Raw genomic sequence first — 56,922 nt, 5'->3', positions numbered from 1 at the left:
GTGGCTCCGGGATCTGCACCCACGAAGGAGATGTAGACGATCTGCTGTACGCCGGCAGCGACCGCACCGTCGATGAAGGAGCGGTGTTCGGCGACTCGGTCTGCCGATTCGTGCGCCGAGACCATCAGCACCGTTGTCACCCCGGCCAGTGCCCGGGTGACGGCAGCGGTGTCGGCGAACTCGGCGACCGCCACCTCCCCGCCGGCCAGTTCGGGGGCGCGCGCGGGGTCGCGTACCAGCATCCGGAAACGGGCGCCTCGCGCGCTGAGCAGTTCTGCGGTACGGCCACCCAGCGCACCGGTGGTACCGGTGACGGCGATCAGTTCACTCATCACCCCATCATGCCGCGGCAGCGAAGGAACGGGACCGGGTGGAGCGGCAATCTGCTCCACCCGGCCCCGTGGCCTCGGACGAACGGTGTCTCGAAAGACCCCTCGGACGGCCCGCGCTCCCGCAGGGGCGGTACCTCAGAAGACCGGCTTGCCGCCGGTGACACCGACCACCGTCGCCGAGACGTAGCCGGCCTCGGCCGGTGCGGCCAGGAAGACATAGGCTCCGGCGACCTCGCCGGGCTGCCCGGCCCGGCCCAGCGGAGTGTCCCCGCCGAACTGTTCGACCTTCTCCGCCGACTGGGTCGCCGGCTGCAAGGGCGTCCAGATCGGTCCGGGAGCAACGGCGTTGACCCGGATGCCGCGCGGGCCGAGCTCCGCGGCGAGGTTCACGGTGAAGTTGTTCAACCCGGCCTTGGTCGCTGCGTAGTCGAGCATCGTGGTCGACGGCTCGTAGGCCTGGATCGAGGTGGTGTTGATGATGCTGGCGCCGCTGCCCAGGTGTGGTGAGACGGCCCGGGTCACCCAGAACGTCGCATACAGGTTGGTCTTGAACACCCGGTCGAGATCGTCGTCGCGCAACTCGTCGATGCCCTCGGTCCGCGCCATCTGGTATCCGGCGTTGTTCACCAGCACGTCCAGACCACCGAGTCCGTCGACCGCATCCTTCACCACCTGTTCGCAGACCTCCTTGGTACGAAGATCACCGGGCAGCAGGACGGCCTTGCGGCCTGCCTTCTCCACCCAGGCGGCGGTGTCCTCGGCATCGGCCTGCTCCTCGGGCAGGTACGACAGCGCCACATCGGCCCCTTCCCGGGCGTAGGCGATGGCGACTGCGCGACCGATCCCGGAGTCTCCGCCGGTGATCAGTGCACGCAGTCCGGCGAGTCGATCATGACCGACGTAGGTCTGCTCACCATGATCGGGAACCGGCTGCATCGCCGTGGTGGATCCGGGAGGTGTCTGCTGCTGTGCCTCGAACCCGCCTTGATCATTGGTCATGGCTGCGGCGCGGGTGCTGATGTTGTCCTGCGTCATGGTGCTTCTTCCTTCGAACGTTTCGTCTGCGCTGGTGGTGCGCTGTGTGGGTTGGGGGCACTGCCGGGTCAACGGCGCAGTGCTGCTTCGAGTTCTTCCTTGGTCATCTTCGATCGGCCCTTGATGCCGGCACGCCTGGCATCGGCATAGAGCTGATCCTTGGTCCGGCCGCCGGGACCCTTTCCCGAACGCAGCCCGCCGCGGCGCCCCGAGGAGATGTCCTCGGTCGAGGTACGGCTGGCCTGTGCGGACTCACCGGCGCGGGCACGGGCCTTGTTCACCGTCCGCGCGGCGATCTCCTCGGCCGTCTCGGTGCTGCGGCCTTGATCGAGTTCGCTGTCCTTGATCTTCTCGTACTGTCGTTCGCGCTTGTCGCTCCACGCCTGCTGGGGCATGCTGCCCTCCTCCCGACGGGTACCCCTCCAACCTGTCACATCCACCGGGCCGAGCCAACCCCGCCCCCGGTGCTGGGTCCTCAGTCGGCGAGGGTGAGCCAGTTGTCGCGGGCCAGGCGACCGGCGGTTTCGGCGTCTCGCCGACGGGCCGCCTCGACGATCCGCTCATGCACCTCGGTGGATTGGCGGCCGGAGAAGAACTCCCCGAACCGCAGGTGCACGGCCCGCCGCAGCAGCGGGGTGACCTGACCCAGGGTCTCGGTGAGCACAGGATTGTCGGCGACCCGGACGAACACCTGGTGAAAGGCCTCGTCGGCCCTGGCCGCTGCGATCGGGTCGGCTGCGCCCAGGGCGTCGCCGAGCGCGGCGTTGGCGTCGTCCAGTTCGCCGAAGTCGCCCTCGCCCAGTCGGCCGACCGCTGCCCGCGTCGCCAGCTCGTGCAGCGCAGCCGCGACTTGCTGCGCCGCGGCCACCGACCTCGGGTCATCGGGTGCCACCGTGGTGGAACTGCCGGGTTTGCTGATCACCAGTCCGGCGCGTTCGAGTCGCAACAGGGCCTCCCGGACCGGGGTGCGGCTGACGCCGAGCCAGGCCGCCAGGTCCTGGTCGCGCAACCGCTCCCCCGGTGCCAGCTGACCGCTGACGATCGCGTCGAGGATCATCGCGTACACGTCGTCGCGCAGCAGTCGTCGAGACACCACCTCGGCTTCGGGGATCGGCACCCGTACCACCTCCTCGTCACATCCTGCCGCAGATCGCTTGCCCTGACGGTCTCCTGAATGCAATATATTGCATGTCAGTCATCTCAGCCCACCTCGGAGGCGTACCCCGATGCCCATCAGCGATTTCGAGCGTTACCCGCTCACCTTCGGCCCCAGCCCGGTCCACCCGCTGGACAACCTGACCCGACATCTCGGCGGGGCGCAGTTGTGGGCCAAACGCGAGGACTGCAATTCCGGCCTGGCCTTCGGCGGCAACAAGACCCGCAAGCTCGAGTACATCGTTCCCGACATCCTCGCCTCCGGTGCCGACACCCTGGTCAGCATCGGCGGTTACCAGTCCAACCACACCCGGCAGGTGGCGGCGGTCGCGGCCAAACTCGGCCTGCAGGCCCGGCTGGTGCAGGAGAAGTGGGTGGACTGGGACGATCCGGGCAACGACCGGGTCGGGAACATCTTGTTGTCGCGGATCATGGGCGCCGATGTGCGGCTCGACGATGCCGGTTTCGACATCGGGATCCGATCCAGTTGGCAGACAGCCCTGGACGAGGTCGCCGCGGCCGGCGGCGTCCCGTACCCGATCCCGGCCGGAGCCTCGGAACACGAACTCGGCGGGCTGGGCTTCGCCAACTGGGCCTTCGAGGTCGCCGAACAGGAGAAGCAACTCGGGGTCTTCTTCGACACGATCGTCGTCTGCACGGTCACCGGTTCCACCCACGCAGGGATGATCGCCGGTTTCGCCGCATTGTCCGAGATCGATCCCCGACCCCGGCGGGTGCTCGGCATCGATGCCTCGGCGACCCTGACCAAGACGACCGACCAGGTGGGCCGGATCGCCAGGCACACCGCCGAGTTGATCAAGCTCGGACGAGACCTGCGGGACGACGAGATCACCGTCCTCGAAGGCTGGGCAGGTGATCTCTACGGAATCCCGGTCGAGTCGACCGTCGAGGCGATCAAGCTCTCGGCACGTACCGAGGGAATGATCATCGACCCGGTCTATGAGGGGAAGTCGATGGCCGGTCTGATCGATCTGGTCGGCTCCGGAGAGATCGGCAAGGACTCGACCGTGCTCTACGCCCATCTGGGCGGACAACCGGCGCTGAACGCCTACTCGCAGATCTTCTGACCCTCGTCGAACCGGATCGGGCGCCCATGATCATGGGCGCCCGCGTCGCTCTCAGCGCTGCCGCAGCCGCGGTGCGAGGGTGTCGGTGAAGAACTCGAAGAAGCCGTCCGGGTCGGTTCCGGCGTTGATCAACACCAGGTTGTCGAAACCGGCATCGACGAACTGGCCGATCACCTCCAGATGCCGCTCGACATCCGGACCGCAACCGAAGTTCTGCACCATGTCCTCGGGGGTGATCATGGCCGTCGCGGCGTCGAAGTTGATCGGGTTCGGCAACTCGGCCTGGACCTTCCAGCCGGTGAGCCCGAAGCGGAACTTCTCATGTGCCGAACGGGCAGCCGACTCGACATCGGGTGCCCAGGCCAGCGGCACCTCGCCGTACCGCGGCCCGGTACCGCCGGCAGCCCGGTAGCCCTCGATCAGCTCCGGCAGTGGTTCGGTGGCGAACAGCCCGTCACCGCGCTCGGCGGCCAGCTTGGCGGCCCGGTCACCACCGGCGGCGATCAGCATCTTCGGCAGTTCGTCGGGCAGGTCGAAGACCCGGGCGTCGTCGAGCTGGAAGTAGCGCCCGTCATAGCTGTGATAGCCGCCCGACCACAGCGCGCGGATGATCTCGATCGCCTCCACCAGCCGCGCCTGTCGGGTGCTCACCGACGGCCACGCGTCGCCCACCACATGTTCGTTCAGCCGTTCACCGGAACCGAGCCCGAGGCTGAACCGCCCGTCGGACAGCAAGGCGGTGGTGGCCGCGGCCTGGGCGATGATCGCCGGGTGGTAACGGAAGGTCGGACAGGTCACGCCGGTGGCCAGTTCGATCCGTTCGGTACGGGCGGCGAGGGCGGCCAGCATCGACCAGGCGAAACCCGAGTGCGGGGTGCTGGTCAGCCACGGATGGTAGTGATCGCTGACCTCGACGAAGTCGAAACCGGCCTGCTCGGCCAGCACTCCCTGCCGGACGATCTCCTGCGGCCCGTAGGCCTCGGCGATCAGTTTGTATCCCAGTCTCATGATGATTCCTCTCGATGCAGCGGTCTGCGTCGTCCGGGGGCTCACCCGGCCCGACGCCACGGTTCCAGCCAATCACGCCGGACAACCGGGGCCCACGGACAACCGGGGTACGCCGGACACCCGGGCTGTCGAACGCAGGCCTGGCAGCCGGGCTCTCGGGGCAACCCCGGAGGCACGTCTGACAACCCGTCCCCCGGACGCACCGGGGGACTCTTCGGCACGTCGCAGGCATCTGCGTACCGCGGCCACCCCGTACCTCGGCCGGAGTCTTCGTTCCGGAACCCGACAAGCCCTCCGGGCCCGGCGCCCGGTCGGTTAGATTGGCACCGTGACCGACACCGTTGCACCCATTGACTCCCTGCCACCCCTCGACGTCGAAGCCGCCACCCAGGCGTACCGGACGATCCTGCAGATCACCGGCAGCGTCGAGCCCCGGATCGCCGAGGCCATCCGCTCCGAGCTGACCGACCAGCGCAACTCGCTGAAGCTGATCGCGAGCGAGAACTACGCCTCCATCCCGACCCTGTTGACGATGGGCAACTGGCTCAGCGACAAGTACGCCGAGGGCACCATCGGGCACCGGTTCTACGCCGGTTGCCAGAACGTCGACACCGTCGAGAGCGTCGCCGCAGAGCATGCCCGGGCGCTGTTCGGCGCCGAGTACGCCTACGCGCAGCCGCACTCGGGCATCGATGCCAACCTGACCGCCTTCTGGGCGATCCTGGCCCACCGGGTGGAGCAGCCGGCGCTGGCCGAGCTGGGCAAGAAGAACGTGAACGAGCTCGACGAGGACGCCTGGGAGACCTTGCGGAAGACCTTCGGCGAGCAGCGGATGCTGGGCATGAGCCTGGACGCCGGCGGTCACCTGACCCACGGATTCCGGCCGAACATCTCCGGCAAGATGTTCCATCAGCGCTCCTACGGCACCGACCCGGAGACCCAGCTGCTGGACTACGACAAGGTCGCGGCGATGGCCAAGGAGTTCAAGCCGCTGGTGCTGATCGCCGGTTACTCGGCGTACCCGCGGCGGGTGAACTTCGCCAAGATGCGCGAGATCGCCGACTCCGTCGGGGCGACCTTCATGGTCGACATGGCCCACTTCGCCGGTCTGGTCGCCGGCAAGGTGTTCACCGGCGACGAGGACCCGGTGCCGCATGCCCATGTCGTCACCACCACCACCCACAAGTCGCTGCGTGGACCTCGCGGTGGTCTGGTGCTGGCAACCGAGGAGTACGCGCCGAGTGTCGACCGGGGCTGCCCGCTGGTGCTCGGCGGTCCGCTGTCGAACATGATGGCGGCGAAGGCGGTGGCCCTGGCCGAGGCGCGTACCGCCGACTTCCGTACCTACGCCCAGCAGGTCGCCGACAACGCCAAGTCCTTCGCCGAGTCGCTGTCGCGGCGCGGTGCGAAGCTGGTCACCGGCGGCACCGACAACCACCTGGTGCTGCTCGACGTCTCCGGCTTCGGGCTGACCGGTCGGCAGGGTGAATCGGCGCTGCTGGATGCCGGGGTGGTGACCAACCGCAATGCCGTACCGAACGACCCGAACGGCGCCTGGTACACCTCCGGGGTACGGCTGGGTACGCCCGCGCTGACCTCGCGCGGTTTCGGCCCCGACGACTTCGACGCGGTCGCCGACATGATCGTCGACGTGCTGTCCAACACCACCCCGGTGACGGCCTCCACCGGCAAACCGGGCAAGGCGAAGTACACCCTCGCCGAGGGTGTGGCGGAGAAGACCAAGGCCCGCTCGGCCGAGCTGTTGGAGGCCAACCCGCTGTACCCGGGCCTCGAACTCTGACCCGCTTTTTTCAGCCGTTATGGCCCCCTGATCGCTGATCGGGGGGCCATTTTCGCTGACGGGATCAGGCGGCGGTACGCCATGAGCTCGCGCCGAGCCAGCGCAGCACCCGAACGAAACCGCTCCGCTGGTCGGCGATATCGCATCGCAGCACCCGCCAACCCGCATCGGCCCAGCGCTGGTCCCGCCGGATGTCGGAGCTCTGTTGCTCGCGGCTGAGGTGATGGCTGCCGTCGTACTGGATGACCACCCGATCGGCCCGATAGCCGAGGTCTCCCTCCGGGCTCCGCGGGTCGTCGGGATCGAGCCGCAGCTGCAGTTCGGGTTCGCCGAAACCGGCTCGGACGATCGCCAGCCGCAGCAGTGTCTCCGCAGGAGAATCGGCACCGACCCGGACCAGTTTGCGTACCTCCCGGCCGCGGCAGATGCCTTCGCGCCACTCGTTCAGGGCCAGCACCCGGTCCAGATCGGCAGGCAGGCACCAGGGAGCCTCCCGCTCCTCGAACTCCTCCCGCGGATGCCGCAGCAGCTGGTCGCCGATGATCACCGCCGCGGTCTCGCCGAGGTGAGGCAGCAGGTCGAACCAGGTACGGGCCGGGCTCGTCACCCGCAGCCCGCGATCGGTGACGATCTCCTCCGCGGTGATGCGTACCGCGTGACCGCGTACCCCCCGGCGGCGCACGGCCGCGACCCGGGTGTCCCGGCTGAGATGGATCAGCGGATCGTCCTGCAACCGTCGCGGCAGGGCGAGCCCGTAGTGCGCGGCTGCGGTGCCGTGGGAGGCCCAGGCATCCGGCAACAGCGTGAGCAGCGCCCGGACGCATCCGGGAACAGGGTCGTCCAGGTCGACCGGGACCCGGATTCCCTGGGCGGGTGAGCGAAGATCGGAGGCGCGCAGGCGCTTGCGGCTGACGCCCAGTGCCTCCGCCTCCACGGTGGTGAAGGCGCGGCCGGCGATCGCGGCAGGCAGCGGTGCGGGTCGGGGCATCCCCCGATTCTCCGACGGCCACGACGCCGTACCGGAGGTTTTCCACAACCCAGCCGCCAGACCCCGGTCTTGTCAGCGATTATGGCCGCCCGGATTCGCCGGAGGGGGCCATAACCGCTGAAAAAAAGGGGGACGGGCAACCGAGCCGAGCCGGCCCCACCTCAGGTACGGGTGAAGAGCACCCCGGCCAGGGTCAGCAGCAGATGCCGCAGCGAGTCCGGCAGATCCGCCAGGTGCCAGTCCTCGGGGCCGTGGAACCAGTCCAGGTCGGTCGAGTCGGCCACACCTTCGTCGTCATCGGCGGCCACCATCGCGTCCAGCCAGCGATTGGCACCACCGAGCACCACCGCATAGGGCAGCACCCGGGAGATGACCTCCAGCTCCCTTCCCTTCGGCAGCTCGGTGGTCGTCCGCGAGTGCAACTCGTCGCTCAACAGGTTCAGGCCGCGCAGTGCCGCGGCGCCCTTGGCGGTACGAGCCGGCATCTCCTGGGCGACGAACATCAGGCCGAGGCAGATGATCACCAGGGCCAGGCCGATCATGCCGAAGGTGGTGAAGATGGCCAGCACCGCGGTCAGCGCCACCGACAGCACCAGCCCGATCACGGCTGCCCGCTGCCACTTGTTGCGGGTCGAGTCCGGACGCTGGTCGTACCAGCCGTGGCCGACCATCTCGTCGTACAGCTCGGACTGCACCTGCGGGATCGCATCGGCGATCTTCTCGTTCATCTGTGAGACCCGCGTCGGCTCGCCACCGATCGGTGCCACGGCATCCAGCAGCCGCCGCTCATAGGCCTGCAGTTCGGAGGTGTCGGCCTCACGACGTTCCAGCTGCCAGTCCGCCGGGGCGTAGTTCGAGCGGTGCGGCAGCTCGGTGATCCGCAGGTGTCCGCGTACCGCCAGATCCAGGACCGTGGCCAGCACGTCCACCGGGTCGACCCGCTCATCGGCCATCGTGCCGACCTCGCCGGGGCGGATGTCGCTGGTGACGGTGAAGTCGACCGCACCATCGGCGACCGGGGTGAACTCGGCCACGCGCTCCACCCGCTCGCCGGCCGACAGGTCGGCCCCGGCGCGACGGTGCAGCACCCAGACGACGATCGCACCGAGCAGCAGCAGCCCGGTGGCCAGCCCCAACGGCAGCGGTTCGGCGGAGAACCCCCGGGCCAGGCTCCAGCGGTACTCGAGGTTCTCGTTCGCGCTCACCAACCCGGCGGGGAATCCGATCTCGATCGAGACCACCTCATTGGCCGCCCGCGGCCCATCGGTGAAGGTGGGGGTCTGGCTGGTCTCCTCGGTGCCGCCACTGGAGGTCACACACTTGGTCGGCGAGTTCGGCGGTCCGGAGGCGCAGTCGATGTAGCTGAACAGACCCGGCACCCCGACCTCGACGGTGACGTCGTCGACGGGCGCCGACAGGCCCTGCAGGAAACGCCAGTGCAGCATCGTGCCGTCCGGCGTCGTGCGGACCGCGCCGTCGACGGCATAGCTGAGCGTCACCGGTCCGGCAACACCCTCGGTGGGGATGGTCACCACCATCGCCTCACCGGTGTCGTCGACCGCCACCGGCAACGGCTGACCGTCGGCGCTGGCGGTGACCTCGGAGATCTCGTAGCGGTACTGCGCATCGCCGACACTGTTCTCCACCGTGGCGATTCGCTGGGTGAGCTCGGCCGGCGGCGCACCCTCGAAGGTCATCGTCTGCTCGACGCTCAGTGCGCCGTCGCGATCGACGCTGGCGTCGACCTCCATCACCTCGACATCACCGGTTGCGGCATGTGCCGGGGCCAGTTGCAGGCCGAACCAGGCGACCAGCAGCAGGCCGAGGACGGCCCACACCCGAGTCGGTCGTTGCCCAGCGATCACGTGTCCTCCGAGAGTTGGGGTCAGCCGGCCCGACGCAAACCCCCGAGCGGCAGCGCTCAGACTACGGCACCGTCCGGTCACGGTGTCGAGCCCGGCAACCCGGCAACCCCGACAACCCCGGCAACCGACCCGACCGCGTTCAGTACCCAGTCGACCTCCTCACCCCCTAGGGTGTCGGTTGTGAGCCAGCAGCAGCCGTACCGCAGCTTCGGTACCCCGGGCGGCAGCTTCGGCGCACCCCAGCAGTTCCAGACCCGGGCCTACCCGCAACGGGCCCCGCAGTTCGGCGGTCAGCCGCAACCGGGTCCGCCGGCGCCCCAGTTCGGTGGACAACCTCCTCGCCGACGCAGCAGCCCCGGAGCGATCCTGCTGACCGCGATCGGGTGTCTGGCGCTGATCGTCGGTGCCGTGTTCATCACCAACTCGCTGTTCAACAGCGACGACAACGTCGCCTACGCGAACGAGAACTACACCCCGCCCCCGGTGGACGAGAATCCGGACCAGTTCCCGATCCCCGAGACCTACGACGAGTTGTCGACGATGCTGTACTCCAACCCGATCAATGCCGAACAGGTCAGCGCCCCGATCCGCTGTGAGACCTCCCCGGTCGATCCGGCCACGGCCAGCCCGGACGAGGTCGAGGCCCACTTCAACGACTTCACCGGTTGCCTGATGACCACCTGGATCGAACCGATGACGTCCGCCGGGTGGACCCTTCCGCGGCCCGCGGTGACGGTCTACGAGGGTACGATCGACACCCCCTGCGGTGATCTGCCGGAGATGAACGCCGTCTACTGCTCGGCTAACCAGCAGCTCTACTTCTCCATGGAATTGGCCGATCTGCCCGGTACGTCGGGCAATCCGGCGGTCTTCGACATGGTGATGGCCCACGAGTTCGGCCACGACATCCAGGGCCGCACCGGGCAGATGGCGGCGGCGGTGATCCTTTCGGAGGAACTCAGCGAGGCCGAGGCGCTGAAGATGAGCCGGATGCGCGAGGCGCAGGCCGATTGCTACGCCGGCCTGTTCCTCAACTCCGCGGCGAGCTCGGTCCCCTACACCGAGGCCGATGCCCAGGAGGTGTTGGAGTACACCGTCGCCCTGGGTGCCGACACCCAGACCGGTGATGCCGACATCGAGAGCACCCACCCCCACGGCGCCACCCGTGAGTACTGGACGCAGATGGGGATGTCGACCACCGAGATCGGGCGCTGCAACACCTATGTCGTCAGCGATGACAGTCTGACCGACTGATGCGTAGCGGGATCGGCACCGATGTGCACCGGCTGGTCGAGGGACGGCCGATGATCATCGGTTGTCTGCGCTTCCCCGACGAACCGGTCGGCCCCGAAGGCCATTCCGACGGTGACGTCGCCGCCCATGCCGCCTGTGATGCGGTGCTCTCGGCCTGCGGCCTGGGTGACCTGGGCAGCAACTACGGCACCTCGGAGCCCCGGTGGGCAGGTGCGGCCGGCGCGGAGTTCCTGACCGAGACCGCCCGGCGGGCGACCGACGCCGGCTTCAGCATCCTGAACGTCGCCGTCCAGGTGATCGGCAACCGGCCGAGGCTGGGCCCGTACCGGACCGAGATCGAGGATCTGATGGGTGCCGCGCTCGGGGGCGTACCGGTGTCGATCTCGGCCACCACCACCGACGGGCTGGGGCTGACCGGCCGCGGTGAGGGCATCGCCGCGATCGCCACTTGTCTGGTCGAACGCGCCGACTGAGGCTCAGTCACCCAGCAACGCCTCGGCGAACCGCAGATCGGCCGGGGTGGTGATCTTCATCGACTCGGCGGCACCGGCGACCAGGGTCACCGGATGACCGGCGGCCTCGCAGGCGGCCGCATCGTCGGTGACCAGCAGACCGCGCTCGCGGACCAGCTCATGGGCTCTGGTGAGGACGCCGGGATCGAATCCCTGCGGGGTCTGCACGGCCCGCAGTGTCGAGCGGTCCACCATCTCGCTGCCCTCGTCGGTGAGTCGGCGGATGGAGTCGGTGACCGCGACCACCGGTACGACGGCGACCGCGCCGCCACGTACCGCCTCGATCACCGCCGAGACCACCCTTGCCGGTACCAGCGGGCGGGCGGCGTCGTGGACCAGCACCGGCCCGTCCACGCTGTCCAGGGCCGACAATCCGAGTTGCACCGAGTCCTGCCGTTCTCCGCCGCCGGGCACCACCCGTACCGGGATGGGTGAATCGGTGACCGCCTTCTCGAACTCGACCAGGTGGCCGGCCGGCGCCACCACCACCGCCTCGGCCACTCCCCCGGCAGCCAGCGAGTCCAGCGACCGGGCGACCAGTGATCTGCCGGAGAGCCGGACCAGTGCCTTCGGCATCCCGGCGCCCAGCCGGACACCAGAACCGGCCGCCACCACGAGGGCGACGGCCGGTGCCGGGATTGTTGTGTTCAATGCTTCAGGAAGCCAGGACCTCGTCGAGCATGGTCTCGGCGCGATCCTCCTCGACCTTCTCGGCCAGTGCGAGCTCGGAGACGAGGATCCGGCGAGCCTTGGCGAGCATCTGCTTCTCGCCGGCGGAGAGTCCGCGGTCCTTCTCCCGGCGCCACAGGTCGCGGACGACCTCGGCCACCTTCATCACATTGCCCGAGTGCAGCTTCTCCATGTTGGCCTTGTACCGGCGCGACCAGTTGGTCGGCTCCTCGACCTGCGGGGCCCGCAGCACGGTGAACACGCGCTCCAGACCCTCCGCGTCGACCACGTCACGCACTCCGACGAGGTCGAGGTTGCAGGCCGGGACCCGAACCACGAGGTCGGACTGGCCGACGATGCGAAGGACCAGGTACAGCCTGTCTTCTCCCTTGATCTGGCGGGTCTCGATATCTTCGATGACGGCCGCCCCATGATTGGGATAGACCACCGTCTCACCGACATTAAAAGTCATCTTCTCTTGTACCCCTTTCCCGGCCTCGATTCTAGCATGGCGCCGTTCCACCCATCCGGCGTTTGCGCTAGCCAGAGGCCTGTCACCGGTCCGGGGCAGGGTTGACACGACGACAGGGGTATGCCTGCGCTAGGCTGCGCGCGTGACCTCCTCGCCTTCTCGTATCGCCCAAGCGACGGCCGCCGCTGCCCTCGCCATCGCCTGCTCCGTGGGGTTCGCCGCCTGCACCCAGGACCCCGCCCGGCTGCCCCCGACGATCGGCGGCGGGGTGAACGCCGAGGTCGGAGAGCAGGACCCGGTGAAGGTGCTGAACCTGATGCTGATCACCCGGGACGGCACCACCGGCTTCCTCGAGGGCGCACTCAGCACCACCGGGGAGGACACCTTGGTGTCGGTGAGCGGAGAGCTGGTCGACGCCGACAACAACCCCACCGGCACCCCGCTGGTCTTCGAGGGCGGTCCCACCCCGGTGGTCACCAAGCAATTGAGCAAGCTCTCGGTCGGCAATCCGTACCTGGTCTCGGGCGAGATCCCGGTCGGCCTGACCGTGCGCACCACCTTGGTCTTCACCCATGCCGGTGAGGTGACCCTGGACGTGCCGATCGTCGACGGCAACAACGTCGACTACGCCACGGTCACACCGCAGCCGACGAACTTGTGAGCTGAGCCGACAAGGCCCCTCCCGGTCGGGAGGGGCCTTGTTGTATGTCTGGGCTCGGCGGTCAGCCGTAGGTGGGCTCGTCGCTGAACAGCGAGCTGACCGATTCGCCGCAGTTGTGCCGGCGTACCGCCTCGGCGAAAAGCGGGGCGACCGACCGTACCTGCAACCTCTCGGGGGTACGTTCGGCGGTCAGCGGGACGGTGTCGGTGGAGACGATCCGGGCGATGTCGGGCTCGGCGTTGAGCCGTTCGACCGCCTTGCCGGTGAACAGGCCGTGGGTGGTGGCGATGGAGATGTCGGTCACGCCCTCCTCCCGCAGCTTCTGGATCAACTCGATCATGGAGCCGGCAGTCGCCACCTCGTCGTCGATGATGATCACCTTCTTGCCCTCGACGTCACCGACGATCCGGTCGATGATCACCTTGTCGTCGGCCATCCGACGCTTCGAGCCGGCGGCCACCGGAAGATCCAACCGGCGGGCGAATTCGCTGGCCACCTTCGCGTAGCCGAAGTCGGGTGAGACCACCACGGTGTCGGACAGGTCGTCCTCGCTGAAGGCCGCCGCCAGCTCCTTCACCGCGGTCAGGTGGTCGACCGGTACGTTGAAGAAACCGTGCACCTGTTCGGAGTGCAGGGTCATGGTGATCACTCGGGTCGCACCGGCCGCACTCAGCATGTCGGCGACCAGCTTGGCCCCGATGGAAATCCGGGAGGCGTCCTTCTTGTCCGAACGGGCATAGGCGTAGTGCGGGATCACTGCGGTGATGTGGTTGGCCGAGGCCCCCCGTGCTGCGTCCAGCATCAACAGCAGCTCGACCAGGTTCTCCTGCACCGGCGGCACCAGTGGCTGCACGATGTAGACGTCCTTGCGGCGGCAGTTGGCTCGCAGCTGCACCTGGATGCAGTCGTTGCTGAAGCGGGTGATGTTGGTCGGCGACAGCTCCACGCCGAGCAGATCGCACATCCGCTGGGCGAACTCCGGGTTGCCGCTACCGGTGAAAACAGTGATCTCGTCCGTCACCCGGACACCCTAGCGGCCCGGTCCGGGTTCCCCCGCCCCGGCGGGTGTGGCGCTCATCGCATCGAGACCGGCCGGCCCGCCGCCGATCGCCGGGGTTTGCCCGGTGAGCTCAGGCCTCGAACTTGTACCCCAGGCCGCGGACGGTCACCAGATGGCTGGGATCGGCCGGATCGGGTTCGATCTTCGACCGCAGGCGTTTGATGTGGACGTCCAGGGTCTTGGTGTCGCCGACGTAGTCGACCCCCCAGATCCGGTCGATCAACTGCCCCCGGGTCATCACCCGGCCGGCATTGCGCAACAACATCTCCAGCAGTTCGAACTCCTTCAGTGCGAGTTTCACCTGCTTGCCGTCGACCGAGACGACGTGCCGCTCCACGTCCATCCGTACCCCGCCGGACTCGATCACATCCGGCAGCAGTTCGATGTCCTGGCCCCGTCGCAGCACCGCCCGGATCCGCGCCACCAGTTCACGATGGGAGAACGGTTTGGTGACGTAGTCGTCGGCACCGATCTCCAGGCCGACCACCTTGTCGATCTCGGAGTCCCGGGCGGTGAGCATGATCACCGGCACGGTGCCCCGGGTACGCAGTTGCCGACAGACCTCGGTGCCGGACATCCCGGGCATCATCAGGTCCAGCAGCACGATGTCGGCACCGGCCCGCTCGAACTCGCCGAGGGCGGCGGTGCCGTCGGCGGCCTCGACCACCTCGAAACCCTCCCGCCGCAGCATGTAGGCGATGGTCTCGCGGTAGTTCTCCTCGTCGTCGACCACGAGCACTCGGGTCATTTCCTGGCCTCCTGACCATGCTTGTCCACGGCCTCACCGGCCGCCTTCTGCGCTGACTGCCTACCCACCGAAAGAACCTCACCATCGGGTCCGGCGACCTGCTGGGGCTCAGAGAGTTCACCGGCAACCGGTGGTACGTCGGCCCGCTCCGTCTCGCCGATCGAGGGCAACCGGATGGTGAAGGTCGACCCGTGACCCGGACGGCTCCAGACATTCACCTGCCCGCCATGGGCCGCCGCAATGTGCTTGACGATCGCGAGCCCGAGACCCGTACCGCCTCGATCGCGGCTGCGGGCGTAGTCGACCCGGTAGAAGCGTTCGAAGATCCGGGCGAACTCGCTCTGCGGGATGCCGATGCCGTTGTCGGAGACGGCGACGTCGATCACCTCGTCCTCGCCATCGTGGCGGACCCGGGCGCCGACGGTCACCCGGGCGCCGGGATCGGAATAGCTGACCGCGTTCTGCACCAGGTTGCGGATGGCGGTGGCCAACTGCACCGCGTCACCGTTCACCCGCAGGTCGGACTCCCCGGCGATCGTCATCGACACCTGCCGGGACTCGGCATCGACCCGGCACGAATCCACCGCACTGGCCAGCACCTGGTCGAGGGCGACCTCCTGCGGCATCACCAGCGGATCGTCGGCCTGCAGCCGGGACAACTCGATCACCTGTTTGACCAGTTCCCCCAGCCGCTGGCTCTCCTGCTGCATCCGCCCGGCGAACCGGACCACCGCCTCGGGGTCGTCGGCAGCCTGCTCCACGGCCTCGGCGAGCAGTGCGACGGCCCCGATCGGAGTCTTCAGTTCGTGACTCACATTGGCCACGAAGTCGCGGCGGATCTCCTCCACCCGGCGGGCATCCGAACGGTCCTCGGCCAGGATCACGATCAGGTCGTCGGCCAGCGGGGCGGTACGTACCGACAAGTACTGCACTGGTGCGCCATGGCCCCGGCTCAACTCCAGGTCCACCGAGACGATCTGGCCGTTCTGCCGTACCTCGTGGACCAGGTCGAGCAGATCGGGGACGACCACCCGGGTCCCCCGGACCAACCCCAGCGCCCGGGCCTGGGCGGTCGACCGGAGCACCTGGTCGTGCGGGCCGACCACCACCGCCGAGGACCGCAGCACGCCCAGTACCTCCGAGACCCCGTCCGGTACGACCGGCTCGGGCGGATCCAGCAGGGCCGGCGGGGTGTCATCGATCCGCGGGCGGCGCGGTCGTCGGATCAGCCACATGATGGCGGCTCCGAGGACCAGGCAGCCGATACCGACCAGGACATAACCCACGATCCGATCGTAGGGGGCGCGACCGGCCCGCTGTCACACCCGGGCTGTTCCGATCCGGCCGCCGCACCACACGTTCAGTCGCCGTTCACCGTCCGTTATCCTCCCGCGTTGTCGCTGTCACCCCGAGGGCCTAGGTTGGGGTCTGCTGATTGACACATGCAGCCAAGAAAGTGGGAAGGGACAAAGAGTGCGCGATTCGTACCGCGAACAGCTGGAGTCCGTGGTCGATGACATGGTCCGCCTGTCGCAGCTGGTCTCGACCGCGACGCGTAATGCAAGCCAGGCCTTGCTGACCGCTGATCTGCAGCTGGCCGAGCAGGTCATCTCCGACGACGTCCAGATCGACAACCTCGCAGCCGAACTGGAGCAACGCTGTTTCGGCCTGCTGGCCCTGCAGGCGCCGGTCGCCGGTGAACTGCGGACCGTGATCGTGGCCGTGCGGTTGCTGGCCGACTTCACCCGGATGGGTGACCTGGCCGCCCACATCGCCAAGATCGCCCGCCTGCGCTACCCCGATCACGCGGTGCCGGCCGACCTCGAACCGAACTTCAACCGGATGTCGGAAGTCGCCGTCCGGATGATCGGTGAGGCCTCCGATGCGCTGCGCAACCGGGACACCGGCCAGGCTCGGCGGATGGCCGAGCGCGACGAGGAGATGGACGATCTGCGCAGCAGCCAGTTCCGGTTGATGCTGGCCGACGACTGGCAGTACGGGGTGGAGGCGGCGGTCGACGTCGCCCTGCTCGGTCGCTACTTCGAGCGGATCGCCGACCATGCGGTGACCTTCGGCCGGGAGGTCGTCTACATCGTCGAGGGCGAACTGTCCGGCGACGAGGTGTGGTCCTGATCGACCCCTGATCACCAAGAGCCCCGGTGCCATCGGCACCGGGGCTCCTTGCTATTTCCTGCGGCGATCGCGGGAGTACTACTTCTTGCCCTGGTTGGCCACCGCTTGGATCGCCTCCGCCGCGGCATCGGGGTCGAGGTACTGCCCGCCCGGCGTGATCGGTCGGTAGGCATCGTCCAGCTCGTACAGCAGCGGAATCCCGGTCGGGATGTTCAGCCCGGCGATGTCGGCGTCGGAGATGCCGTCCAGATGCTTGACCAGGGCCCGGATCGAGTTGCCGTGGGCGGCGACCAGAACGGTTTTGCCGGTGGCTAGGTCAGGCACGATCTCGTCGTAGTAGTACGGCAGCATCCGGACCACCACATCGGCCAGGCACTCGGTCTGCGGGCGCAGCTCCGGCGGCAGCGAGGCGTACCGCGGATCGTTGAACTGCGAGTACTCCGCATCGGGCTCCAACGCCGGCGGCGGCGTGTCATAGGAGCGGCGCCAGATCATGAACTGCTCATCGCCGTACTTCTCCCGGGTCGCCGACTTGTCCAGCCCCTGCAGGGCACCGTAGTGACGCTCGTTCAGCCGCCACGACCGCTTGGTCTCGATCCAACCGCGATCCGCGGTGACCAAGGCGATGTTGGCGGTGTTGATCGCCCGCTTCAGCAAGGAGGTGTGCACCACATCGGGCAGCAGATCGTTGCTCTGCAGCAACTGGCCGCCGCGTTCGGCCTCCGCCCGCCCCTTGTCGTTGAGATTCACATCCACCCAGCCGGTGAACAGGTTCTTGGCGTTCCATTCGCTCTCGCCGTGGCGCAGCAGGATCAGCTTCGAGGTCATGGGCCCAGCCTAGCGAGGACCGGCGTCCGCGACGGGCTCGGTGGGGCTTCAGTCCCGATCCGGCCGCAGGTGCTCGAAGGCGGCCAGGTTGGTGGTGGACTCACCGCGGTCGAGACGCCACTGCCATTCCTTGCGAATGGAGGAGGCGAACCCCAGTTCGAGGATGGGGTTGAACGACTCGTCGGCGGCCTCGGCGATCTCCCCCAGCAACGCGTCGATCTGGTACGCGGTGACCGTCTGCACCTGCACATTGCCGATCAGGTAGATGTCGCCGAGCCGGTCGGTGGCGAAGGCGACCCCACGCAGCTTGAGATTGCGCTGCAACAGCCAGCCGTAGGTGCCACTCAGGTTCTCGTCCGGGTGGCGGGCGATGAATGCCCGTACCTGGACGGCGTGGCGGCCGATCATCACCGCCACCTCGGTCTTCAGTTTCCGGGCGCCGGGGATGGTGACGACGAACCCGTCATCGCTTTCCTCCCACTCCAGGTCCAACTCCGACAGCGCCGAGCGCACGGCCTCATGCGCCGCTTCCATGGCGTTGGTCCAGTGCGGTGTCGACGATTCGGTCACGAACTCAGGATATCCCCGACCGGGGAGCTAGCATGTGGTGGCCTCGCGCTGCCCACCCCATGTGGGCCGACCGTTCAGCGCGGCACAGACGTATGGAGGACCATTGAGCATCCGCCTGGCGATCGCCGGCATCGGCAACTGCGCCAATTCGCTGATCCAGGGGTTGAGCTTCTATGCCGATGCCCGCGACGAGGACCTGGTCCCCGGTCTGATGCACACCAAGCTCGGACCGTGGCGGATCAGCGACATCGAGGTGGTGGCCGCCTTCGATGTGCTGGACTCCAAGGTCGGCCGGGATCTCGGCGAGGCGATCTGGGCCGAACCCAATGACACCCTGCACTTCGCCGATGTCGGGGTGATGAACGTACCCGTGCTGCGGGCGCCGACTCTGGACGGTATGGGCCACTACTACCGCGCCGGCCTGACCGAATCCGCGGCCGAGCCGGTCGACGTGGCGAAGGTCCTCGCCGAAACCGGTGCCGATGTAGTGGTGAGCTATCTCCCGGTCGGCTCGGAGGAGGCAACCCGCTTCTACGCCCAGGCCGCACTCGATGCCGGTGTCGCCTTCGTGAACGCGATTCCGGTCTTCATCGCCAGTGACCCGGTGTGGGCGACCAAGTTCCGCGAGGCCGGGGTGCCGATCATCGGTGACGACATCAAGTCCCAGCTCGGCGCCACCATCACCCACCGGGTGCTGGCGCGGTTGTTCGAGTCCCGCGGGCTGAAGCTGGACCGTACCTATCAGCTGAACGTCGGCGGCAACATGGACTTCAAGAACATGCTGGAGCGCGAGCGCCTGGAGTCGAAGAAGCTGTCCAAGACCCGGGCGGTGACCTCCAACATCGCCGCCGACCTGCCGGCCGATGACGTCCACGTCGGTCCGAGTGATCATGTGCCGTGGCTGACCGACCGCAAGTTCGCCTTCGTCCGGCTGGAGGGCCGCGGCTTCGGCAACGCACCGGTCAGCCTGGAGTACAAACTCGAGGTCTGGGACTCACCGAACTCGGCCGGGGTCATGATCGACGCGGTACGGATCGCCAAACTGGCCAAGGACGCCGGGCTCGGCGGCCCGGTCGATGCCGCAGCCTCGGCATTCATGAAGTCGCCGCCGATCCAGCTGCCCGACGACGTCGCGCATGATCAACTCGAGAAGTTCATCGCCTCGGTGCAGTGAATCGACACCCCGAGGGGGTGCCGAATCACTGGGATGGATCGCGCCGAATCACTTGCGGGAAAGGAATTCTCGCATGATCGGACCGGCATCGCTGCTGCCGGACTTCCCGTCGGCGACGAACACCGCCACTGCGATGTCCCCGTCGACGCCGACCATCCAGGCATGGGTGCCGACCGGATCACTGCCGTGTTCGGCGGTGCCGGTCTTGGCCATCACCTCGTCCCCCAGCTCCGCCAGCTCGGAGGCGCTGCCGTCGGTGACCACGCCACGCATCAACCCCCGGAGCACTTCGGCCTCGTCCGCGGTCAACGGACCCGATGGCTGCGCCAGCGCCGGCGCCTCGGCCCCCATGATCAACTTCGGCGTGACCCGTTCACCGGCCTGTACCGAGGCGGCCACCGCCGCCATTCCCAGTGGGCTCGCCAGTACCTCACCCTGACCGATCATCGACACTGCGCGGTCGAGTTCGTCCTCGGCTGCCGGCACCTCCCCCAGCCAGAACGGATAACCCAGCTCCGCATCGTGGTTGAGTCCCAATGCCGAGGCGGCAGCCTGCAGGTCGGTCGCCGAAAGCCTGTCCACCTCACCGATCAGCGCGGTGTTGCAGGATTCGGCGAAGGCCTCCCGCAAGGTGATCGTCCCCAGTGAGTCCGATGGGTAGTCGGAATAGTTCCCGATCGTCCGTCCGTCGACGGTGATCGTGGACGGGCATTCGACCAGGTCCTCCGGACTCATCCCACTGCGGAGCAAGGCCAGCGCGGTGACGATCTTGAACGTCGAGCCCGGCGGGTAGCTACCCGTGTTGGCGATCGCCTGACCGTCTGCCGCGGGGTTCGAAGCCAGAGCCAGGATCTCCTGCGACGACGGCTGGATCGCCACCAGCGCCGCCGGGGTGTCGCGTCCGGCGACGAGTTCGTCGGCCAGTTCCTGCATCGACTTGTCCAGGCTGAGCTGCAGCGGTGTCCCCGCGACTCCCTCGCTGTCGTAGACCTGTTCACCGTCGATCGTCACCGTCGACGCGCCGGTTCCTCGTAGCTGCTCGTCGTAGCGACGCGACAACCCCGACAGGCCCGCCTCGTCCCCTTCGGCGATCCGCCCCTTGGACTCCTCGACGAGTTCGGCGGTGGCCGGGCCGACCGTACCCAGCAGGGGCCGGGCGAAGTCACGACTCGGGGCCAGTTGCGCCTCATCCAGCACCGCACGGCCGCCCGGGATCGACTCCAGCGCTCCGAGCAGGCCCTCGTCGGTGTCGTCGGCCCGCAATGTGATGGCGCTGACGAACGCCTTCGGGCCGGCATTGAGGACCTTCTCGACGAATCGGTCTGGATCGACCTCGACCAGCTCGGCCAGTTCCCGAGCCGCCCCTTCCTGCTCCGCGGCCGCCACCGACGGTTTGTCGATCCCGATCAGCTGGACGTTGATCGCACTCATGATCGGGTCGGAGTTTCGATCGACGATCTCTGCACGTTCCCCGGGCTCCTGGCGTACCTCGAAGCCCTCACCGTCGTCGAGCTCGGGATGAAACTGTGCCATCGAGACATCGGCCCGCCACATGCCATCGGCGTCGACCAGATCGACCTTGGTCGAGTACGTCCAGGGCTCGCCCCCGGGGACGATGTCCCAGGACCAGCGCAGGGTTGCCGCGGTACGGGTACTCGCCCAGGAGTTCGGATCCACCGAGTCGACGGTGACCGTCGGCCAGGCCCCCTTCGCGGTGTTGATCAGCTCGGGGTAGGCCAGGGCCGCGGACTCGGACCCGGCGGTCAGCGGCAGATCACCCCAGATGTGGCCGATCGACAGGTAGTAGGCCAGATCGGCGGCGGTCTGCTCCGGGCTCTTCCCGGGCTCATCGGGACCGGCCGTACACCCGGCGAGCAGTGCCGTCGTCACGCTCAGGCAGAGGGCAGGAACGATCCGGGCGGGACTCACCCAGCCCATTGTGCAGTCGGGGTGTGGACCGACCAACAGCCGGGATCGAAGTTGCCGGGCAGTCACATCGGCGGTCCTGCCAGTAGCCTTGGCCCATGTCCGAATGGTTCACCGACGCCTTCCGCGCCGAGTACGACAAGGCGTCGACCAGCATCGGCCGATTCAACCTCGCCGTCTTCGGCAAGACCGGTGTCGGCAAGTCCACCTTGATCAACGCCGTGTTCGGCGAGCAGGTCGCCCGTACCGGTATCGGTGAGCCGGTCACCCGGGCCAGCCATCTGCATCTCGACCGGCGCGGGCGCCTGGGGATCATCGACACCCAGGGCCTGGAGATCGGGCGGGACGACAAGACGCTGCACGGCGATCTTGCGAAGTTCGTCAAGGAGTACCGCAAGAAGCCGCTGGAGGAGCAGGCACATGCCGCCTGGTACTGCGTCCGGCCGATGGATCGCCGGTTCGAGGAGTCCGAGGCCGACTTCATCGGCAAGCTGAATGATCATGGGCTCGGGGTGATCATGGTCTTCACCCAGGTGCCTTCCCGGGACGGGCAGATCCATCCCGACGTCCTGCAGCTGGCCCGCAGCATCGAGGACCGGAATCTGCCCATCTTCGGCGGTCGCCCGATCTTCACCAATGCAGTGAGGGATCCGTTCACGGATCAGCCGGCTTTCGGCTTGATCGACCTCCTCCAGGCGACCTTTCGCATTGTCCCGGACGCTGTCCACACCGCCCTCGTCTCCGAGCAGGTCGTTGATCTCAAGGCGAAGGCCAGGGAGTCGGAGAAGGCGATAGCCGCGGCGGTGGCCGCCGCGGCGGGTGCGGCTGCCGTACCGATTCCGTTCGCCGATGCCTCGTTGTTGGTACCGATCCAGCTGGCGATGATGAGCCGGATCTCGATCGTGCACAAGCTGAAGTTCGACCGCGCGGCGTTGTTGGCGGTCGCCTCCACCGCGGCGGCCACGACCGGCGGCCGGGCTGCGGTGACCGGTCTGCTCAAGTTCATCCCGGGCGCCGGATCGCTCGTCGGCGGGGCGATCTCGGCCAGCGTCGCCTCCAGCTTCACCTTCGCCATGGGGCATGCCTGGGTGCAGGTCTGTCAGCGGGCCGCGGCCGGCAAGCTGCCGCAGGTCGACGGCGTGCTCGACTCCTCCGCGGTCCGCGAGATGTTCCTGCGGGAGCTGGGCAAGCGCGCCCCGAAGATCCGCCGCTGACAATTGTCGGAAGTTATGGCGACCAGATCGCGACCCCAGGTCACCACAGCTCCCGATGAGTTGCGCACAGGGGCCGGTACGGCTCAGGCAGCCAGCCTCATTCGTACCCACTGCAGCGGCCGGACGAATCCCTGCCGCAGGTCGGCCACATCACAGCGCAGCACCTGCCAACCGGCGTCCTGCCACAGCTGGTCACGCCGGATGTCGGAGGTCTGCTGTTGCCGATGCAGGTGGTGCTGCCCCTCGTACTGCATGACGAGCTTGCGATTTCGGTAGCCCAGATCCCCCTCGGGGCTGCCTGCCACACCGGGGAGGAGCGGGATCTGCAGCTCCGGCTCGGGCAGGCCTGCGGCGACGATCGCCAGCCGCAGGAGGGTCTCCGGCGGGGAATCGGAACCGACCCGGATCAGCGGCAGCGCCTCACGGCCGAGCCGGATGCCGGGACGGCAGTCATTGCGCGAGATCACCTCGGCGAGATCGTCGATCGTGCACCACGGTTGTTCCCGGTCCTCGAGTCCGGGGCGGGGTGTTCGGATCAGTTGGTCGCCGATGACCACGGCCTGTTGCAGGGTCAGCGTCGACAGCAGGTCGAACCAGGTACGGCTGGGCCGGGTGATCGGGAGTCCGTCGAGGTCTCCCACCTCCGCCTGCAGGTCGATCCGCCCGACATGGCCGCACACCCCGCGGCGCTGGGGCGGGTTCCGGCGCTGCGGCCGGGAGACGTGGATCCGTGGGTCGGCCGCCAGGCCCGCAGGCAGTGTCAGTCCGTACAGCCGGGCGGCGGTCTGATGTGACAACCAGGCATTCGGCGTCAGCGCGAGCACGGCCTCGGCGAGTCCTCGTTCGTCACCGACCGCGCCGGCCGGGATCCGGATGCTGCGGCTCGGTGAGGCGAGGTCGCCCGCACGAAGCCGTGAGCGGCTGAGCCCTCGGGCGCAAGGGTCGGTCAGGACGAACGGTCTCTCCTGCAGTCCGGCAGGCAACGGCTCGGTACGGGGCACCCTCGATCCTCACCCGCTGCCGGCGGCCGCTCACGGGTTGTCCACAGGCAAACCCGCCGAACTGAAACTCATCGGGACCTGTGGTGACCTACACCCGTCGTGAGGTCGCCATAACTTCCGACAATTTGGGGATCAGGGGGCGGGGTTGGGGATCAGGGGGCGGGGTTGGAGATCAGGGGGCGGGGTTGGGGATCAGGCGGGGTTGGGGATCAGGGGTCGGGGATCTCGGGGCCGGGCTTGGCCTCCGGCAGGCCGTCGCGGTCGGCCCACTCCAGCAGCGGGGTGATGTCGAAGACCTCCGCGTCGATGCCCGCATGCAGATCACCCAGTTCGGCGTACCGCGCGGGCATGGTGAGGATCGTGAAGTCGTCAGGCTCGGCATCGGGTACCTCGTCCCAGGTCAGCGGCGCCGAGACCGTACCTCGCTGATTCCCCCGTACCGAATAGGCACTGGCGATCGTGTGGTCACGGGAGTTCTGGTTGTAGTCGACGAAGAGTTTCGCCGGGTCCCGGTCCTTGCGCCACCAGGTGGTGGTCACCTGCTCCGGCAGCCGGCGCTCCACCTCCTTCGCGAAGGCCAAGGCCGCTCGCCGGACGGTGGTGAAACCGTGATCGGGAGCGATCCTGACGTAGACGTGCATCCCGTGCCCGCCGGAGGTCTTCGGCCACCCGACCGCTCCCAGCTCGTCCAGCACCTCACGGGTCACCTCGGCACTGCGCACCACGGTCTGCCACGAGCATTCGTCCCCCGGATCGAGGTCGATCCGCCACTCGTCAGGCTTCTCGACGTCGGCCCGCCGCGAGTTCCAGGGGTGGAACTCCACGGTCGACATCTGCACCGCCCAGATCACCTCGGCCAGTTCGGTGACGCACAGCTCATCGGCGGTACGACCGAAGCGCGGGAACCACAGCTCGACGGTCTCCACCCAGTCCGGTGCGCCTTTCGGCAGCCGCTTCTGATGCACCTTCTCGCCGCTGAGCCCCTTCGGGAAGCGATGCAACATGCACGGCCGTTCGCGCAGGGCGTTGACGATCCCGTCGCCGACCGACAGGTAGTACTCGACCAGATCCAGCTTGGTCAGACCGAGTTCGTCGAAATAGGTCCGGTCGGGGTTCGTCACCCGGACGGTACGACCGCCCACCTCGAGTTCCACCGCGTCGGCCATCGACCCCTCCGCTCTCGTAGGGACACCCTAGGCCCAGCCGCCCGGACCGGCGACCCTCAGCCGAACCGTACCGCCCCGGTGTGATCCAGCACCGCCTGCAGCCGCTCGTGCTGTTCGGGACCCAGGTCGGGCAGGGCGTCGAGGTCGAACCAGCCGACCTCGACCGATTCGTCGTCACCGACCTCGGCCTGCCCGTCGAGATAACGGCATTCGAAGGTGTGGTCGAGGTACTGGGCATGATCGCCATTGGCGTGCACCATCGGCGCACCGGCCGCAACCCGGACCAGTGCCTCGATCCGGCAGCGGACCCGGGCCTCCTCCCAGACCTCCCGGACGGCGACCTCGGCGGGGTTCTCCCCCGGTTCGACGATCCCGGTCACCAGGGTCCAGGCGAGGTTGTCGGCCCGGCGCACCAACAACACCTGATGATCCCGCAGCACCACCGCGGTGACACCGGGCAGCCAGAGCAGGTCGTGACCGATCTTGCGTCGCAGGTCTCGGATGAACTCCGGTACGGGCATGGCACCACAGTATCGACGCCGCCGGCGCGCACTCGATCGGCGAGCTGGTCCGCGCCTCGCGGCGCATCGCCCACTCAGCGGTCGAGGAACTCCGCGACCCGGGCGATGAACGCGGGCCGGTCGGCGAAGTAGCCACCGCAGTGGTCGAACCCGGGATAGGTGATGAGTTCCTTCGGCTCACCGGCGGCCGCGAACAACCGGTGCGCATGGTCGATCGGGATGATCGTGTCGTCCTCGGCATGCAGCAGCAACAGCGGTCGCGGCGACAGCTTTCCGATCACATCGATCGGACGCACATCGTCGAACCGGTAGCGGTAGCGGATCCCGGTCGCCAGGTCGGTCAACGGCAGCAACGGGAAGGTCGGCAATCGCATCCGGTGGACGGCGGTACGGATGACATCGGTCATATCGGCGAACGGCGAGTCGAGGACGAACCGGCCGACCCGCGGGTCGTCGGCACCGACCAGGATCGAGACCGCGGCGCCCATGGAGAAACCGAACAGGACGATCTCGGCATTGGGTCGGCGAGCGGCCACCAGATCGATCGCCGCGCGCAGATCGTCCTGCTCCCGGAAGGCCAGCGATTGCGGTCCGTCACCGGATTCACCACTGCCCCGGAAGTCGAAGACGAACACCGAACGACCGGTCCGCCACAGTCCCGGCGCGATCCCCAGCAGATCGGCCTTCGAACCCCGGTGGCCGTGACAGCAGATCACCACCTGCTCGCTGCCGGGCCGGTCGAACCACCAGCCGTGCAACGGGGTCCCGTCGGCGGAGGCGAAGCTGACATCCTCGCTGGGGACACCGACCTCATAAGGGGTGAACCCGTACGGCAACCGCGGCCGCTGCGGTCCGCTGATCACCTGTGCGGCAGCGGCTCCGGCGACGGCGAGCCCAGCTCCGAGCGCGACAGCGGTTCCGGCAGCGATCCGACCTGCAATACCCACGTCACCAGCCTAGGTCCCCGATCGCGGCGGCGACCTCACCCACGGTTTCGATGAGCCCGATCTCACAGCCGTCGCCCGCCCGATCCCGCTCACCTGCGCCCTCGAGCCCGGTCTCGCAGCGACTCCCACCCGAGCGCCCCAGGCTCACCCGCCGGGCTCTGCCTGCAGCCACCGTGGACCGTGACCCGGGCCTGGCCCGGCAATCCGGCGCAGCCGAAATCGGTCCCTGCGCGCATTGGCACTAGACTCGACGGGTTCCCACCGTTGAGCCAATCGGAGTTTGCATGCCTGCTGTCAAGAGCCGTGACGATCTGCGCAATGTCGCGATCGTCGCACACGTCGACCACGGAAAGACCACCCTGGTCGACGCGATGCTGTGGCAGTCCGGTGCATTCCGGGCCAACCAGTCGGTCGACGACCGGGTGATGGACTCCGGCGACCTGGAGCGCGAGAAGGGCATCACCATCCTCGCCAAGAACACCGCCGTGGAGCACAAGGCACCGAACGGTACGACCACGACGATCAACATCATCGACACCCCCGGCCACGCCGACTTCGGTGGCGAGGTCGAACGTGGCCTGGAGATGGTCGACGGTGTGGTGCTGCTGGTCGATGCCTCCGAGGGGCCGTTGCCGCAGACCCGATTCGTCCTCCGCAAGGCGCTGGCGAAGAAGCTGCCGCTGATCGTGGTGGTGAACAAGGTCGACCGCCCCGACGCCCGGATCTCGGCGGTGGTCGAGGAGACCTACGACCTGTTCATGGACCTGCTGGACGAGGATGCCGCCGAGGACGCCCTGGACTTCCCGGTGGTCTTCGCCTCGGCGAAGGCCGGCCGCGCCTCGCTGAACCAGCCAGCCGACGGCGAGATGCCGGATTCCGAAGACCTGGAGCCGCTGTTCGCGACCATTCTCGACCACATCCCGGCCCCGCGCTACACCGAGGGCGCGCCGCTGCAGGCGCATGTGACGAACCTGGACGCATCGCCCTACCTGGGTCGTCTGGCACTGTGCCGGATCATCGAAGGTGAACTGCACCGCAACCAGAACGTCGCCTGGTGCCGGGCCGACGGCAGCGTGAAGAACGTCAAGCTCAGCGAGTTGTTGATCACCAAGGCCCTGGACCGGGAGCCGGCCGAATCGGCCGGACCGGGTGACATCGTGGCGATCGCCGGTATCGAGGAGATCACCATCGGCGAGACCATCGCCGACCCGGAGAACCCGGTTCCGCTGCCGTTGATCACCGTCGACGAGCCGTCGATCTCGATGACCATCGGCATCAACACCTCACCGCTGGCCGGCAAGTCGGGCAAGAATCTGACCGCCCGTCTGGTGAAGGCCCGGCTTGATCAGGAACTGATCGGCAATGTCTCGATCCGGGTCAACACCACCGAGCGCCCCGACACCTGGGAGGTGCAGGGACGTGGCGAGCTACAGCTGGCAGTCCTGGTGGAAACCATGCGCCGGGAGGGTTTCGAGCTGACCATCGGCAAACCGGAGGTGGTCACCAAGGAGATCGGCGGCAAGGTGCACGAGCCGGTGGAGCGGTTGACCATCGACGTACCCGAGGAGCACATGGGTACGGTCACCCAGCTGCTCGGCACCCGCCGCGGCCGGCTGGAGCAGATGATCAACCACGGCACCGGCTGGGTACGACTGGAGTACCTGGTACCGGCCCGCGGACTGATCGGGTTCCGTACCGAGTTCCTCACCGACACCCGCGGTACGGGGATGATGCACCACGTCTTCGACTCCTACGAGCCCTGGTTCGGTGAGTTGCGGACCCGCCCGACGGGTTCCCTGGTGGCCGACCGCAAGGGTGTCGTCACCTCCTACGCACTGTTCAACCTGCAGGAGCGCGGCACCATGTTCGTCGGCCCCGGTGCGGAGGTCTACGAGGGCATGATCGTCGGCGAGAACGCCCGCGCCGATGACATGGATGTCAACCCCACCAAGGAGAAGAAGCTGACCAACGTCCGCTCCTCCACCGGTGAGGAACTGGAACGGTTGATCCCGGCGAAGCTGCTGAACATGGAACAGGCGCTGGAGTTCTGTCGCGGTGACGAGTGCCTGGAGGTCACCCCGGATGCGGTCCGGATCCGGAAGGTGCAGCTGGCCGCCAATGATCGGGCGAAGTCGCGGAACAAGGCGCGCAACTCCTGAGCGATGCGAAGGGCCCGGTGATGACCATGATCATCACCGGGCCCTTCGCCTTTCGCCCGAGGTGTCAGCGATCGTTGTCGGTGTCCACCTTCGGATCGATCTTGTCGGCCAGCTTCTCCGCTCCCTCGGCGGTCTCCTCGGCGGCCAGCCGATCGGCATCGGCCCGGGCGAGCGCCTCCTGCCGGGCGAGCTCGGCCTCGTCCTCGGTCTGGGTGGCCTGGGCATGGGCCTCGGCCACTGCCTGCACGCGGGCGACCTCGGCATCGTCCTCGGCCTTCGCCGCCGACTCCGCGGCCTCCTCCTTGGCCTCCTTGGCGCCGTCACGGACACTCGCCGCAAACTGCTCCCGCAGGCTGTCGACCCGGTTGCGGCCGCGGCCGGCGAACTGGTCGAAGGCGTCCATGAACTTCTCGAACTGCGCCCGCAGGGTCTCGGGCAGGGCCTTCAGCTGGTCCGGCGCATCGTCGAGTGCCTTCCGCAGCTTCTCGGCCTCCTCCTTGCGGCGGGCATCCCGGTCCGAGGCCCGGGTCTGGATCGCCTCGGTGGCGGCCTCGGCCTGTTTGCGTACCTGCTCGGCGACCGCATCGGTCAACCCGGCCAGGGCGTAGAAGGTCTTCACCCCGGCATCGGCGATCTGCGACGACGCCGGTTTCGGATCGGCCGTCGAGTCGTCCTTGGCGCCCGACTCGGTTGCATCGTCCCCGGCGGCCGAATCCTCGGCGAAGCTGCTGCTCGTAGGCCCGGTGCCGAAGGTCGCATCGGCCGAACCGGTGGCGTTGGCGCCACCGCTGGTCTCGGTCGGCGTCGTCGGACGATCTCCCAGCGCGGGTTCGTCCTCACCCGGTACCGCGTCCGAGGGAACCTCACCGGCGACCCGCTCGGCCCCGGCGACATCGGAGTACTCGGTCGTGCCCGCGGCCCGATCGGGGTGGAACTCGGTCGACGGGTCGACCGGGTTGGTCGCCTCGGTGGCGTCCACGATGGTCGGGTCCGAGGCCGCCGCCGCCGACTGGTCATGGTTGTTGGGCTGATCCTGGGTCATGTTCGGTTTCCTTGTCGGTTGGTGGACATCTCCGAAGCTGCCTGGTCGCGGGCGAACTCGGCGTAGACGGCCAGCAGGGCCGTCTTCTGCGCACTGCTGAGCCGTTCATCGGCCCAGATCGCGCCGACCACATCCGGCCGCCCGTCGTCGGGGTCGAGGATCCCGGCCCGGACGAAGAGGGTTTCGGCCGAGACCTGCAGCGCCTTGGCCAGCTGCTGCAACACTTCGGCCGAGGGTCTGCGGAGACCTCGTTCGATCTGACTGAGGTACGGGTTGGAGACCCCCGCCTGTTCGGACAGCTGCCGCAACGACAACTGCGCGGCCCGGCGCTGGGCGGCGATGAACTCCCCCAGCGAGGTCATCCGCTCGCCGAGGTGTTCACCCACCCGTTGCCCGGCCATCCATCCATACTGTTAGCCGCCAGCTTGCAAACTCAAGCCGGGAGCAAACTTCTCAGCAACCGCAGAGGATTCCTGCCGGTCGCCCGGGCCGGTCCGGCTGCCTCACTCGATGTCGATCCGGGGCACGGTGGAGGTGATGGTGCTGCCGTCCTCGCGGTGGCCGGCGACCTGCGGCAGGCTGCCGACACTGCCACCGATCCGCCGGCCCTGATCGGGCAGCTCGACCCGTACCGGCTCCTCGGCGGTGACGGTGTACTCGGCACCGCGGACCATCACCTGGACCGGATCGCCCTCCAGCAGGGTGAAGCTGATCGTCTTCGCCTCCACCCGGACGTGGATCCGCGAGTCGTGCCAGCGCAGTTTGAACGACAATGCCTGCCAGCTGTCGGGCAGTCGCGGATCGAAGCTCAGTTCCCCGGTGTAGTCGCGCAGCCCGCCGAAGCCGGCGGTCAGGCAGGACCAGATGCCGCCGGCCGAGGCGACGTGGACCCCGTCGCTGGCATTGCCGTGGCGATCGTCCAGGTCGACGAACAGGCCGGCGTAGAAGTAGCGCAGCGCCAGCTCGTCGTATCCGACCTCGGCGGCGACGATCGACTGCACCACCGCCGAGAGGGTGGAGTCACCAGTGGTGATCGGGTCGTAGTACTCGAAGTTCGCCCGCTTCTCCTCCGCCGTGAAGTAGTCCCCGCGCAGGTACATCGCCAGCACCACATCGGCCTGCTTCAGCACCTGGAAGCGATAGATCACCAACGGGTGGAAGTACAGCAGCAGCGGCCGCACCGAGTCCGGGGTGTTGTCCAGGTCCCAGACCTCGCGCTCGACGAAGTGGATGTCCTGGGGATGGACCCCCAGTTCGGCGTCGAACGGGACGAACATCGCCGCCGCGGCCGAACGCCAACGCTCGATCTCGTCGTCACCGATCTGCAACCGCCGGGAGATCCGCTCGAAGGCCTCCGGATCGGTCTCGGCGATGTCGGTCAGCACCTGCGCGGCCGCCGACAGGTTGAACATCGCCATCACATTGGTGAACAGGTTGTCGTTCACCACCGTGGTGTACTCGTCCGGCCCGGTGACTCCGTGGATGTGGAACGAATGGTCGCCGTTGGACCGCCAGAAGCCGAGGTCCTCCCACAACCGTGCGGTCTCGACCAGGATGTCGATCCCCTCACGGAGCATGAAGTCCCGGTCCCCGGTCGCCAGGTAGTACTTCATCAGCGCATAGCTGATGTCGGCGTCGATGTGGTACTGCGCGGTGCCGGCGGCGAAGAAGGCCGAGGCCTCCTCACCGTTGATCGTGCGCCACGGGTAGAGCGCACCCACCTGGGCGAGCTCGGCGGCCCGCTTGCGGGCCGCATCCAGCATTGTGTAGCGGAACCGCAGCGCGTTCCGGGCCACCCGCGGGGTGGTGTAGGTGAAGAACGGCAGGGCGTAGACCTCGGTGTCCCAGAAGTAGTGACCGCCGTAACCCGAACCGGTCATACCCTTGGCCGGGATGCCTTGCCCCTCGGCACGGATCGCGGCCTGGGCGAGCTGGAACAGGTTCCAGCGCACCGCCTGTTGCACCTCCGGCTGACCCTCGACCACCACATCCGAGCGATCCCAGAAACGATCCAGCAGTTCGCGCTGCTGGCTGAAGGCGTGATCGACCCCGTCCCGGACGATCCGCTCCACCGTCCGCCGACACCGGTCGACCAGCTCGGTCACGGGTACCCCGCGGGAGGTGTGGTAGACCGCCACCTTCGCCAGGTCGATCGGTACGCCCTGCTTGGCGTCGATCCGGTAGACCACCTTCGCCGAGTCGTCCTCGGCCTCGGAGAAGATCTTGTAGTTGTTCTCGGTCTCCATCAGATGCTGGGCGCCGACCGCGATCGTCATCTTCGACTCCGCGGTACGGAAGCCGAGCAGCAGCAGGCTGTCCTTCTCGACCTGCTTGAACTGCGGGTCGAGCACCCGCCGGTCGAAGCTCTCGGCCTTCCGCGGATCGCCTCCCTCACCCATGGCGGCCGACTTCACGTGGTACTCGTCCTTGCCGTCCTGACGGTTGAGGATCTGGCTGGAGATGACCACCGGCGCGTCACCGTTGAGCAGTTCCAGGCTGAGCGTCATCACCGCCACATGGCGTTCGGCGAACGAGACCATCCGGCGGCTGAGGATCCGTACCCGCTTGCCCGAAGGGGTACGCCACAGCAATTGCCGCGTGAGCACGCCGTCGGCGAAGCTGAGCACCCGGGAGTACTCCTCCAGATCGGCCATCGACAACAGCAACGGCTCGTCGTCGATGTAGATCTTCATCACCTTCGCGTCGGGCACGTTGACGATCGTCTGCCCCACCCGGGCCAGGCCGAAGGCATCCTCGGCGTGCTCGATCCGCCAGGTCTCGTGGAACCCGTTGATGTAGGTGCCGTGGGTGTGGGTGTCGCGCCCCTCCTCCGGCGTACCCCGCATACCGAGGTAACCGTTGCCGACGGCGAACAGGGTCTCGGTGACGCCGAGATCCTCGGCGCTGTACTGCTCCTCCACCAGTGCCCACTCGTTCACCGGGAACCGGGTCCGATCCAGCGGATCGACTGCGGGCGGTGGTACGTGCGGGGAGGGATACTTGTGCATTCCCAGTCCTTCGACGGTCGTGGTCCAACGTGTGTTCAACCGGATCCGCAGTCCGTTCGGCGGGCCCGTGGGTCGTCGATCGCCCGGGAGCCTGGGCCCCGTTGCGACCGCTCGTTCTCAGCTGTCCGGCAGCAGCTCTGCCAGATCGGTGACGACGATGTCGGCACCGTTGTCGCGCAGGGCCTGCTCACCGGCACCGCGGTCGACCCCGACCACGTGGGCGAATCGGCCGGCACGACCCGACTGGACCCCGGAGATGGCGTCCTCGAGGACCACCGCGCGGTCGTTCGGCAGGCCGAACTGTTCGGCCGCCCAGGCGTAGGTGTCCGGGGCCGGTTTGCCGGCCAGCCCCTGCTCGGCGGCCACCACCCCGTCCACGATGAGCTCGAACTTGCCGATCACATCGGCGGTGGCGAGCACCGCCTTGGCGTTCTTCGACGAGGAGACGATGGCGCAGCGGACACCGCGCCCCAGCAGCGCATCGACCAACTGGATCGACCCGGGGTACGGCTGGATCCCCTCCTCGTCGAGCACCTGGGTGAACAGCGCGTTCTTCCGATTCCCCAGCCCCCACAAGGTGTCGGCCTCCGGCGGATCGTCGGGATCGCCCTCGGGCAGTTCGATGCCGCGGGAGGTGAGGAAGGTCCGTACCCCCTCCAACCTGGGTTTGCCGTCGACATGGGCGAAGTAGTCGTCGGTGGTGTACGGCGCCTGCCCGTCGATCGTCGACAGGTAGTCGTTGAACATCTTCTCCCAGGCGCGCATGTGCACCTCGGCGGTCGGCGTGATCACACCATCGAGGTCGAACAGTGCGGCTCCCACGGAGTCCCAGTTCAGCAGGGTCATGGGGCCAACCCTAGAGCCGATCCGGCCCGGGTGAAGACTCCGCCGCGAAACGGTACCCGCACTCACTGGGACAGCCGCCCACGACATCGGCCACAGTGGCAGACTCGTGTCCATGCCGCGTCCCGGAGAACCCCTGCGTCGTCTCGGAGTGTTGACCATCGGTCTGTTCGATCCGGCCGACCCGGGGGCCGGCCATCGAGAGACCCTGGCGATGATCGAATTCGCCGAGGAACTCGGTCTGGACAGCGTCTGGCTGCGGGATCGGCACCTGCAGCACGGGATCTCCTCCCCGGTCGCGGTCCTGGCTGCGGCGGCGATGCGTACCTCCCGGATCGAGTTCGGCACCGCGGTGATCCCGCTCGGCGCGGAGAATCCCCTGCGGCTGGCCGAGGATCTGGCGACGGTCGACATCCTCTCCGGCGGACGCCTGAATCCGGGGGTGTCCAGCGGTACGCCGATGAACTTCGAGCGCTACCGCGAGGCGATGTATCCCGACACCCTGGAGTCGGAGGACTTCTCCAAGCAGCGGGTGATCCGGTTGCGCAACTTCCTGCGCGGTGACCCGATCAGTGCTGCCGGGACCGTCGGCATCGAGGAGTTCTCCGATCACGTCCAACCCCATTCACCGGGCCTGGCGCAGCGGTTGTGGTACGGCGGTGGCCGCGACTCGGCGATCTGGACCGGCCAGCAGGGGTTGAACTACCTCACCTCCTCGGTCGTCTTCGCCGCCGGCACCGGTGTCGACGGCAGTGAACCCGATGCCTTCGCCCGGGTGCAGGCCGGGGATGTGGCCGCCTTCCGCGAGCACCATCCGGCCGGGGCGAAGGCCCGGGCGTCACAGGGCCTGGTGGTGATCCCGACCGACTCGGCCAGTGCCGAGCAGAAGCGTCGCTACCACGCCTATGCCGAGTCGCGGCTGGAGCGCACCCGTACCGCGCATGGTCCGCGCGGGTTGTTGCTCTCCCCCGACCTGGTCGGTGACTCCAGCGAGTTGGCCGATCGCCTGTGGTCCCACGCCGGGTTCCGGGAGGTCGATGAAGTGGTCTTCGCGCTGCCCTTCACCTTCGAGGCCGAGGACCATCGGCAGATCCTGACCGACCTGGCGCAGTCCTTGGGACCTGCCCTGGGCTGGTCTCCCCGGCTCTCCTGAGAAAATCTGTGCAGAACCTCACCGTCGGCTAGCGCTCCCGTGCTGCGATCAATAGTGTCACTTTCGACAACCTGTTCGTAGCTGTAGGGAGATGACGTGGAACAACCGAAGGCCCCTTCGGGGCCGCGACGTGCGCTGCGCGGAGCCGGGCTGACCGTGCTCGGCATGCTGTTGGCGGTGGTCGGCATCTTCGGTGCGACCCCGGCCCAGGCCGCCGAGATCGACGCGATCACCGATGTCCGGATCGTCTCCGAGACCGACCCCCTCGACCAGTGGGACGTCCTGGAGATGCAGGCCGACTGGGCGCTGCCGGCCACGGCGACCGAAGGTGACACCTTCAGCCTGGCCATCCCCAAGGATGCCCCGGGTGACTTCACCTTCTTCTCCGGCAGCTTCCCGATCCTCACCCCCGACGGCAGCGAGACCGTCGGTGAATGCGTGATCGAGGCCGACCGGATCACCTGCACGTTGTCCGACTACGTGGACACCCACGCCGATGTCAGCGGCCAGATCAACTTCTACGCCCAGGCGCAGGCGACCACCGACGCCACCAGCACCCAGTTCGAGACCGGCACCGGGACCAGCTTCGACGTCTCCATCCCGACCGGCATCGGTATCGGCGAGGGAATGCCGGCTCCGACCGAACCGCGGAAGATCGGCTGGATCAACCTCGACGGCCGGCAGATCACGAACTTCGTCTTCGTGCCCGGCGAGTTTTTGGGCGAGGAGTCGACCGAGGTGGTCGACACCTACGACTCCCGGTTGAGCCTGGACGAGTACCACGTCTACTCCGCACCGAAGGATGAGTGGTCCCCCAACGACTGGCAGGGCCGCTTCACCCCGCTGCCGACCGAGCAGTACACCGCCACCAGCGATCCGCAGAACCACACCTTGACGGTGAACTTCGGCTCCATCCCCGACCGGGCGGACAACCTCTACGTGATCACCTACACCCTGAACCTGCCGGATGACGTCAGCCAGGGCGATGTGTTCCCGAACCGCGTGGTGAGTGACAACGAGTGGACGACCGACAATGAGGTCATCTACTTCGAGGCCAGTGCGGTCGGCGAGGGGGACAACTATCACCAGCTCCAATTGGTGAAGGCAGTCGCGGGTGAGACCACGGCCACCGACTTCGCGTTCCAGATCAGCTGCCTGCTCGACGACGAGACCGTTCGGGGTTACCCGAAGGACGTCACGGTGACCGAGCAGACCCCGGTCTCGGTCGGCGCCATCCCGGCCGGCTCGGTGTGCACCGTGTCGGAGACCGACGACCAGGGCGCGAGCGAGGTGAGCTTCGATCCGAGCAATGTGATCACCGTTGGTGAGGACAGCCCGGAGGTGATCACAGTGACCGCCACCAATGTCTTCCCGGTCCCATCGGTGTCGCCGACCCCGTCGACGCCTCCGTCGGGGACTCCCACGACGCCACCGTCGGTGACCCCCACGACGCCGCCGTCGGTGGCTCCCACGGCGACGCCGACCGGAACGCCGTCGCAGACCCCGTCCGCGACACCGACCGGCACGCCATCGGCCACCCCGTCCGCGACACCTTCGGCCACCCCGTCCACGACACCGACCGGGACGCCTACGGCGACACCGACCGGGACGCCATCGGTCACCCCGACCGGAACCCCGCCGGCCACCCCGACCGGAACACCGTCGGCCACCCCGACCGGAACGCCGTCGCAGACCCCGTCCGCGACACCGACCGGGACGCCATCGGCCACCCCGGCGGGTGCCCCGTCCGCGACACCGACCGAGGGCGCGACCCCGTCCAGCAGCTCGGGTCCGCGCACACCGTCGTCGCCGAACCTGGCCGAGACCGGCGCCCCGCTCGGTGTGGCGGCGCTGGTCGCGGCACTGGGCCTGAGCCTGGCCGGTGCGACGCTGCTGGGCCGACGTCGCAACTGACAGTGATCGGGTGATCACCACCTGATGGCAGGCGAATGCGCCGCGAACCTCCTGGTTCGCGGCGCATTCGCTTTCCCCAGCTCCACGAGCGCGCCCCCGAAGATCCGAAGCCAACCCGATTGCCCGGGCCACAACCCAAATTGTCGGAAGTTATGGCGACCTGATCGCAGGCGTAGGTCGCCACAGGTCCCGATGAGTTGCGTCATGGGCCGCCCCGGAACCACACCCGGTGCTGCACCCACGGGCCCAGCGCCTTCGTCGCGGCCGCAGATGTGAATCCACGGGGACCGAAACCGCGGCCGCGGAGGTCATTCCCGGGAAACCACACCCGCGGCCACCCAGGCCATCGGCCCGGAACCAAACAAACGTCTCATCTGCCCGGAACCAAACAAACGTCTCATCGGCCCGGAACCAAACAAACGTCACACTCGATGGCGACGACCAGCGCCCAAACACAGCGGTGGCGCGAAACACCTCCGGCGCCACCTCATCGAGTGTGACGTTTGTTTGGTTGATCGCTCAGGCATCCGATCGGTCGACGCCGACGACGGTCATCGCGCCAACCGGTCGCCCGCCACCCAGGACGGGTACGTCACGCTGAGCAGCCAAGGTCGGATGGTCGTACCCGAGACGCTGCAGCGCAGCGGCCATCAGCGCCGCCCGCCCGCGGAATCCGCCGTCGTCGATCTTCAGCGCGATGCCCCGGCCGTCAGGCAGCCCGACGGCGTGCACCGCTTCGGCCCCGGCCTTGGTCACCAGTCCCGGGATCGCCCGGTGCAGCTGGTTCTCGTCGCGCAAGGTGCCGGAGGTCCATTCCGGGTTCTGCCGGATCGCCTCGGCCACCCGGGCGCCCGGTCCGTCGTCGGCTGCGGCGAGCCGGCCGAACGCTCTCGCCAACCCGACCAGGGTCACCGGGAACAGGGGCGCACCACAGCCGTCGACGGTCGGCACCCCGGGCTGTTCGCCGGTCCACTCCTCCAACGTGCCGGCTATCGCGCGCTGCAGGGGGTGGTCCGGATGCAGGTAGCCGGCCTCGTCCCAACCTCGGCGGACACAGGTACGGATCATCGCCGCGTGCTTGCCCGAGCAATTCATCGCCACCGCCTCAGGCCGTCGCCCCTGAAGAATCCACTCCTCCTTGGACGCGTCGTCCAACGGCCAGTCAGGCGGGTTCTGCAGGGCACCGACACCGCGCTGCGCCCCGGCGAGAATGCGCTCCGCACCGGCGATGTGGAACGCCTCCCCCGAATGGGACGCTGCTGCCAGGGCCAACAGTTCGCCATCCAGGTCGAGACCGGCCTGCACCATCGCCACTGCCTGCAACGGCTTCAGACAGGAGCGGGGATAGATCGGTACGTCGACGGTCCCCCAGGAGAAGTCGACCGTGCCATCGGCAGCGGTGATCGCCAGCCGCCCGCGATGGACGCTCTCGACCAGCCCGCCCCGCTCGACCTCCAGCAGAACCGGATCCGAATCCCAGAAAGTCACCCGCCCACGCTAACCGAGCACGCACCGGGCACGCGGCCGCGAAGTCGTGGATGTTGAACGCCGGCGGCCGGAACGCCGTTCTGCACGCGCAAACAGGAGGCCGTCGCCGACCTCGCCCGACCGGCGAAGCCTCGCCCCCGGGATGGTGTCACGGCAGCCTGACCGGCACTCTGCGCAAACCGCAGGCCGTCGCCGACCCCGCCCCACCGGCGAGAAGCCTCGCCCCCGGGATGGTGTCACAGCAGCCCCGACTCACTCTGCGCGCACCACGGAGACCTCGACCGACCGACAGGTCGTCGCATTTCCGACAGTTGGCGATGTCATAGCAGCCCGGGACCACATCGGACCGGTCTCACGAACCGGCGACACTCACAACCGGGCGCGGAAGTGCAGGCCCACCTCGGGGTCCACCAGGGGCTCCTGGGACGCGGTGATGTCACCGGTCAGCAAGGTGGCCTCGGTGTCCACCTTCCGCTTCACCAGTCCGAGACCGATGGGGCCCAGCTCGTGGTGCCGGGCGGAGGTACCGATCGCCCCGACGGTCTTGCCGTCCAGGGTCAGTTCGGCACCGAGCTCGGGCAACGCATCGGTACTGCCGTCGAGGTGCAGCAGCACCAGTCGGCGCGGTGGACGGCCAAGGTTGTGCACCCGGGCGACCGTCTCCTGGCCCCGGTAGCACCCCTTCTCCAGGTGGGTGCCGTAGAGCCCGATCTCGTTCGGGATCGTCCGCTCGTCGGTGTCGAGGAAGATCCTCGGCACCCCGGCGGCGATCCGCCGCGCCTCATAGGCCCAGGTTCCGACCGGCCGGCCGGCCTGTGCCAGGTAATCGTCCAGATGCCCTCGGGGGATGAACGACTCGAACCCGCCCAGGGAATCCTCACCGGTACGGGTGACCCGGCCCGCCGGCGGTTCACCGGGTTGCCAGACCACGGCGAGCTGATCGGTACGGTCGGCCACCTCGACCCGGAGCATGAAGCGCATCGAGTCCAGGAATGCGGTAGCGGCTGCGGCCCGTCCCGGTTCGGTGTGCGCCCACAGCATCTCCCCGTCGTCGACGGCGAGCAGTGCATGTTCGATGTGCCCGGTGGGCCCGAGCAGCAGGATCGTGGTCGACTCCCCCGGCTGCAGGTTCTCCAGGTGCTGGGTGCTCAGCGAATGCAACCAGCTCAACCGGTCCGGACCGGAGACGGTCAGCACACCCCGGTGGGACAGGTCGACCACACCCTCACCGGCCTCCAGCGCACGCTGTTCCCCCATCGGGTCACCGTGGTGCCAGGCGACGCCGGCGTCGGGCCCGTCCCCGGCGATCACCGCGGCCATCAGGCAGCCGCCCGCTGCAACCGCGCCCACATGAAGGCCTGCAGCGGCACCTCGGTGGTGGCCCGGTCCCAGGTCCACAACAGGTCGCCCTCGACATTGCCGTACAGGCGTTGCCCGCCGGTCACCGGTTCGGCACCCTTGGTCCGCATCACCGCATCGGTGGTCAGTTCGATCTTCGCGCCGTCGGACTTGCCGTACCAGATCTCGGCGTAGCCCTCGGGATGGGCCAGGACCAGGTCCAGCTCACCGTCGCCCGAGGCGCGCCAGAAGCCGGTCTCCATCGACAGCGGACGCACAGCCTTGCCCGCGTCGTCGACCTCGAAGGTCTGCGAGAGGTAGTGCAGATAGTCAGCACCGTTGTGGGTGACGTCGACCTGTTGGCCGTAGTCGAACTCGCCGACGCCGGGCCAGGTGCCCTTGCCGCTGCCCTCCCACCGGCCCAGCATCCAGGCCAGCCCGAGCAGGTTGGGGTTCAGGTCGTCAGGGATCTCGAATGCCATGAACACCAGTGTTCCACGAAGCCGGGGATGCCCCCGATCGCGTACCGGCGCCCGGGATCAGCGGTGACCGAACGGTCAGCGGCGACCGCTGCCGACATTGCGACGCAGTCCGAGGAACAGCATCCAGACCAGCGCAGCGAGCAATCCCAGGGTGGTCGTCGCGGCGGCGATCAGGAGCACCCAGGCGTGGACTTCGGCAACCGGTGGCATCGGCACGATGGTAGTCCGCCGACGTTGCCGAGCCGGGAGCGCCGCGCCCGGATCGGCCGGTACGGCGAGGCGCATGGGCACCGTCAGTCGTGAACTCGGTCGGGAAATGCCCACCGTCAAGGATGTCCGTCGACGCTCGGGCGAAGGGGTGCGACGGGGTTCACCGATGCCCTCCCGGGCACCGGTGCCACAGCCGCTGAGCGGTCAGCCACCGGCGAACGGGGGCAGCACCTCGGCGTCGACCGGACGGTCCAAGGGGGCCTGCAGGTCGGCGACCCGGCGGCCGTCGACGAGGATGGTGCTGAGCTTGGCGACCCGGTCGAACTCGGGGCCGAGATCGGCCCGGGCCAAGGCATCGGCGATCGTTTCGCCGTCAACCGCTAAGGTTTCGGTGCCAGCTGCGGACTTGGCCGCAGCCCAGAAGCGAAAACGTACGCGTTGCATGGGATTATCCTGTTGGTTCGATCGATGGTGGGCAAGGCCGAGGTACTCAGCGACGGCCTGGAACGGGGGAGGTAGCAGTGGCGCAGATACTGCTGCTCGCCAAACATCTCCAGGATGCGAACTCGGTCGACATCCTGCCCGCACTGGGCCTGCTGTCCCACCAGATCCGGATGATCCCCTCCGACGCCTCCCAACTGACCGAACTGCCCTCGGCCGAGCTGATCATGCTCGATGCGCGGACCGATCTGGTCAACGCCAGGGCGATGTGCAAATTGCTCTCCGGTACCAACCAGGCACCGATCCTGGTGATCATGACCGACGGCGGCCTGGCCACGGTGGCCGGTGACTGGGGCTTCGACGACTTCGTGATGACCAACATCGGGCCGGCCGAGCTCGAGGCCCGGATCCGGTTGTGCCTGAGCAGCAGTCATGCCGAGGAGGTCATCTCCTCCGGTGGTATCGAGATCGACGAGTCCGCCTATGCCGCCAGGCTGAACGGCAACTCCCTCGACCTCACCTACACCGAGTTCGAACTGCTGAAGTACCTGGTGCAGCATCCGGGCCGGGTGTTCAGCCGGGAGCAGCTGCTCTCCGACGTCTGGGGATACGACTACTACGGCGGCACCCGTACCGTCGATGTGCACGTCCGCCGCCTGCGGGCCAAGCTCGGGCCGGAGTACGAACAGATGATCGTCACCGTCCGCAATGTCGGCTACCGGCTGGCGGCCCGCTGAACGCCGGCCCGTCTCGCCGCTCCCGGGCCCTCAGCTCTCCAGGATCAGCGTCACCGGACCGTCGTTGATCACCTCCACGGCCATGTCGGCACCGAAGCGCCCGGTCTGCACCACGGCCCCGAATCCGCGCAGGGCCTCCACGAAGGCCTCGACCAGCGGTTCTGCCACCGCTCCGGGGGCAGCCGCACCCCAGGACGGACGACGCCCCTTACGGGTGTCGGCATAGAGCGTGAACTGGGAGATCACCAGCAGCGGTGCCCCGATCTGCGCCGCGGACTGCTCCTGCCGCAGGATCCGCAACTGCCAGACCTTCGACGCCATCCGGGCGGCGGTCTCGCGATCATCGTCGTGGGTCACACCGACCAGCACCACCAGGCCCGGTCCCGGCAACTCCCCGACGGTCTCGGCGTCGACACTGACCTTGCCCTGCAGCGCCCGCTGCACCACCAACCGCATGGGCCGAGGGTAGCCAGCCGGGCTCAGCTGCCGAGGCGGCTGGTGGCGTCGATCAGCCGGCGGATGTGGGCCGGAATGGTCCCGGGCGGGCCACCGCGGCGCAGGAACTGCACGGCGGCGGTCGACTGGGCCAGCAACAACGCCAGCCCGGCCAGCAGCGCGATCCAGAAGGCGAGTGACAGCGGGCCGTCGACCGACATCGTGACCAGCCCTGCGACCAGACCGAGCAGGGCGATCAGGTACGACAGCAGGTGCCCCGCCCAGGACATCGTCTGCAGCCGCCAGACCGAGGCGTCACCGCGCTGCACCCGGTTCCAGACCGAGAACTGGAATCCGCAGATCGCCACCATCACCAGGGCGGTGGTGATCGTCAGCACTGCCCAGAGGCTGAAGCCCACGAAGGACAGGGCCGGGGCGATGATCACGCCGAGCAGACAGATCAGCGCGATCACCGTACCGACTGCGGCGGTGCGTCGACTGGCCGCGACGAACTGCGGGTCGATCGGATCAGGATCGGCGGTCCCGGGTCCGGGGTCGGCAGGGTCGACGGGATCGTTCCCCGACGGCGGCTCGGAGGGCGTGGGTCGTTCAGCAGGCTCGGACATCACCGACAGACTAGTCTTGGGCTGGTGAGCCTGCAGCGTACGACCTTCAGCACCGCCGTTCCCGACACCGCCGAGGTGAGGTCACTGGTCGAGGCCGCCCGGGCCGTCGACGGCACCGCTGCACTGAACGAAGCGGCCATGATCAGCATCAACCACGGCGGCCCCGAACGGCAGGTCACGGCGCATTCTGCCGAGGCCCTGATCGGGTACGGGTTGCTGGCCGACGGGCACGTCCAGGTGGTGGTCGATCCCGATCACCGCCGGTCCGGTGTCGCCACCGGGATCGTCGCCGAACTCAGCGACCACCCGCGATCCCTTGCCTACTGGGCCTTCGGCGACCTCGCCGGGGCGAGGGCCTGGGCCGCGGCGCGCGGGGCCGAACCGGTACGCAAGTTGTTGATCATGGAGCGATCGCCGGCCGGGCCGGTGGAGGTGGTGCCGCCGCCGGCGGGAGTGACCATTCGCGGCTACCGGGCCGAGGACGCCGAGGAGCTGATCGCGGTGAACGCCCGCGCCTTCTCCCACCACCCCGAACAGGGCGCGATGGATGCCGCCGACCTCGCCTCGCGGATGAGTGAGGACTGGTACCGCCCCGAGGACCTGCTGGTGGCCACCGTGACCGATGCCGACGGCCGGTCGAGGCTGACCGGGTTCCACTGGACCAAACAGCACGACGCCGAGACCGGTGAGGTCTACGTCCTCGCCGTCGATCCCGAGGCCGGCGGTGGCGGGATCGGTCGGGCCCTGCTGACCGCCGGGCTGCAGCATCTGGTCGACCTCGGCAAGCAACGGGTGATCCTCTATGTGGAGGACGACCAGCCGCGGGTGGTCGAGATCTATCGCCGGGCCGGTTTCGAGGTCATTCACCAAGATGTCGTCTACGCGTTCCCCGGCGCCGACTCGGATAGAGTTTGATGTCAGCAACTCACCCGACGAACCCGGAGGTGGCAACGGTGGAAGCAGAGCTGGAGCCTCGCGAGGCCGAGGAACCGGACACCGCCGTCACGTTGCCCGAACACCGCTTCGCCGATCGCGAGATGTCGTGGTTGGCCTTCAACAACCGGGTACTCGACCTGGCCCGTGATGCCGACCGGATCCCGCTGCTGGAGCGGGCGAAGTTCCTGGCGATCTTCTCGGCCAACCTGGACGAGTTCTTCATGGTCCGGGTGGCCGGCCTGAAACGACGGATGGCCGCCGGGGTCGCCGTACCGGGCGCCTCGGGGATGCTGCCGCGCGATGTCCATCGGATGATCCTCGAACGCACTCGCGAACTCGTCACCGAACAGGCCCGGGTCTTCACCGAGGAGGTCCGCCCGGCGCTCAGCGCCGAGGGCATCGAGATCCTTCGCTGGGACGAACTGCAGGCACCGGAGAAGGACCGGATGCGGACCCTGTTCACCGACCGGATCTTCCCGGTGCTGACCCCGCTGGCGGTCGACCCCTCGCACCCGTTCCCCTACATCTCGGGTCTGTCGTTGAACCTGGCGGTGCTGTTGAAGCATCCGAGCACCGGTGCCCGGCAGTTCGCCCGGGTGAAGGTGCCGAACATCCTGCCCCGCCTGGTCGCCCTGGGCGGCGGCCGCTTCCTACCGCTGGAGGATGTGATCGCCCGCCACCTGGACCAGTTGTTCTCCGGGATGCAGGTCCTCACCCACCACATGTTCCGGGTCACCCGCAACGAGGACGTGGAGGTTGAGGAGGACGACGCGGAGAACCTGCTGTTCGCGCTGGAGAAGGAGCTGTTGCGGCGCAAACTGGGTCGTCCGCCGGTCCGCCTGGAGGTCGAGGACGACATCGACGAGGTGATGCTGGAACTGCTCACCACCGAACTCGACATCTCCCCCGAGGAGGTCTACTCCCTGCCCGGGCCGCTGGACCTGACCGGCCTGTTCGGGCTCGGCGGGCTGGACCGCGAGGAGTTGAAGTACCCGGCCTTCCTGCCTGCCACCCATCCGGATCTGGCCGAGGTGGAGACCGCCCAGCCGGCCGATATGTTCGGCTCGCTGATGCGGCGCGATGTGTTGTTGCACCATCCCTACGACTCCTTCGCCACCAGCGTCCAGCGGTTCATCGAACAGGCCGCCGCAGATCCGCACGTATTGGCGATCAAGCAGACCCTGTACCGCACCTCCGGTGACTCGCCGATCATCGATGCCCTGATCGAGGCCGCCCAGGCGGGCAAGCAGGTGCTGGCGGTGGTGGAGATCAAGGCCCGGTTCGACGAGCAGAACAACATCGCCTGGGCCCGCAAGCTGGAGCAGGCCGGTTGTCACGTGATCTATGGCCTGATGGGCCTGAAGACGCACTGCAAACTCTCGATGGTGGTACGCGAGGAGCCCGAGGGCCTTCGCCGTTATGCCCACATCGGCACCGGCAACTACAACCCGAAGACCGCCCGGATGTATGAGGACATGGGTCTGCTGACCGCGAACCCGATCATCACCGAGGACGTCGCCCGGCTGTTCAACCGCCTGTCCGGTATGTCGCAGGAGATCAACTACCGTCGGCTGCTGGTCGCCCCGCACGGCATCCGCAAGGGACTGATCGACCAGATCGAGGGCGAGATCGCCAATCACCGCCAGGGCAAACCGGCCGGGATCCGGATCAAGGTCAACTCCCTGGTCGACGAGGCCATCAGCGATGCCCTCTACCGGGCCTCGATGGCCGGCGTACCGGTGGACCTGTGGGTACGTGGGATCTGCACCATCCGCCCCGGCGTACCCGGTCTGAGCGAGAACATCCGGGTCCGCTCGATCCTCGGCCGGTTCCTGGAGCACAGCCGGATCTTCTGGTTCGCCAACGCCGGTCGCCCGCGGGTGGGGATCGGTTCAGCCGACCTGATGCACCGCAACCTGGACCGCCGGGTGGAGACCGTGGTCTCGTTGGGCAATCCGCAGCATGTGAAGCAGATCAGCGGACTGTTCGACCTTGCCTTCGACCCCGGCACCGCGTCCTGGTGGCTGGAGGACGAGACCTGGACCCAGCGCACCCATGACGAGGAGGGGAACGCGCTGCTGGACCTGCAGGAGCACCTGATCGCGGCGGTCCGGCGGCGTCGGGCCAAGGACAGCTGAGATGGCGCATTCGCCGGAGCCGATCCGTGCCGCCGGTGCGGTGGTGATCGACGACCGCAACCGCGTCCTGGTGGTGCACCGGCCGGCCTATGACGACCTCACCCTGCCGAAGGGCAAGTTGGAGCCGGGTGAACGCGCGGAGCTGACCGCGGTCCGCGAGGTACGCGAGGAGACCGGTGTCCGGGTCGCCCTGCAGGCCCGGCTGCCTGCCACCCATTATCGGCTGGGCAAGCGGGTCAAGCAGGTCGAGTGGTGGCGGGCGGCGGTGCTCGAGATCGGCAAGCACCGTCCCGACCGGGAGGTCGATGAGGTGCTCTGGCTACCGCTGGAGACGGCCCGGCGCAAACTCACCCGCGACGACGACCGGGCGACCCTGGATGCCGCGGTCGAGGCGGGCAGCGGACCGGCCCTGATCGTGCTGCGGCACGGCAAGGCGATCCCCCGCAAACAGTGGAAGAAGAAGCGCGACGATCTGCGACCGCTGAACCGCCGCGGCAAGGCCCAGGCGAAGTCGCTGATCCCGCTGCTGTCGGCCTATGGCGTGCAGGACGTGATCAGTTCCTCCTCGATCCGCTGCCTGGGCACGGTGGAGCCGTACGCCAAGCACATCGGCGCCGGGGTACGGTCGCTCGATCAGCTGTCGGAGGAGGGCGCGGAGGCCGAACCGAAGGCGGTCGTGGCGACGATGGAGCAGTTGCTCGCCGAGGCCCGCAAGAGCGGTCGGCCGACGGTGATCTGCGGCCATCGCCCGGTGCTGCCGGCGATGCTGAAGGCGGCCGGTCTGCCGGGCAGCAAGCTCCCCAAGGGAAGTTTCTCGGTCCGGCACCTGCCCGCCTGAGCCCGGCCCGGGCCCTGGAGGCTGTCGATCAGCGACATCCTCCAGCAGCCGACTTGCTCCAGCAGCCGGCGGGTCGCACGGCAACGACTGTTCGGCCCCCGCGCACTCGCGCCACGCCGTCGGCTGCCGGTTCGTGTCGCAGTCGGCACAGCTCGTTCACCGTCTGTTCATCTGAGACCCGTAATCACGTCATTGCGTCCGCTTAGCTTCACAGGCGAAGTCAGCGACGAGCTGAGTGGGAATCCGAAGGGATACGAATTAGATGAAGATGCGTGTAGCCGCCGCAGCCGTGGCATCGGCTGCCCTCCTGCTGTCGGCCTGTGCTGCCAACGAGTCCGGTGGCGAAGCTCCCGGTGGTGACAGCGGAAGCGGCCTGACTGGCACCCTGACCGGCGTCGGCGCCTCCTCGATGGCATCGGCCCAGGAGGTCTGGGTCGCCAACTTCCAGACCACGAACCCCGACGTGACCGTGAACTACTCCCCCGACGGCTCTGGTGCCGGCCGGGAGGCCTTCGCCGGTGGCGGAGCCGATTTCGCCGGTTCCGACCGGGCGATGACCGCCGAGGAGGTTGCTCCCGAGGCACTGGCCGGCTCGCGTTGCGCCGAGGGCTCGACCGCGATGAACCTGCCGGTCTACATCTCCCCGATCGCGATCATCTTCAACGTCGAGGGCGTCGACGAGCTGCAGCTCGACGCCGAGACCCTGGCGAAGATCTTCAAGGGCGAGATCACCAACTGGAACGACCCGGCGATCGCCGACCAGAACCCCGACGCCGAGCTGCCGGATCTGCAGATCACCGCCGTGCACCGCGCGGACGACTCCGGCACCACCGAGAACTTCACCGACTACCTCAACGTCGCCGCCCCCGAGGTGTGGGACGCCGAGGCCGACGGTGAATGGCCCTACGAGGGTGGCGAGGCCGCCCCGCAGACCTCCGGCATGGTCGACACCGTGACCAACGGCACCGGCACCATCGGTTACGCCGACGCCTCCCGGGCCGGAGACCTGGGCGTGGCCAAGATCAAGGTCGGTGACGACTACGTCGAGTACTCCCCCGAGGCCGCTGCGGCGATCGTCGAGGAGTCCCCGAAGGTCGAGGAGGCCGGACTGAGCCCGAACGACCAGTCGATCGAACTGGACCGTCTGGCCGAGGGTGATGTCTACCCGATCGTTCTGGTCTCCTACGCGATCGCCTGTGACAGCTACGCCGACCCGAACACGGCTGCGCTGGTGAAGAGCTACCTGGGCTACATCGCCTCCGATGAGGGCCAGCAGGCCGCCGTCGACGCGGCCGGGATCGCCCCGCTGTCCTCCGCGGTCAGCGAGGCCGTCGCCGGATCGATCGCTGCCATTCAGTGATCTGACGGGAACGGGTGTCTGGCCTACGATGCTGGCGAGACACCCGTTCTCCCGGGCCCCACGGCGGGTCGTCCAACCGAGTTTGTCTCCTGAGGAGAACGATGAGCAAGATGACTACCGCCCCGAGTTCGGTGGCAGACCCGGAACCGAGGGATCCAGCACCAGTGCCCACAACTCAACGCCAGCCCGTCAGCAAAGTCGGCGACCGGGTCTTCACCGGCCTCGCCACCGGCTCCGGGATCGCCATTCTCGTCGTCCTCGCTCTGGTCGCGCTGTTCCTGCTCTGGCAGGGCATGCCGGCGATCACCGCACCGGCTGAGGAACTGCCCTACGGGGCCTTCGCCGGCTGGGTCGCCCCGCTGGTCTTCGGTACCGTCTGGGCCGCCTTCTGGGCGCTGCTGATGGCCGTACCGGTCTCCATCGGCATCGCCTTGTTCATCACCCACTACGCCCCGCGCCGGTTGGCGACCGGGCTGGGGTACGTGATCGACCTGCTGGCTGCCGTACCCTCGGTGGTCTTCGGCCTCTGGGGGATCAGCGTGCTCGCCCCGGCCGTGCAGCCGACCTATGACTGGCTGGCCACCAATGCCGGCTTCATCCCGCTCTTCGCCGGACCCGTCTCGGGCACCGGCCGGACCATCTTCACCGCCTCCATCGTGCTGGCGGTGATGATCCTGCCGATCATCACCGCGCTCAGCCGGGAGCTGTTCCTGCAGACCCCGGTGCTGCACGAGGAGGCCGCCCTGGCCCTCGGCGCCACCCGCTGGGAGATGATCCGTGTCGCGGTCATCCCCTACGCCCGCCCGGGTCTGATCTCGGCCTCGATGCTGGGCCTGGGCCGTGCCCTCGGCGAGACCATGGCAGTGGCGATGGTCCTCTCGGTCGGCGGCGGCTTCACCTTCGCCCTGTTCCAGTCGGCCAACCCGAGCACGATCGCGGCCAACATCGCCCTCAGTTTCCCCGAGTCCTACGGGCTCGGCGTGAACCAGCTGATCGCCAGCGGCCTGGTGCTGTTCGTGATCACCCTCGCCGTCAACATGTTCGCCCGCTGGATCGTCAGCCGGCGCAAAGAGTTCTCAGGAGCCAACTGATGGCTGTCACCACCGCACCGGAGCTCCGGTCCACCAGCCTGACCGGCAATCAACTGCGCTGGCCGGTGGTCGCCGGGATCGCCGTCGCCGCGCTCGCTGCCTCCCTGCTGATCGGTACGGTCACCGGCGGCATCGGCATCGCCAAGACCGTCCTCGTCGGCTGGCTGCTGTTCGGCATCGGCACGCTGATCGCCTCGACCGCGATCGAAGGCTCCCGCAAGGCCAAGGACCGGCTGGCCACCCTGCTCGTCAGCTCGGCCTTCGCCCTGGCCCTGGTGCCGCTGATCTCCTTGGTGATCTCCACCCTGGCCAACGGTCTTCCCCGGTTCGATCTGCAGTTCTTCACCTACTCGATGCGCAGCGTCATCGGCGCCGGGGGCGGCGCGGTGCACGCGATCACCGGCACCTTGTGGGTGACCGGGATCGCCACGGTGATCTCGGTGCCGATCGGCCTGCTGACCGCCATCTACCTGGTCGAGTACGGCCGCGGCCGACTGGCCCGCGCGATCACCTTCTTCGTGGACGTGATGACCGGCATCCCCTCGATCGTGGCCGGCCTGTTCGCCTACTCGCTGTTCGTGATCTTCCTCGACCCCGGCACGAAGACCGCCATCGCCGGTTCGGTCGCGTTGTCGGTGCTGATGATCCCGGTCGTGGTCCGTTCCACCGAGGAACTGCTGCGGTTGGTCCCGAACGAGCTGCGGGAGGCCTCCTACGCCCTCGGCGTACCGAAGTGGCGGACCATCCTGAAAGTCGTGCTGCCGACCTCCCTGGCAGGCCTGGTCACCGGTGTGATGCTGGCGGTCGCCCGGGTGATCGGTGAGACCGCCCCGCTGCTGGTCGCCGCCGGTTTCACCGCCTCGCTGAACAACAATCCGGTCGACGGGCCGATGATGACCCTGCCGGTCTTCGTCTACCGCTCCTACGTCGACCAGGGAGCTGATGCCCAGGCCTATCTGGAACGTGCCTGGACCGGCGCCCTGACCCTGATCCTGATCGTCATGCTGTTGAACCTCGCCGGTCGCCTGATCGCGGCGAAGTTCGCACCGAAGGTGCGCTGATCGACGATGCCCCACCTCCACTTCTCGAGCCCGAACCATCTGCGAAGGAACCACCGATGAGCAAGCGCATCTACGTCGAGGACCTGAACGTCTACTACGGCAAGTTCAAGGCCGTCGAGGATGTCAGCCTGAAGGTCGAGGCCCGGACCGTGACTGCCTTCATCGGTCCGTCGGGCTGTGGCAAGTCCACCTTCCTGCGGACCCTGAACCGGATGCACGAGGTGATCCCCGGCGCCTATGTCGAGGGTGCGGTGATGCTCGACGACGAGAACCTCTACGGACCGAAGATCGACCCGGTGCAGGTACGCCGGCAGGTCGGCATGGTCTTCCAGCGGCCGAACCCGTTCCCCACCATGTCGATCAAGGAGAACGTGCTGGCCGGGGTACGGCTGAACGGCGGCCGGATGTCGGGCAAGGCCATGGACGAACTGGTGGAGCACTCGCTGAAGCAGGCCAACCTGTGGAACGAGGTGAAGGACCGGCTGAACTCCCCCGGCTCGGGTCTGTCGGGCGGGCAGCAGCAGCGGCTGTGCATCGCCCGGGCGATCGCCGTGCAGCCGCAGGTGATCTTGATGGACGAGCCCTGCTCGGCACTGGACCCGATCTCCACCCTGGCCATCGAGGACCTGATCGGTGAGCTGAAGGAGAACTACACGGTGGTGATCGTCACCCACAACATGCAGCAGGCCTCGCGGGTCAGCGACCAGACCGCATTCTTCAACCTGGCCGCCCAGGGCAAGCCGGGACGGTTGATCGAGGTCGGTCCGACCGAGCGGATCTTCTCCACCCCGCAGCAGCAGGCCACGGAGGACTACATCACCGGCAAGTTCGGCTGATCCGGCAACCGACTTCTGGCGCCGTGCCCGGTCCCGTCAGGGGCCGGGCACGGCGTTTTTGGTGGCCCTTCTCCCGCCCTACACTGGCGCCATGAGTGGCCAGGTGGGGTGGTATCCGGATCCGGGTGGGCAACCGGGCATGTTCCGATTCTGGAACGGCACGGCGTGGTCGCAGGAGTTGTCCCCGACACCGCATGCGCCGGCACCCGGCACCGGACCGGCGCGGGGGCAGCAGCCGTCGGCGCCCGGGGCGCAGCCTCAAGGGGGCCAGTACGCGCCGAACGGCAGCAACCCCTATGCCGTACGTCAACCGCGCAGCGGCGCACTGTGGTGGGTGCTCGGCGGTGTGCTCGCGCTCGCGCTGATCGTCGGCGCGGTGATCATCCTGCCGCAGTTGCTGACCGGTCGCTCGGTGATCGACACCGATCCCGGTGGCGGTGGCGCGACGCCGCAGAGCCTGTGCCCGCCCCAGCCCAGTGAGTACCCGACCGTACCGCCGGCCCAGGGCGACGGCAGAGTGCATGCCGGCGGGATGTCCTATCCCGAGCTGGGTTCACCGTGGTCGGCGCCGTCATCGGAGAACCGGGTGCCGTTCGGCCGGGACGCACAGACCCAAACCGTGCTGGTCGAGGAGGGTTATGACGGGTTCTCCTCCTGGGTGGCGTCGGTGCTGATCGCCGAACTGGCCGCCGGCGACGGTTTCTTCTCCCCCGAACAGGGCTCGGAGATCGTCACCGAATGCATCGTCGGCTCCTTCTACGGCGACGCCGAGGTGACCCGCGACGACCAGCGCAACGAGGCGATCACCATCGACGGCAAGGAGGGATGGATCGTCGAGTCCCACCTCAGCTTCGACATCGAGGGGTTGGAGACCAAGGGGGAGACGATGATCGTGGTGATCGTGAAGACCTCGGATGTGACCTCGGCGCTCTACTACGCCTCCATCCCCGACACCACCCCCGAACTGTTGCAGCCGGCCGAGGACCTGATCGACGAGTTGCAGGTCGAGGGCTGATGCAGGCCACGCGACGGTACGTACCGCGAACGGACCGTCCGTGAGCGCGCCCGGGTGGTACTCCGATCCGGGTGGTCAGCCCGGGATGTATCGCTACTGGGACGGTCAGCAGTGGTCGACCACGCTGTCCCCCGTTCCCACCGCCGCACCGCCGGGTACGGCCGTACCACCCGGCCAGCTCCCGGCCGCTGGCGCGCGGTCCGGCGGCCGCTTCGATGGCCAGGGTGCCCGTGGCACCGGTCAGGGTGGGTACGTACCCGCTGCAGCCCCCGCGACCCGTCGTGGCGGGGCTGGGTGGTGGATCCTCGCTGCGGTGCTGGCGATCGGGCTGATCATCGGTGCGGTGATCGTGTTGCCTCGCCTGCTGACCGGCCGGGAACTGATCGACCCGGCCGATCCCGCCGGCCCGAATGCGACACCGCAGAGTCTGTGCCCGCCGTACCCCAGCGAGCTGCCGACCGCACCTCCGGCGGTCACCGACGGTCGGGTACGGGCGGGCAACCTGTCCTATCCGGAGTTGGGTGCCCCGTGGTCGGCGCCGATCTACGACAACCGCGTACCCTTCGGCCGGGACACCGCCACCCAGGTGATCATCACCGAACAGCGTGACGGTGGTGACGTCTGGCAGGCCGGGGTACTGATCGCCGAACTGGCCGCCGGTGACGGCTTCTTCTCTCCCGAACAGGGCTCGGAGATCGTCACCGAGTGCATCGTCGGCTCCTTCTACGGTGACGCCGAGGTGACCCGCGATGATCAACGCAACGAGGCGATCACCATCGACGGCCACGAGGGGTGGATCGTCGAATCCGAACTCGGCTTCGACCTTCCCGATGTCGAAGCCAAGAGCGAGTTGATGATCGTGGTGATCGTGCGGACCACCGATGTGACCTCCGCGCTGTACTTCGCCTCGATCCCGGGCAACACCCCCGAGTACGAACAGCCGGCCCGGAAGCTGGTCGACGAACTCCGCGTCGACGACTGATCGACCCGCCTCAACCCAGAGTCGCGTCGAACCGGGCCGCCTCGAACCGGGCCGCCACGAACCGGGCCGCCACCGATCAACCCGTACCGCGCAGGTGCCCCATCACCTCTTCCCGGGTGACCCGAACTCATCTGTTCCGCAGCAAACGCACCCATGAACACCGTATGGGTACGTTTGCTGCGGAACGGATGAGGAGGGGTCAGCCTTCCGGGGTGCTGGCGGGCTGGCGCCCGGGCTGGCACTTGGCCCGACCGGTCTCGGCCTTCAGCTCCAGCACCCGGGTCGCCTTGTCCGGGATGGTGGTGGCGAAACCGGGGTCCTCGGCGGCGCGGCGGCGTACCCCCTCCATCATCGCCGCCAGCGAATCGGGATCGGCGTTGATCACCAGGTCACCACCGGCGGCCAGGAAGGCCGCCCCGCGGTCCACCTCGTCGACCGCCGCGGCCGACTCGGCGATCCCGAGGTCGTCGGAGATGATCACCTTGTCGAAGGCCAGTCCGATCCGCAAGGTGCCGGTGACGATCTCCCGGGAGTAGACCGCCGGATGGTCGGGATCCATCTGCGTGTAGACGGCCGAGGAGACCATCACCGAGCTCAGGTTCTCGTACCCGGTGAAGGTCTGCAGATCCTCGGCGGTGGTCTCGGTGTCGGTGACATCGGCCTCCAGGTCGGTATTGCCCTCGACCAGCCCCAGACCCGGGAAGTGCTTCACCGAGGTGGCGATCTCGGCATCGTGCATACCGTTGACGAAGGCCTGTGCCTTCTCCTTCACCACCTCCGGGTCCGACCCGTAGCCGCGTTGCAGCACGCCGATCGGTTCGTTGCTGTCCACCCGGTCCGCCGGCACCACATCGGCCACCGGGGCCAGGTTGTAGTCGACCCCGGCCTGCTTCAGCGCCTCGCCCCACTCCTCGGCCCGGCTGCGCAGTTCGGCATCGGACAGCTGCGCCTGTTCGGCGGCCGAGGGCATGTCGGGGAAGCCGGTGCCCTGCAGCCGCTGGACCTGCCCACCCTCCTGGTCGGTGGCGATCATCAGGTCGACCCCGCCGGGCTGGGGAGAACTGTTCCGCAGGGTCTGCGCCAGGTCGCTCACCCCGGCGACCCCGAGCTCGGAGTTGCCCAGCAGCAGGACATTGCCCACCCCGGTGTCGTCCATCAGGTTCAGCGTCGAGGAGTCGACCTCACCGGAGGCGATGTCGATCCCGAGCATGAACAACTGGGCGATCTGCTCGGACTGGCCCATCGCATCCACCAGGTCCGCGCACAGCGGTTCACTCGGCGTCGGCGCCGCGGTGCTCGGACTGGGGGTGGCCGACGGTACGGCCGACTCCCCCGGCGGGGCCGGCTGCGGTGACGGAGAACAGGCCAGCAGGGTCGCACCGACCGCCAGCAGGGCCAGGCCGCCGCTGAGACGTCGCGCGCTCAACGGGCCTGTCCTGTCAACGGCAGCGCCAACAACGCGTTCTCCACCAGCTCGGGCAGCGCCGGATGGATCCAGTACTGGCCCCGTGCCATCTCCTGGGCCCCCAGGCCGAAGGTCATCGCCTGGACCAGCGGCTGGATCAACGACGCCGCCTGGGGTCCGAGGATGTGCGCGCCGAGCAATTGGCCGGAGGCCGGATCGGCCAGCAGCTTCATCAGGTGGACGGTGTCCTCCAGCGCCCAGCCGTAAGCGACCGATCCGTACTCCTGGATCGCGGTCACGAAGTCGACCCCGGCCGCGATCGCCTGCTGTTCGGTGAGACCGACCGTGGCGATCTGCGGCTCGCCGAAGATCGCCGAAGGAACCGGCAGATCACCCACCGGTTGCAGGTCGTCGGGGTGCAGCAGGTTGTGCCGGACGACCCGCGCCTCCCGGTTCGCCACATGCTTGAGCTGGTTGGGATTGCAGACATCACCCAGCGCCCAGACACCGTCCGCGCTCGTCCGCTGGAACTCGTCCACCTCGATGTAACCCGACGCGGACACCCGTACCCCACCGGCCTCGGGGTTCAGGTCGGCCGAGTTCGGGCTGCGGCCGATCGCGACCAGCACCATGTCGGTCAGGTAGGTGTACTGCTCACCGTCGGCATCGGAGGTCAGTACCAGCAACTGGTCGTCCTCGGAGGCCTCGATGCCGTTCAGCGTCTGCCCGAACCGCAGGGTACGCCGCTCGGCGGCGATCTCGGTGTAGCGGTCGATGATCGTCTGGTCCTGGCCGCGCAGCAGTCCGGAGCGGGCGAGCTGGGTCACCTTCACCCCGAAGGAACCGAAGATGTGGGCGAACTCGGTGGCGATGTAACCGCCGCCGATGATCAACAGGGTCTGCGGCAGTTCGTCGATCCGCATGATCGTGTCCGAGGTGTGCACCTTCGGCAGGTCGATGCCGGGGACATCGGGCAGGACGGCGCTGCTGCCGGTGGCGAGGACGATCTGATCGGCGGTGAACTCGTGCTCACCGGCCCGCAACCGCCGTTCGCCGACGAAGGAGGCCTCGGCGCTGAACAGGGTCAGGTTGTCGGCACTGCTGCGCCACTCCTTGCCCCCTTCGGAGATCTGGTCGATCCGGCCGAAGATCCGGTCCCGCATCGCCGGGAAGTCGACCGCGTCCAGCGAGAGGTCGACATTCACCCGCCGGGCCTCGGCGACCGAGGAGGCGTAGTCGGCCGGCAGCACCAGCATCTTGGTCGGGATGCAGCCGACATTGATGCAGGTCCCGCCGAAGACCGGGTTGCGCTCGATCATCGCGATCGAGCGGTCGGCGAACGCCTCGTCAGCGATCGAGTTCCCAGATCCCGATCCGATGATGGCCAGATCGTAGTGGTCGAGAGGACGAAGCATGGCCCTATCGTTCCACGTCCGTGCAAGCCGAACGAGTCCGGCTCGGCAACCCTCCGGTCGCCCGGTACGGGGCCCCGGCGCGGGTCACTGGAAGAACACCATGTAGACGATGGCGGCGACGCCGATCACCACGATCAGGCCCCGCAGGGCCATCGGCGGCAGCTTCCGACCGAACTTCGCCCCGAGCAGTCCACCGACGATCGAGCTGAGTGCGATGGTCAGCACGATCCACCAGTTCACCGGCGCCAGGAAGGCATAGAGCACACCGGCCACCAGGTTCACGATCGCGGCCAGCACGTTCTTGATCCCGTTCAGCCGCTGCAACGGATCGGAGAGGAACAACCCGAGCACCGCGACCAACATGATCCCCTGGGCGGCGGTGAAGTAGCCGCCGTAGATGCCGACGGCGAAGATCAGCCCGTAGAGCAGCGGGCCGGCCGATTCGGTGGCGGTCCGGCGTTCCTTCATCCGTTTGGTCAACCACGGCTGGATCACCACCAGCAGCACCGAGAAGCCGATCAGGAACGGCACGATCTGCTCGAACCAGGTGTGCGGCAGGACCAGCAGCAGCACCGCGCCGGTGATGGCACCGAGCAGGGAGGCGATGCCGTACCGGATCAGTTTCGCCTTCATCCCGGTCAGCTCGTGCCGGTAGCCCCAGGCGCCGGTGAACGAGCCACTGATCAGGCCGATCGCGTTCGAGGTGGTGGCGGTGACCGGCGGGTAGCCCAGGGTCACCAGCACCGGGAAGGTCACCAAGGTGCCCGACCCGACGACGGTGTTGATCGTCCCGGCCCAGAGACCGGCGATGGCGATCAGTACGAAGTGCTCCCACGGCATGGGCCAAAACTAGCCCTGCCGGGAGCCTGACAGCCATTCGAGCCCGGCGGTGGGACGCAGGCATCGTGGGTACGGCCCTAGGCTGGCGGCATGGACTACGCACTCGTCACCGGAGCCAGCGGTGGACTCGGCGAGCACTTCGCCCGCTACCTGGCCCGGAAGGGCCACAATATCATCCTGACCGCCCGCAGTGAGGACCGGCTGAGGGAGTTGGCCGAGGAGTTGCGGCACTTCCACCGGGTGGCCGTGGAGGTCGTGGCGGCGGATCTGGGTACGGCCGAGGGCCGGAGCGCGGTGGTCGCGGCCGCCGAACGGCTCGGCCACGTCTCGGTGCTGGTGAACAACGCCGGTTTCGGCACGGTGGGCGATTTCGCGGACGCCGACACCGACCGGATGGTCGACGAGATCGAGTTGAACTGTGTCAGCCTGACCACCCTCTCCCGGGCCTTCGTACCGGCGATGGTCGAGCGCGGCGGCGGCACCGTGATCAATGTCGCCAGCCTGGCGGCGTACCAGCCGATCCCGGGAATGGCCGTCTATGCCGCCACCAAGTCCTATGTGCTGAGCCTGAGCCAGGCGTTGTGGTCGGAGCTGAAGCCGCAGGGGGTACGGGTGGTCGCGGTCTGTCCCGGCCCGACCGAGACCGGGTTCTTCGCCCGCGCCGGCGACGAGTCGATCATGCAGCGCCGGCGTACCCCCGAGCAGGTCGTGCAGAGCACCTTCAAGGCGCTGCACCGCGGCGTACCGAGTGTGATCGACGGCCCGGCGAATGTGCTGCTCGGCGAGGTCTCGAAGCGGATGCCGATGCGGATCGTGCTGCCGGTCAGCCGCTGGTTCGCCGGCAGCCACTGACCCGACGCCCGGTCGCCGCCACTGACCCGGCGCCCGGCGGCGGCCCGGTCTGCTCGGCGCTCGGCGGCAGCCCGGTCTGCCCTGCGCGCAGCGGCATCGCGCCCCGTACCCCGAACTCATCGGGAGCTGTGGCGACCTCCGCGGCAGTC

Annotated in this window: 55 protein-coding genes (1 of these 55 cut by a window edge); 22 read left to right on the top strand and 33 right to left on the bottom strand. The window is 68.0% G+C overall.

The window, feature by feature from the left end:
* From CLV29_RS15295 to CLV29_RS15280, 4 genes are all read right to left on the bottom strand, one after another.
* Positions 1–332, bottom strand: the beginning of a protein-coding gene (locus tag CLV29_RS15295) for an SDR family oxidoreductase (protein ID WP_133755952.1). Its footprint begins 508 nt before the window's first position; 332 of the gene's 840 nt are visible here — the first part of the coding sequence; the start codon lies at positions 330–332; its stop codon lies off the left edge, out of view.
* A 135-nt stretch (positions 333–467) separates the two neighbouring features.
* Entirely contained in the window at positions 468–1,367 is a 900-nt protein-coding gene (locus tag CLV29_RS15290) for an SDR family oxidoreductase (protein WP_133755951.1), read from the bottom strand.
* A gap of 68 nt (positions 1,368–1,435) precedes the next feature.
* Complete coding sequence (locus CLV29_RS15285; RefSeq protein WP_133755950.1) at positions 1,436–1,762, bottom strand: plasmid stabilization protein; 327 nt, start codon at positions 1,760–1,762, stop codon at positions 1,436–1,438.
* An 80-nt stretch (positions 1,763–1,842) separates the two neighbouring features.
* Positions 1,843–2,484, bottom strand: a complete 642-nt coding sequence (locus CLV29_RS15280; protein ID WP_133755949.1) for a GntR family transcriptional regulator — start codon at positions 2,482–2,484, stop codon at positions 1,843–1,845.
* Between the two features lie 109 nt (positions 2,485–2,593).
* Between CLV29_RS15280 and CLV29_RS15275 the strand changes: the two genes are divergently transcribed.
* The gene (locus tag CLV29_RS15275; protein WP_133755948.1) at positions 2,594–3,610 is read left to right on the top strand and encodes a 1-aminocyclopropane-1-carboxylate deaminase; all 1,017 of its coding nucleotides are present in this window, start codon (positions 2,594–2,596) and stop codon (positions 3,608–3,610) included.
* 51 nt (positions 3,611–3,661) lie between these two features.
* On the opposite strand, the gene CLV29_RS15270 is transcribed toward CLV29_RS15275, so the two are convergent.
* Positions 3,662–4,618 (bottom strand): TIGR03557 family F420-dependent LLM class oxidoreductase, encoded by a 957-nt coding sequence (locus CLV29_RS15270; RefSeq protein ID WP_133755947.1) that lies wholly within the window; start codon positions 4,616–4,618, stop codon positions 3,662–3,664.
* A gap of 358 nt (positions 4,619–4,976) precedes the next feature.
* Here CLV29_RS15270 and CLV29_RS15265 point away from each other — a divergent pair, with 358 nt between their 5' ends.
* The gene (locus CLV29_RS15265; protein ID WP_133756038.1) at positions 4,977–6,419 is read left to right on the top strand and encodes a glycine hydroxymethyltransferase; all 1,443 of its coding nucleotides are present in this window, start codon (positions 4,977–4,979) and stop codon (positions 6,417–6,419) included.
* 64 nt (positions 6,420–6,483) lie between these two features.
* Here CLV29_RS15265 and CLV29_RS15260 read toward each other — a convergent pair whose 3' ends face one another.
* Entirely contained in the window at positions 6,484–7,407 is a 924-nt protein-coding gene (locus CLV29_RS15260) for a hypothetical protein (protein ID WP_133755946.1), read from the bottom strand.
* 161 nt (positions 7,408–7,568) lie between these two features.
* Positions 7,569–9,245, bottom strand: a complete 1,677-nt coding sequence (locus CLV29_RS15255; RefSeq protein WP_133755945.1) for a DUF2207 domain-containing protein — start codon at positions 9,243–9,245, stop codon at positions 7,569–7,571.
* A 207-nt stretch (positions 9,246–9,452) separates the two neighbouring features.
* On the opposite strand from CLV29_RS15255, the gene CLV29_RS15250 reads away from it, so the two are divergent.
* Positions 9,453–10,526 (top strand): neutral zinc metallopeptidase, encoded by a 1,074-nt coding sequence (locus CLV29_RS15250; RefSeq protein ID WP_166649305.1) that lies wholly within the window; start codon positions 9,453–9,455, stop codon positions 10,524–10,526.
* A complete protein-coding gene (ispF, locus tag CLV29_RS15245; RefSeq protein WP_133755943.1) occupies positions 10,526–10,999 on the top strand; it encodes a 2-C-methyl-D-erythritol 2,4-cyclodiphosphate synthase in 474 nt (157 codons plus the stop codon). Before CLV29_RS15250 ends, ispF begins: the two co-directional genes overlap by 1 nt.
* A 3-nt stretch (positions 11,000–11,002) precedes the next feature.
* Here ispF and ispD read toward each other — a convergent pair whose 3' ends face one another.
* Positions 11,003–11,689, bottom strand: coding sequence for a 2-C-methyl-D-erythritol 4-phosphate cytidylyltransferase (gene ispD / locus CLV29_RS15240; RefSeq protein WP_208292985.1), 687 nt, complete (start codon positions 11,687–11,689; stop codon positions 11,003–11,005).
* 4 nt (positions 11,690–11,693) lie between these two features.
* The gene (locus tag CLV29_RS15235) at positions 11,694–12,179 is read right to left on the bottom strand and encodes a CarD family transcriptional regulator (protein ID WP_133755942.1); all 486 of its coding nucleotides are present in this window, start codon (positions 12,177–12,179) and stop codon (positions 11,694–11,696) included.
* Between the two features lie 142 nt (positions 12,180–12,321).
* Between CLV29_RS15235 and CLV29_RS15230 the strand changes: the two genes are divergently transcribed.
* Positions 12,322–12,840 (top strand): hypothetical protein, encoded by a 519-nt coding sequence (locus CLV29_RS15230; protein ID WP_133755941.1) that lies wholly within the window; start codon positions 12,322–12,324, stop codon positions 12,838–12,840.
* Between the two features lie 61 nt (positions 12,841–12,901).
* Here CLV29_RS15230 and CLV29_RS15225 read toward each other — a convergent pair whose 3' ends face one another.
* The 3 genes from CLV29_RS15225 to CLV29_RS15215 form a co-directional block, all read right to left on the bottom strand.
* Positions 12,902–13,861 carry a ribose-phosphate diphosphokinase gene (locus CLV29_RS15225; protein WP_133755940.1) on the bottom strand — a complete coding sequence of 320 codons (960 nt, stop codon included), beginning with the start codon at positions 13,859–13,861 and terminating at the stop codon, positions 12,902–12,904.
* A gap of 109 nt (positions 13,862–13,970) precedes the next feature.
* On the bottom strand, positions 13,971–14,648 hold the full coding sequence (locus CLV29_RS15220; protein ID WP_133755939.1) for a response regulator transcription factor: 678 nt from the start codon (positions 14,646–14,648) through the stop codon (positions 13,971–13,973).
* Positions 14,645–15,934 carry a sensor histidine kinase gene (locus CLV29_RS15215; protein WP_243831973.1) on the bottom strand — a complete coding sequence of 430 codons (1,290 nt, stop codon included), beginning with the start codon at positions 15,932–15,934 and terminating at the stop codon, positions 14,645–14,647. The genes CLV29_RS15220 and CLV29_RS15215 overlap by 4 nt, the downstream gene beginning before the upstream one ends.
* Before the next feature lie 187 nt (positions 15,935–16,121).
* On the opposite strand from CLV29_RS15215, the gene phoU reads away from it, so the two are divergent.
* Positions 16,122–16,781: a phosphate signaling complex protein PhoU gene (gene phoU / locus CLV29_RS15210; protein ID WP_133755938.1), complete on the top strand. Its 660-nt coding sequence runs from the start codon at positions 16,122–16,124 to the stop codon at positions 16,779–16,781.
* A 78-nt stretch (positions 16,782–16,859) separates the two neighbouring features.
* Here the strand turns inward: phoU and CLV29_RS15205 are convergent, their stop codons facing one another.
* Both CLV29_RS15205 and CLV29_RS15200 read right to left on the bottom strand, forming a co-directional pair.
* Complete coding sequence (locus CLV29_RS15205) at positions 16,860–17,609, bottom strand: phosphoglyceromutase (protein WP_133755937.1); 750 nt, start codon at positions 17,607–17,609, stop codon at positions 16,860–16,862.
* 48 nt (positions 17,610–17,657) lie between these two features.
* Positions 17,658–18,179, bottom strand: coding sequence for a type III secretion system chaperone family protein (locus CLV29_RS15200; RefSeq protein ID WP_243831972.1), 522 nt, complete (start codon positions 18,177–18,179; stop codon positions 17,658–17,660).
* 103 nt (positions 18,180–18,282) lie between these two features.
* Between CLV29_RS15200 and CLV29_RS15195 the strand changes: the two genes are divergently transcribed.
* Complete coding sequence (locus CLV29_RS15195; protein ID WP_133755936.1) at positions 18,283–19,353, top strand: inositol-3-phosphate synthase; 1,071 nt, start codon at positions 18,283–18,285, stop codon at positions 19,351–19,353.
* Between the two features lie 48 nt (positions 19,354–19,401).
* Here the strand turns inward: CLV29_RS15195 and CLV29_RS15190 are convergent, their stop codons facing one another.
* Positions 19,402–21,282 (bottom strand): penicillin-binding transpeptidase domain-containing protein, encoded by a 1,881-nt coding sequence (locus CLV29_RS15190; RefSeq protein WP_166649304.1) that lies wholly within the window; start codon positions 21,280–21,282, stop codon positions 19,402–19,404.
* 95 nt (positions 21,283–21,377) lie between these two features.
* Between CLV29_RS15190 and CLV29_RS15185 the strand changes: the two genes are divergently transcribed.
* Positions 21,378–22,493 carry a GTPase family protein gene (locus tag CLV29_RS15185; protein ID WP_133755934.1) on the top strand — a complete coding sequence of 372 codons (1,116 nt, stop codon included), beginning with the start codon at positions 21,378–21,380 and terminating at the stop codon, positions 22,491–22,493.
* Positions 22,494–22,576: 83 nt separating this feature from the next.
* Here the strand turns inward: CLV29_RS15185 and CLV29_RS15180 are convergent, their stop codons facing one another.
* From CLV29_RS15180 to CLV29_RS15165, 4 genes are all read right to left on the bottom strand, one after another.
* Positions 22,577–23,494, bottom strand: a complete 918-nt coding sequence (locus CLV29_RS15180) for a hypothetical protein (RefSeq protein ID WP_133755933.1) — start codon at positions 23,492–23,494, stop codon at positions 22,577–22,579.
* Between the two features lie 209 nt (positions 23,495–23,703).
* On the bottom strand, positions 23,704–24,660 hold the full coding sequence (gene ligD, locus CLV29_RS15175; RefSeq protein ID WP_133755932.1) for a non-homologous end-joining DNA ligase: 957 nt from the start codon (positions 24,658–24,660) through the stop codon (positions 23,704–23,706).
* Between the two features lie 56 nt (positions 24,661–24,716).
* Positions 24,717–25,181: an NUDIX hydrolase gene (locus CLV29_RS15170; protein WP_133755931.1), complete on the bottom strand. Its 465-nt coding sequence runs from the start codon at positions 25,179–25,181 to the stop codon at positions 24,717–24,719.
* 74 nt (positions 25,182–25,255) lie between these two features.
* Positions 25,256–26,128: an alpha/beta hydrolase gene (locus tag CLV29_RS15165; protein WP_208292984.1), complete on the bottom strand. Its 873-nt coding sequence runs from the start codon at positions 26,126–26,128 to the stop codon at positions 25,256–25,258.
* Between the two features lie 284 nt (positions 26,129–26,412).
* Here CLV29_RS15165 and typA point away from each other — a divergent pair, with 284 nt between their 5' ends.
* Positions 26,413–28,287, top strand: a complete 1,875-nt coding sequence (gene typA / locus CLV29_RS15160; RefSeq protein WP_133755930.1) for a translational GTPase TypA — start codon at positions 26,413–26,415, stop codon at positions 28,285–28,287.
* Positions 28,288–28,351: 64 nt separating this feature from the next.
* On the opposite strand, the gene CLV29_RS15155 is transcribed toward typA, so the two are convergent.
* The 4 genes from CLV29_RS15155 to CLV29_RS15140 all read right to left on the bottom strand — a co-directional run bounded on the left by CLV29_RS15155 (position 28,352) and on the right by CLV29_RS15140 (position 33,183).
* The gene (locus CLV29_RS15155) at positions 28,352–29,329 is read right to left on the bottom strand and encodes a hypothetical protein (RefSeq protein WP_133755929.1); all 978 of its coding nucleotides are present in this window, start codon (positions 29,327–29,329) and stop codon (positions 28,352–28,354) included.
* Positions 29,326–29,730: a helix-turn-helix domain-containing protein gene (locus CLV29_RS15150; RefSeq protein ID WP_208292983.1), complete on the bottom strand. Its 405-nt coding sequence runs from the start codon at positions 29,728–29,730 to the stop codon at positions 29,326–29,328. Before CLV29_RS15150 ends, CLV29_RS15155 begins: the two co-directional genes overlap by 4 nt.
* Before the next feature lie 102 nt (positions 29,731–29,832).
* The gene (locus CLV29_RS15145) at positions 29,833–32,337 is read right to left on the bottom strand and encodes a glycoside hydrolase family 65 protein (protein WP_133755928.1); all 2,505 of its coding nucleotides are present in this window, start codon (positions 32,335–32,337) and stop codon (positions 29,833–29,835) included.
* Between the two features lie 117 nt (positions 32,338–32,454).
* Positions 32,455–33,183, bottom strand: a complete 729-nt coding sequence (locus tag CLV29_RS15140; RefSeq protein WP_133755927.1) for an HAD family hydrolase — start codon at positions 33,181–33,183, stop codon at positions 32,455–32,457.
* Positions 33,184–33,295: 112 nt separating this feature from the next.
* Here CLV29_RS15140 and CLV29_RS15135 point away from each other — a divergent pair, with 112 nt between their 5' ends.
* Positions 33,296–34,333, top strand: coding sequence for an LLM class flavin-dependent oxidoreductase (locus CLV29_RS15135; protein ID WP_133755926.1), 1,038 nt, complete (start codon positions 33,296–33,298; stop codon positions 34,331–34,333).
* A 96-nt stretch (positions 34,334–34,429) separates the two neighbouring features.
* Complete coding sequence (locus tag CLV29_RS15130; protein ID WP_133755925.1) at positions 34,430–36,247, top strand: Ig-like domain-containing protein; 1,818 nt, start codon at positions 34,430–34,432, stop codon at positions 36,245–36,247.
* A gap of 519 nt (positions 36,248–36,766) precedes the next feature.
* On the opposite strand, the gene CLV29_RS15125 is transcribed toward CLV29_RS15130, so the two are convergent.
* The 5 genes from CLV29_RS15125 to CLV29_RS15105 all read right to left on the bottom strand — a co-directional run bounded on the left by CLV29_RS15125 (position 36,767) and on the right by CLV29_RS15105 (position 40,209).
* Positions 36,767–37,735 carry an asparaginase gene (locus CLV29_RS15125; RefSeq protein ID WP_133755924.1) on the bottom strand — a complete coding sequence of 323 codons (969 nt, stop codon included), beginning with the start codon at positions 37,733–37,735 and terminating at the stop codon, positions 36,767–36,769.
* 369 nt (positions 37,736–38,104) lie between these two features.
* Positions 38,105–39,055: a CAF17-like 4Fe-4S cluster assembly/insertion protein YgfZ gene (gene ygfZ, locus CLV29_RS15120; protein ID WP_166649303.1), complete on the bottom strand. Its 951-nt coding sequence runs from the start codon at positions 39,053–39,055 to the stop codon at positions 38,105–38,107.
* On the bottom strand, positions 39,055–39,555 hold the full coding sequence (locus CLV29_RS15115) for a heme-binding beta-barrel domain-containing protein (RefSeq protein ID WP_133755923.1): 501 nt from the start codon (positions 39,553–39,555) through the stop codon (positions 39,055–39,057). The genes ygfZ and CLV29_RS15115 overlap by 1 nt, the downstream gene beginning before the upstream one ends.
* Positions 39,556–39,630: 75 nt before the next feature.
* On the bottom strand, positions 39,631–39,765 hold the full coding sequence (locus CLV29_RS17090; RefSeq protein ID WP_279586502.1) for a hypothetical protein: 135 nt from the start codon (positions 39,763–39,765) through the stop codon (positions 39,631–39,633).
* Positions 39,766–39,969: 204 nt separating this feature from the next.
* Positions 39,970–40,209, bottom strand: a complete 240-nt coding sequence (locus tag CLV29_RS15105; protein WP_133755921.1) for a MoaD/ThiS family protein — start codon at positions 40,207–40,209, stop codon at positions 39,970–39,972.
* A gap of 77 nt (positions 40,210–40,286) precedes the next feature.
* On the opposite strand from CLV29_RS15105, the gene CLV29_RS15100 reads away from it, so the two are divergent.
* On the top strand, positions 40,287–40,943 hold the full coding sequence (locus CLV29_RS15100) for a response regulator transcription factor (RefSeq protein ID WP_208292982.1): 657 nt from the start codon (positions 40,287–40,289) through the stop codon (positions 40,941–40,943).
* A 30-nt stretch (positions 40,944–40,973) separates the two neighbouring features.
* Here CLV29_RS15100 and dtd read toward each other — a convergent pair whose 3' ends face one another.
* Positions 40,974–41,399: a D-aminoacyl-tRNA deacylase gene (gene dtd, locus CLV29_RS15095; RefSeq protein ID WP_133755920.1), complete on the bottom strand. Its 426-nt coding sequence runs from the start codon at positions 41,397–41,399 to the stop codon at positions 40,974–40,976.
* A gap of 23 nt (positions 41,400–41,422) precedes the next feature.
* Complete coding sequence (locus CLV29_RS16290) at positions 41,423–42,004, bottom strand: hypothetical protein (RefSeq protein ID WP_166649302.1); 582 nt, start codon at positions 42,002–42,004, stop codon at positions 41,423–41,425.
* Between the two features lie 24 nt (positions 42,005–42,028).
* Between CLV29_RS16290 and mshD the strand changes: the two genes are divergently transcribed.
* From mshD to CLV29_RS15045, 9 genes are all read left to right on the top strand, one after another.
* Complete coding sequence (gene mshD / locus CLV29_RS15085) at positions 42,029–42,919, top strand: mycothiol synthase (RefSeq protein WP_166649301.1); 891 nt, start codon at positions 42,029–42,031, stop codon at positions 42,917–42,919.
* Positions 42,919–45,078, top strand: coding sequence for an RNA degradosome polyphosphate kinase (locus CLV29_RS15080; protein WP_133755917.1), 2,160 nt, complete (start codon positions 42,919–42,921; stop codon positions 45,076–45,078). The genes mshD and CLV29_RS15080 overlap by 1 nt, the downstream gene beginning before the upstream one ends.
* Before the next feature lies 1 nt (position 45,079).
* On the top strand, positions 45,080–45,916 hold the full coding sequence (locus tag CLV29_RS15075) for an NUDIX hydrolase (RefSeq protein WP_133755916.1): 837 nt from the start codon (positions 45,080–45,082) through the stop codon (positions 45,914–45,916).
* A gap of 262 nt (positions 45,917–46,178) precedes the next feature.
* Positions 46,179–47,276, top strand: a complete 1,098-nt coding sequence (gene pstS / locus CLV29_RS15070; protein ID WP_133755915.1) for a phosphate ABC transporter substrate-binding protein PstS — start codon at positions 46,179–46,181, stop codon at positions 47,274–47,276.
* A 101-nt stretch (positions 47,277–47,377) separates the two neighbouring features.
* A complete protein-coding gene (pstC, locus tag CLV29_RS15065) occupies positions 47,378–48,367 on the top strand; it encodes a phosphate ABC transporter permease subunit PstC (RefSeq protein WP_243831971.1) in 990 nt (329 codons plus the stop codon).
* A complete protein-coding gene (pstA, locus tag CLV29_RS15060) occupies positions 48,367–49,428 on the top strand; it encodes a phosphate ABC transporter permease PstA (protein WP_133755914.1) in 1,062 nt (353 codons plus the stop codon). Before pstC ends, pstA begins: the two co-directional genes overlap by 1 nt.
* A gap of 56 nt (positions 49,429–49,484) precedes the next feature.
* Positions 49,485–50,264, top strand: a complete 780-nt coding sequence (gene pstB / locus CLV29_RS15055) for a phosphate ABC transporter ATP-binding protein PstB (protein ID WP_133755913.1) — start codon at positions 49,485–49,487, stop codon at positions 50,262–50,264.
* Positions 50,265–50,355: 91 nt separating this feature from the next.
* Positions 50,356–51,279 carry a DUF2510 domain-containing protein gene (locus tag CLV29_RS15050; RefSeq protein WP_133755912.1) on the top strand — a complete coding sequence of 308 codons (924 nt, stop codon included), beginning with the start codon at positions 50,356–50,358 and terminating at the stop codon, positions 51,277–51,279.
* Positions 51,280–51,319: 40 nt separating this feature from the next.
* Positions 51,320–52,261: a DUF2510 domain-containing protein gene (locus CLV29_RS15045; protein ID WP_133755911.1), complete on the top strand. Its 942-nt coding sequence runs from the start codon at positions 51,320–51,322 to the stop codon at positions 52,259–52,261.
* A gap of 199 nt (positions 52,262–52,460) precedes the next feature.
* Here the strand turns inward: CLV29_RS15045 and CLV29_RS15040 are convergent, their stop codons facing one another.
* The 3 genes from CLV29_RS15040 to CLV29_RS15030 all read right to left on the bottom strand — a co-directional run bounded on the left by CLV29_RS15040 (position 52,461) and on the right by CLV29_RS15030 (position 55,921).
* The gene (locus CLV29_RS15040) at positions 52,461–53,687 is read right to left on the bottom strand and encodes a glycoside hydrolase family 3 N-terminal domain-containing protein (RefSeq protein ID WP_133755910.1); all 1,227 of its coding nucleotides are present in this window, start codon (positions 53,685–53,687) and stop codon (positions 52,461–52,463) included.
* Positions 53,684–55,081: a mycothione reductase gene (locus CLV29_RS15035; RefSeq protein ID WP_133755909.1), complete on the bottom strand. Its 1,398-nt coding sequence runs from the start codon at positions 55,079–55,081 to the stop codon at positions 53,684–53,686. The genes CLV29_RS15040 and CLV29_RS15035 overlap by 4 nt, the downstream gene beginning before the upstream one ends.
* An 84-nt stretch (positions 55,082–55,165) precedes the next feature.
* Positions 55,166–55,921 carry a sulfite exporter TauE/SafE family protein gene (locus CLV29_RS15030; protein WP_133755908.1) on the bottom strand — a complete coding sequence of 252 codons (756 nt, stop codon included), beginning with the start codon at positions 55,919–55,921 and terminating at the stop codon, positions 55,166–55,168.
* Between the two features lie 90 nt (positions 55,922–56,011).
* On the opposite strand from CLV29_RS15030, the gene CLV29_RS15025 reads away from it, so the two are divergent.
* A complete protein-coding gene (locus CLV29_RS15025) occupies positions 56,012–56,773 on the top strand; it encodes an SDR family NAD(P)-dependent oxidoreductase (protein WP_133755907.1) in 762 nt (253 codons plus the stop codon).
* The last annotated feature ends 149 nt before the right edge of the window (positions 56,774–56,922 follow it).

This window comes from Naumannella halotolerans (genome assembly GCF_004364645.1).
Classification (GTDB): Bacteria; Actinomycetota; Actinomycetes; order Propionibacteriales; family Propionibacteriaceae; genus Naumannella; species Naumannella halotolerans.
Note: the sequence above shows the minus strand (reverse complement) of the source record. Positions and strands in the feature narration are given on the sequence as shown.

What these genes read in the sequence shown, in the direction of transcription:
- CLV29_RS15290 (WP_133755951.1), bottom strand. Translation starts at nt 1,367, where the DNA reads ATGACGCAGGACAACATCAGCACCCGCGCCGCAGCCATGACCAATGAT.
- CLV29_RS15285 (WP_133755950.1), bottom strand. Translation starts at nt 1,762, where the DNA reads ATGCCCCAGCAGGCGTGGAGCGACAAGCGCGAACGACAGTACGAGAAG.
- CLV29_RS15275 (WP_133755948.1), top strand. Translation starts at nt 2,594, where the DNA reads ATGCCCATCAGCGATTTCGAGCGTTACCCGCTCACCTTCGGCCCCAGC.
- CLV29_RS15270 (WP_133755947.1), bottom strand. Translation starts at nt 4,618, where the DNA reads ATGAGACTGGGATACAAACTGATCGCCGAGGCCTACGGGCCGCAGGAG.
- CLV29_RS15260 (WP_133755946.1), bottom strand. Translation starts at nt 7,407, where the DNA reads ATGCCCCGACCCGCACCGCTGCCTGCCGCGATCGCCGGCCGCGCCTTC.
- ispF (WP_133755943.1), top strand. Translation starts at nt 10,526, where the DNA reads ATGCGTAGCGGGATCGGCACCGATGTGCACCGGCTGGTCGAGGGACGG.
- CLV29_RS15235 (WP_133755942.1), bottom strand. Translation starts at nt 12,179, where the DNA reads ATGACTTTTAATGTCGGTGAGACGGTGGTCTATCCCAATCATGGGGCG.
- CLV29_RS15220 (WP_133755939.1), bottom strand. Translation starts at nt 14,648, where the DNA reads ATGACCCGAGTGCTCGTGGTCGACGACGAGGAGAACTACCGCGAGACC.
- CLV29_RS15205 (WP_133755937.1), bottom strand. Translation starts at nt 17,609, where the DNA reads ATGACCTCGAAGCTGATCCTGCTGCGCCACGGCGAGAGCGAATGGAAC.
- CLV29_RS15185 (WP_133755934.1), top strand. Translation starts at nt 21,378, where the DNA reads ATGTCCGAATGGTTCACCGACGCCTTCCGCGCCGAGTACGACAAGGCG.
- ligD (WP_133755932.1), bottom strand. Translation starts at nt 24,660, where the DNA reads ATGGCCGACGCGGTGGAACTCGAGGTGGGCGGTCGTACCGTCCGGGTG.
- CLV29_RS15170 (WP_133755931.1), bottom strand. Translation starts at nt 25,181, where the DNA reads ATGCCCGTACCGGAGTTCATCCGAGACCTGCGACGCAAGATCGGTCAC.
- typA (WP_133755930.1), top strand. Translation starts at nt 26,413, where the DNA reads ATGCCTGCTGTCAAGAGCCGTGACGATCTGCGCAATGTCGCGATCGTC.
- CLV29_RS15155 (WP_133755929.1), bottom strand. Translation starts at nt 29,329, where the DNA reads ATGACCCAGGATCAGCCCAACAACCATGACCAGTCGGCGGCGGCGGCC.
- CLV29_RS15150 (WP_208292983.1), bottom strand. Translation starts at nt 29,730, where the DNA reads ATGGCCGGGCAACGGGTGGGTGAACACCTCGGCGAGCGGATGACCTCG.
- CLV29_RS15145 (WP_133755928.1), bottom strand. Translation starts at nt 32,337, where the DNA reads ATGCACAAGTATCCCTCCCCGCACGTACCACCGCCCGCAGTCGATCCG.
- CLV29_RS15140 (WP_133755927.1), bottom strand. Translation starts at nt 33,183, where the DNA reads ATGACCCTGCTGAACTGGGACTCCGTGGGAGCCGCACTGTTCGACCTC.
- CLV29_RS15135 (WP_133755926.1), top strand. Translation starts at nt 33,296, where the DNA reads ATGCCGCGTCCCGGAGAACCCCTGCGTCGTCTCGGAGTGTTGACCATC.
- ygfZ (WP_166649303.1), bottom strand. Translation starts at nt 39,055, where the DNA reads ATGGCCGCGGTGATCGCCGGGGACGGGCCCGACGCCGGCGTCGCCTGG.
- CLV29_RS15115 (WP_133755923.1), bottom strand. Translation starts at nt 39,555, where the DNA reads ATGGCATTCGAGATCCCTGACGACCTGAACCCCAACCTGCTCGGGCTG.
- CLV29_RS17090 (WP_279586502.1), bottom strand. Translation starts at nt 39,765, where the DNA reads ATGCCACCGGTTGCCGAAGTCCACGCCTGGGTGCTCCTGATCGCCGCC.
- CLV29_RS15105 (WP_133755921.1), bottom strand. Translation starts at nt 40,209, where the DNA reads ATGCAACGCGTACGTTTTCGCTTCTGGGCTGCGGCCAAGTCCGCAGCT.
- dtd (WP_133755920.1), bottom strand. Translation starts at nt 41,399, where the DNA reads ATGCGGTTGGTGGTGCAGCGGGCGCTGCAGGGCAAGGTCAGTGTCGAC.
- CLV29_RS16290 (WP_166649302.1), bottom strand. Translation starts at nt 42,004, where the DNA reads ATGTCCGAGCCTGCTGAACGACCCACGCCCTCCGAGCCGCCGTCGGGG.
- CLV29_RS15080 (WP_133755917.1), top strand. Translation starts at nt 42,919, where the DNA reads ATGTCAGCAACTCACCCGACGAACCCGGAGGTGGCAACGGTGGAAGCA.
- CLV29_RS15075 (WP_133755916.1), top strand. Translation starts at nt 45,080, where the DNA reads ATGGCGCATTCGCCGGAGCCGATCCGTGCCGCCGGTGCGGTGGTGATC.
- pstS (WP_133755915.1), top strand. Translation starts at nt 46,179, where the DNA reads ATGAAGATGCGTGTAGCCGCCGCAGCCGTGGCATCGGCTGCCCTCCTG.
- pstC (WP_243831971.1), top strand. Translation starts at nt 47,378, where the DNA reads ATGAGCAAGATGACTACCGCCCCGAGTTCGGTGGCAGACCCGGAACCG.
- pstA (WP_133755914.1), top strand. Translation starts at nt 48,367, where the DNA reads ATGGCTGTCACCACCGCACCGGAGCTCCGGTCCACCAGCCTGACCGGC.
- pstB (WP_133755913.1), top strand. Translation starts at nt 49,485, where the DNA reads ATGAGCAAGCGCATCTACGTCGAGGACCTGAACGTCTACTACGGCAAG.
- CLV29_RS15050 (WP_133755912.1), top strand. Translation starts at nt 50,356, where the DNA reads ATGAGTGGCCAGGTGGGGTGGTATCCGGATCCGGGTGGGCAACCGGGC.
- CLV29_RS15035 (WP_133755909.1), bottom strand. Translation starts at nt 55,081, where the DNA reads ATGCTTCGTCCTCTCGACCACTACGATCTGGCCATCATCGGATCGGGA.
- CLV29_RS15030 (WP_133755908.1), bottom strand. Translation starts at nt 55,921, where the DNA reads ATGCCGTGGGAGCACTTCGTACTGATCGCCATCGCCGGTCTCTGGGCC.
- CLV29_RS15025 (WP_133755907.1), top strand. Translation starts at nt 56,012, where the DNA reads ATGGACTACGCACTCGTCACCGGAGCCAGCGGTGGACTCGGCGAGCAC.